At 62.1% G+C, this 57,671-nt stretch carries 37 protein-coding genes, 2 tRNA genes and 1 pseudogene (1 of these 40 running past the window's edge); 21 read left to right on the top strand and 19 right to left on the bottom strand.

The genetic code is table 11. The features are described 5' to 3' along the window. Positions 1-233, top strand: the 3' portion of a protein-coding gene (gene proS / locus J4G38_RS06980; RefSeq protein WP_210513891.1) for a proline--tRNA ligase. Its footprint begins 1,243 nt before the window's first position; 233 of the gene's 1,476 nt are visible here — the last part of the coding sequence; its start codon lies beyond the left edge, outside the window; it ends in the stop codon at positions 231-233. 168 nt (positions 234-401) lie between these two features. On the opposite strand, the gene J4G38_RS06975 is transcribed toward proS, so the two are convergent. Beyond that, a complete protein-coding gene (locus J4G38_RS06975; protein WP_210513892.1) occupies positions 402-2,480 on the bottom strand; it encodes an OmpA family protein in 2,079 nt (692 codons plus the stop codon). Between the two features lie 184 nt (positions 2,481-2,664). Here J4G38_RS06975 and J4G38_RS06970 point away from each other — a divergent pair, with 184 nt between their 5' ends. After that, positions 2,665-4,770, top strand: coding sequence for a hypothetical protein (locus tag J4G38_RS06970; protein ID WP_210513893.1), 2,106 nt, complete (start codon positions 2,665-2,667; stop codon positions 4,768-4,770). A gap of 14 nt (positions 4,771-4,784) precedes the next feature. Here J4G38_RS06970 and J4G38_RS06965 read toward each other — a convergent pair whose 3' ends face one another. After that, positions 4,785-5,879, bottom strand: a complete 1,095-nt coding sequence (locus J4G38_RS06965; RefSeq protein ID WP_210513894.1) for an acyltransferase family protein — start codon at positions 5,877-5,879, stop codon at positions 4,785-4,787. 557 nt (positions 5,880-6,436) lie between these two features. On the opposite strand from J4G38_RS06965, the gene J4G38_RS06960 reads away from it, so the two are divergent. Then, on the top strand, positions 6,437-7,147 hold the full coding sequence (locus J4G38_RS06960; protein ID WP_210513895.1) for a hypothetical protein: 711 nt from the start codon (positions 6,437-6,439) through the stop codon (positions 7,145-7,147). Between the two features lie 324 nt (positions 7,148-7,471). On the opposite strand, the gene J4G38_RS06955 is transcribed toward J4G38_RS06960, so the two are convergent. Together J4G38_RS06955 and rpoN are read right to left on the bottom strand one after the other, a co-directional pair. After that, on the bottom strand, positions 7,472-10,270 hold the full coding sequence (locus J4G38_RS06955) for a PAS domain-containing sensor histidine kinase (RefSeq protein WP_210513896.1): 2,799 nt from the start codon (positions 10,268-10,270) through the stop codon (positions 7,472-7,474). Between the two features lie 125 nt (positions 10,271-10,395). Then, positions 10,396-11,988, bottom strand: coding sequence for an RNA polymerase factor sigma-54 (gene rpoN, locus J4G38_RS06950; protein WP_210513897.1), 1,593 nt, complete (start codon positions 11,986-11,988; stop codon positions 10,396-10,398). A 202-nt stretch (positions 11,989-12,190) separates the two neighbouring features. Between rpoN and asnS the strand changes: the two genes are divergently transcribed. Further along, positions 12,191-13,585, top strand: a complete 1,395-nt coding sequence (gene asnS, locus J4G38_RS06945) for an asparagine--tRNA ligase (protein ID WP_210513898.1) — start codon at positions 12,191-12,193, stop codon at positions 13,583-13,585. A gap of 69 nt (positions 13,586-13,654) precedes the next feature. Here the strand turns inward: asnS and J4G38_RS06940 are convergent, their stop codons facing one another. Beyond that, positions 13,655-14,917 carry an alginate O-acetyltransferase AlgX-related protein gene (locus J4G38_RS06940; RefSeq protein WP_210513899.1) on the bottom strand — a complete coding sequence of 421 codons (1,263 nt, stop codon included), beginning with the start codon at positions 14,915-14,917 and terminating at the stop codon, positions 13,655-13,657. Positions 14,918-14,987: 70 nt separating this feature from the next. Then, a complete protein-coding gene (locus tag J4G38_RS06935; RefSeq protein ID WP_210513900.1) occupies positions 14,988-16,343 on the bottom strand; it encodes an MBOAT family O-acyltransferase in 1,356 nt (451 codons plus the stop codon). A gap of 186 nt (positions 16,344-16,529) precedes the next feature. On the opposite strand from J4G38_RS06935, the pseudogene J4G38_RS29140 reads away from it, so the two are divergent. Next, a pseudogene (locus J4G38_RS29140) lies at positions 16,530-18,041 on the top strand (FAD-dependent oxidoreductase); the annotation flags it as partial. Positions 18,042-18,246: 205 nt separating this feature from the next. Here J4G38_RS29140 and J4G38_RS06925 read toward each other — a convergent pair. The 4 genes from J4G38_RS06925 to J4G38_RS06910 form a co-directional block, all read right to left on the bottom strand. Then, positions 18,247-18,762, bottom strand: a complete 516-nt coding sequence (locus tag J4G38_RS06925) for a hypothetical protein (protein WP_226163290.1) — start codon at positions 18,760-18,762, stop codon at positions 18,247-18,249. Positions 18,763-18,949: 187 nt separating this feature from the next. Next, on the bottom strand, positions 18,950-19,372 hold the full coding sequence (locus J4G38_RS06920) for a hypothetical protein (RefSeq protein WP_210513902.1): 423 nt from the start codon (positions 19,370-19,372) through the stop codon (positions 18,950-18,952). Positions 19,373-19,605: 233 nt separating this feature from the next. After that, complete coding sequence (locus tag J4G38_RS06915) at positions 19,606-20,064, bottom strand: hypothetical protein (RefSeq protein WP_210513903.1); 459 nt, start codon at positions 20,062-20,064, stop codon at positions 19,606-19,608. A gap of 108 nt (positions 20,065-20,172) precedes the next feature. Beyond that, a complete protein-coding gene (locus tag J4G38_RS06910) occupies positions 20,173-20,967 on the bottom strand; it encodes a hypothetical protein (protein ID WP_210513904.1) in 795 nt (264 codons plus the stop codon). Positions 20,968-21,270: 303 nt separating this feature from the next. On the opposite strand from J4G38_RS06910, the gene uvrA reads away from it, so the two are divergent. Continuing rightward, positions 21,271-24,321 (top strand): excinuclease ABC subunit UvrA, encoded by a 3,051-nt coding sequence (gene uvrA / locus J4G38_RS06905; protein ID WP_226163237.1) that lies wholly within the window; start codon positions 21,271-21,273, stop codon positions 24,319-24,321. Here the strand turns inward: uvrA and J4G38_RS06900 are convergent. The 4 genes from J4G38_RS06900 to J4G38_RS06885 form a co-directional block, all read right to left on the bottom strand. Next, positions 24,318-25,007 carry a TMEM175 family protein gene (locus J4G38_RS06900; RefSeq protein ID WP_210513905.1) on the bottom strand — a complete coding sequence of 230 codons (690 nt, stop codon included), beginning with the start codon at positions 25,005-25,007 and terminating at the stop codon, positions 24,318-24,320. The genes uvrA and J4G38_RS06900 overlap by 4 nt on opposite strands. Positions 25,008-25,124: 117 nt before the next feature. Further along, entirely contained in the window at positions 25,125-25,778 is a 654-nt protein-coding gene (locus tag J4G38_RS06895; RefSeq protein ID WP_210513906.1) for a DUF4142 domain-containing protein, read from the bottom strand. A 245-nt stretch (positions 25,779-26,023) separates the two neighbouring features. Beyond that, the gene (locus J4G38_RS06890) at positions 26,024-26,626 is read right to left on the bottom strand and encodes a DUF4142 domain-containing protein (protein ID WP_210513907.1); all 603 of its coding nucleotides are present in this window, start codon (positions 26,624-26,626) and stop codon (positions 26,024-26,026) included. A 63-nt stretch (positions 26,627-26,689) separates the two neighbouring features. Then, positions 26,690-27,298 (bottom strand): DUF4142 domain-containing protein, encoded by a 609-nt coding sequence (locus tag J4G38_RS06885; protein ID WP_210513908.1) that lies wholly within the window; start codon positions 27,296-27,298, stop codon positions 26,690-26,692. A 187-nt stretch (positions 27,299-27,485) separates the two neighbouring features. Between J4G38_RS06885 and J4G38_RS06880 the strand changes: the two genes are divergently transcribed. Beyond that, positions 27,486-28,346 carry a hypothetical protein gene (locus J4G38_RS06880; protein WP_210513909.1) on the top strand — a complete coding sequence of 287 codons (861 nt, stop codon included), beginning with the start codon at positions 27,486-27,488 and terminating at the stop codon, positions 28,344-28,346. Between the two features lie 161 nt (positions 28,347-28,507). On the opposite strand, the gene J4G38_RS06875 is transcribed toward J4G38_RS06880, so the two are convergent. From J4G38_RS06875 to queA, 3 genes are all read right to left on the bottom strand, one after another. Then, entirely contained in the window at positions 28,508-29,293 is a 786-nt protein-coding gene (locus J4G38_RS06875) for an enoyl-CoA hydratase-related protein (RefSeq protein WP_210513910.1), read from the bottom strand. A 57-nt stretch (positions 29,294-29,350) separates the two neighbouring features. Beyond that, entirely contained in the window at positions 29,351-30,103 is a 753-nt protein-coding gene (locus J4G38_RS06870) for a 2-C-methyl-D-erythritol 4-phosphate cytidylyltransferase (RefSeq protein WP_210513911.1), read from the bottom strand. Between the two features lie 117 nt (positions 30,104-30,220). Then, positions 30,221-31,270 (bottom strand): tRNA preQ1(34) S-adenosylmethionine ribosyltransferase-isomerase QueA, encoded by a 1,050-nt coding sequence (queA, locus tag J4G38_RS06865; RefSeq protein WP_210514090.1) that lies wholly within the window; start codon positions 31,268-31,270, stop codon positions 30,221-30,223. A gap of 263 nt (positions 31,271-31,533) precedes the next feature. Here queA and J4G38_RS06860 point away from each other — a divergent pair, with 263 nt between their 5' ends. Together J4G38_RS06860 and J4G38_RS06855 are read left to right on the top strand one after the other, a co-directional pair. Further along, positions 31,534-32,796: an ABC transporter permease gene (locus J4G38_RS06860; RefSeq protein ID WP_210513912.1), complete on the top strand. Its 1,263-nt coding sequence runs from the start codon at positions 31,534-31,536 to the stop codon at positions 32,794-32,796. A gap of 129 nt (positions 32,797-32,925) precedes the next feature. Continuing rightward, positions 32,926-34,044, top strand: coding sequence for a mechanosensitive ion channel family protein (locus tag J4G38_RS06855; RefSeq protein WP_210513913.1), 1,119 nt, complete (start codon positions 32,926-32,928; stop codon positions 34,042-34,044). 132 nt (positions 34,045-34,176) lie between these two features. On the opposite strand, the gene J4G38_RS28590 is transcribed toward J4G38_RS06855, so the two are convergent. Further along, a complete protein-coding gene (locus tag J4G38_RS28590; RefSeq protein WP_210513915.1) occupies positions 34,177-35,085 on the bottom strand; it encodes a TerB family tellurite resistance protein in 909 nt (302 codons plus the stop codon). Between the two features lie 254 nt (positions 35,086-35,339). Between J4G38_RS28590 and J4G38_RS06840 the strand changes: the two genes are divergently transcribed. From J4G38_RS06840 to J4G38_RS06785, 12 genes are all read left to right on the top strand, one after another. Next, positions 35,340-35,414: transfer RNA gene (locus J4G38_RS06840), tRNA-Val, on the top strand. A 108-nt stretch (positions 35,415-35,522) separates the two neighbouring features. Then, positions 35,523-35,600: transfer RNA gene (locus tag J4G38_RS06835), tRNA-Val, on the top strand. A 264-nt stretch (positions 35,601-35,864) separates the two neighbouring features. Further along, positions 35,865-37,454, top strand: coding sequence for a DUF6377 domain-containing protein (locus tag J4G38_RS06830; protein WP_210513917.1), 1,590 nt, complete (start codon positions 35,865-35,867; stop codon positions 37,452-37,454). Positions 37,455-38,051: 597 nt separating this feature from the next. After that, entirely contained in the window at positions 38,052-41,069 is a 3,018-nt protein-coding gene (locus tag J4G38_RS06825; RefSeq protein WP_226163235.1) for a SusC/RagA family TonB-linked outer membrane protein, read from the top strand. A 161-nt stretch (positions 41,070-41,230) separates the two neighbouring features. Continuing rightward, the gene (locus J4G38_RS06820; protein ID WP_210513921.1) at positions 41,231-42,874 is read left to right on the top strand and encodes a RagB/SusD family nutrient uptake outer membrane protein; all 1,644 of its coding nucleotides are present in this window, start codon (positions 41,231-41,233) and stop codon (positions 42,872-42,874) included. Positions 42,875-43,073: 199 nt separating this feature from the next. Continuing rightward, a complete protein-coding gene (locus J4G38_RS06815) occupies positions 43,074-44,240 on the top strand; it encodes a T9SS type A sorting domain-containing protein (RefSeq protein WP_210513923.1) in 1,167 nt (388 codons plus the stop codon). 180 nt (positions 44,241-44,420) lie between these two features. Further along, positions 44,421-48,950: an alpha-amylase family glycosyl hydrolase gene (locus tag J4G38_RS06810; RefSeq protein WP_210513925.1), complete on the top strand. Its 4,530-nt coding sequence runs from the start codon at positions 44,421-44,423 to the stop codon at positions 48,948-48,950. 65 nt (positions 48,951-49,015) lie between these two features. Continuing rightward, positions 49,016-50,389: an alpha-amylase family glycosyl hydrolase gene (locus J4G38_RS06805; protein ID WP_210513927.1), complete on the top strand. Its 1,374-nt coding sequence runs from the start codon at positions 49,016-49,018 to the stop codon at positions 50,387-50,389. Between the two features lie 36 nt (positions 50,390-50,425). Further along, positions 50,426-52,537 carry a glycoside hydrolase family 97 protein gene (locus J4G38_RS06800; RefSeq protein ID WP_210513929.1) on the top strand — a complete coding sequence of 704 codons (2,112 nt, stop codon included), beginning with the start codon at positions 50,426-50,428 and terminating at the stop codon, positions 52,535-52,537. 319 nt (positions 52,538-52,856) lie between these two features. After that, positions 52,857-54,302, top strand: a complete 1,446-nt coding sequence (locus J4G38_RS06795) for an alpha-amylase family glycosyl hydrolase (protein WP_210513931.1) — start codon at positions 52,857-52,859, stop codon at positions 54,300-54,302. A 386-nt stretch (positions 54,303-54,688) separates the two neighbouring features. Further along, positions 54,689-56,140 (top strand): circadian clock protein KaiC, encoded by a 1,452-nt coding sequence (gene kaiC / locus J4G38_RS06790; protein ID WP_210513933.1) that lies wholly within the window; start codon positions 54,689-54,691, stop codon positions 56,138-56,140. A gap of 72 nt (positions 56,141-56,212) precedes the next feature. Continuing rightward, positions 56,213-56,488: a circadian clock KaiB family protein gene (locus tag J4G38_RS06785; RefSeq protein ID WP_210513935.1), complete on the top strand. Its 276-nt coding sequence runs from the start codon at positions 56,213-56,215 to the stop codon at positions 56,486-56,488. 35 nt (positions 56,489-56,523) lie between these two features. Here J4G38_RS06785 and J4G38_RS06780 read toward each other — a convergent pair. Continuing rightward, positions 56,524-57,671: PKD domain-containing protein (locus J4G38_RS06780; RefSeq protein WP_449555731.1), on the bottom strand; the 1,148-nt coding region annotated here is incomplete at its 5' end.

Here is a 57,671-nt window from a genome sequence, read left to right as displayed (position 1 = left end):
AGCAGCACATGACCCGCGTAGATAGCTACGACGAGTTCAAGCAGGTGCTCGACGGCAAGGGCGGTTTCGTGCTGGCCCACTACGACGGCACCAACGAAACCGAGGACCGCATCAAGGACGAAACCAAGGCCACCGTGCGCTGCCTGGCCCTGGCCGAGCCCGACGAAGAGGGCGTGTGCATGGTGACCGGCCGGCCGAGCGCTCGCCGCGCCTATTTTGCCCGGGCATACTAAGTGGTTAGTTGTTGGTTATTAGTAAGTAGTGTACTGACAACCGCTTGACTAACAACGAGCAGCCAACCACTGAAAACCCGTTTCTTTGGCCCACCAAAAAGCCCCGGCTCTGCTCAGAGCCGGGGCTTTTTGGTGGGCCAAAGAAACGGCCTGGCCGATGACGAAGGGCTACTTCTTAGTAATCGTGAACTCCACGCGGCGGTTTTTGGCGCGGGTTTCTTCCTGGTCGTTGCTGGCGATTGGCTTGGTATCGCCAAAGCCTTCCACGGTGATGCGGGTGCCGATGATGCCGTGGCTGCTGAGGTATTTCTTCACCTCGTTCACCCGGTCCTGGCTCAGCTTGAGGTTGAGGGCGGGGTCACCCTGGTTGTCGGTGTGGCCCGAAATCTTGATTTCCACCGTGGGGTAATCCTTCATGATGCGGATGAGGCGCAGCAACTCGGGGTAGGAGCTGGTGTTGAGGTAGTACCGGCTCTGCTGAAAGAAGATGTTGTTTAGCTTCACGGTCTGGCCCACGTTGAAGGGCACGAGGAACAGGTCCTGCTTTTGCTCGGAGTACTTGTCCTTGGCCGTCACGTCGAGGTTGGCGCCTTCGGCGAGGTAGCCTTTGGCTTCGGCGCGGTAGCCGTACTGCACGCCGCTGGGCAGCACGATGGTGTAGGAGCCATCCACGGGGTCGGTTTCGGTGACGCCGATTTCCTCGCCCGTGAGCAGGTTTTCGTAGTGAATGATGGCCCGGATGGGCTTGTGGGTGTTCACGTCGAGCACGCGGCCGGTCACCAGCGTCACCACTTCGGGCTGGAAGGCGGGGGCCAGGGAGATGCGGAAAATGTCCTTGGAGCCATCCGTGCCGTTGCGCGACGACACCAGGTAAGCATCCTGGCCGGCGGCCGAAATGGTGTAGTAGGCGTCGAAATCGGGCGAGTTGACCACCGGACCCAGGTTGCGGGGCGGGCTCCAGTTGGTCCAGGTATCGTCGAGGCGCTTGGTGTAGAATATGTCGGACTTGCCATAGCCGCCGCGGCCTTCGCTGGCGAAGTACAGGGTTTTTTCGTCGGCCGCGAGGAAGGGGGCGAAGTCCGATTTCTCGGTGTTCACGTTGCGGCCCAGGTTCTTGGGCTTGGTCCAGGTATTGGTGGTTTCGGGCACCGGGAAGCTCACGAAAATGTCCTGCCCACCAATGCCGTCGGGCCGGTCCACGGCCATGAGCAGGGCCTTGCCCGAGGTGGCCAGGAAGAAGTCGACGTGCTCCTTGTCCAGGTTCACAAAGTCCTTGATGACCTGCGGCACCGGCTGCGTCCAGCCCATGCGGGTGTGCTTGGTGAGGCTGCACCCGAGCGGGTCCATGGTGCCGTCGCGGTTGTAGATGTTGATGAGAATGGCGCTCTGGCCGTTGGCTGATACCGAGGCGATGCCGTTGGGGTCGTCGGGGGTGTTCACGGGGCCGCCCACGTTTTTGGCCGGGCCCCAGGTCTTGTTTTTGCCGCTCACCAGGGCCGAGGCGAAGACGTCCTGCGGGTCGCGGCCGCCGCCCACGTTCTCGGGGTTGCTTTCGCGGGCGAAGTACAGCGTGCGGCCGTTGGGCGAAATCACCGGGTGGGTTTCCACGTAGCGGGTGTTCACGTTCGGGCCCAGGTTCACCAGCGAGGAGTCGAACTGGGTCGATTTCACGGCGTCGGGGCCTTTCTCTTCCGTGAAAGCCTGCTTCACCATGGTCGACACCACGTCGGCGATGCCGATGGCGTCAATCTGGTTCACGCCTTCCACCTTGGCGGTGTTCATGTATATTTTCACGCCCAGGGTGCGGTACTCGGCGGCCGGGAACTTCACTTCGAGGGTGCGGTAGGCCTCGGGCAGGGGGCCGGGGTTGGGGTTGGCGTACACCTCGTGGTGCACGCCCTTGGTATCCACCAGCTCGACTTTGGTGATGGAGCCGGGGTTGAAGTTCTCGACGATGGTAACCTGCTGGGCCGGCACCGAGCGGGCAAAGCGCACCTCGATAAATTCGTTGGGGCCTTCCTTGCGCGGTATCCAGGCATCGTTGCTGATTTGGCCCAGCGGCAGGGCGTTGGGCGTGCTCAGCACCTGCGAGGGCGAGAAAGGGTCCTTGCCTTCCGACTTTTGCGATGATACGGCCACCAGGCGGGCTGCCCATTGCACGTGCTGGGCCTGGGCCGGCGCAGCCCCCAGCAGGCCCAGGCCCAGGGGCACGGCAGCGAGTAAGCGGGTCATAGGATAATTATTCATGGTATCGATAGTAGAAAAAAAGAAATGGGGGACCGGGGCCGGGCAAATTTACAGTAGCGCCACCGGGCCACGGTTGTGTTTTCAACAGCTAACCTAACGAAAAACTATTTGCGGAGCCTCACCGGGCTATGTATTACCTTCCCGGTGCGGCGCCGCGAAGCAGGACTTTGCGGGCCGTGTACCCGTGATAATTTGGTGGTTTTCGGTATGGCGGCGGTGGGGCGCGGCGCGGGGCCGCGTCCGGGGCCGGCATGTGGGTGCAGCAGGGCTTTTATTAATTTTCCTGGTTGGGGCCTCGCTGGCCGGGCGGGCGCAGGTGCTGGTGGGAGCCACGCCGTTTGGGCCGGTATTCAGCGGGCTGCGGCCGGCGGGGGCCGATACCACGCTGCTGCTCGTGGCCCGGGCCCGGCGGGTGGGCGTGAGCACCTTCGTGCAAACCAGCGGGGCGCGGGGCTACCTGCGGCTGGGGCCGCGCCAGCAGCTGCGCTACCGCGTGGGCACCGACATGATTTACGACTCGCGCGGCACGCCGCCCTTCGTGCGGGAAGACTACGGGGCCGATGTGGCCGACGTCTTCACCCTGGACGCGGCCAACCACTGGCAGCTGGGCCAGCAGCTGCACTACGACCAAAGCCGGGCCAATGCCACCCGCACCGGCCTGTGGCTGGGCCGCCTGGGCTACCAGCGCCGCCTGCGGCCGGCCAACCCCATCGATTCCCTTTCCCAGATGCACCTGACGGTGCTGGGCGGCCTGGCCACCGACCGCCGCAACGGCCGCAACGACGCGGGCTTCGCCTACGGCTTCGACGCGGCGGCCATTTATTACCTCAACGGGCCCACGGCGGCCCCGCTGGCGGTGCGCGTGCTGGGCACCCGGGCCGCGTTGGGGCCGCGCACCATGCAGCGGCTGGTGGCCGAGGCGGCCGGCGAGCAGGCCTTTCTGGCGGGCGCGCCGCTCACGGTGCAGGGCCGCCTGGGCTACCGCACCAACCGCGCCGAAGACTACCTGCTGGGCTCGGTGCAGCGCATTCAGTCCGATACCCTGCTGGCGCAGGCGGGCGCTACGTACCGCATCAACGAGTTTGCCACGCTGCGCTCGGACAATAGCCTGCTGCTGCCGACGCGGGCCTTCAAGTACCGGCGGCAAAGCACCGGGGCCGATACCCTGCAGGACGTGGGCTACCGGCAGCGCGAGCTGGATACCCGCCAGGAGCTGCGCTTTGCCCGGCCCAAGCTGCAAAGCAGCCTCAGCTTCAGCTACCACGAGCGGACGCGGGCCTACTACCTCGACAACTCCCGCTTTCTGAGCGTGGCGAAGCTGGCCACGGCCCTGTCCCGGGAGCAGGTGAAGGACATCACCGAGCAAACCACCCTGTGGCAGGGCAACCTGACCTGGCTGCCCACGCCCCGCCACGCGCTGGCCCTGCTGGGCACCGCCCAGCTGCTGCGCGTGGATGCCCCCAGCAAGGACAACCAGCAAACCCGCGACGAGGCCCAGCACCTGCTGCGCCTCACCTGGACGGGGCGCTGGGCCGGGGCCTTCCGCACCACGCTGGGGGTGGCCGGCGAGGTGCGCCAGACTGTGTTTATCCGGGCCAGCCAGAGCGCCGAGAACTACGTGGACCACCTGCTGCACTGGGAGCCGGGCTTTACCTGGGCGCCGGGCAAGTGGAGCATCCGCTCGAACTACCACTTGTGGGTGAGCTACCAGGTGCGCGACCTCACGGCCGAGCAGGCCCGCAACCGCGCCAGCCGCGTGCTGGAACAAACCCAGAGCCTGACCTACCAGCTGCGGCCCCGCCTGCTGCTGCTGGCCGACTACGTGCGCCGCGAAAACCGCGTGGGCCAGCTCGACTGGGCCCGGTTCCGCGAGAGCCCGCTCGATACGAGCGTGACCCACGACTTCTCGGCCGGGGCGCGCCAGAGCTGGGCCGGCCCCAAGGGCAGCACCAGCCTGCGCCTGGGCTACCGCCTGCTGGAGCAGCGCAACTACGGCCGCGCCGCCCTGCTGCCCGACGCGGCCTCGCCTGCCACCACGTCGAGCCTGATTTACCTGCACAACATCACCCGGCAGCAGGGCCCCGAGGTGGCGGTGGAGCGCCGCGCCACGGCCGGCTTCAACCTCACGGCCAGCATCTGGCTGCAGTGGATGCGCACCTACAACACCTACACCACCGGGCCGGGCACGTTCATTGGCAGCAGCTACTCGGCCCAGGATTTGGCCCAGGAGACGCGCCGGGTGCTGCCGTATTTCGAGCTGGCGGCGGAGTGGCGGCTGGGGAAGCGGTAGGAGAGGAGGATATTCTACTTTGCCAGCGCCGTCAGCAGCCGGTTTACTTGCTGGCCCAATGCCTTGCTGAGGCGCTTTTCGATGAAAACATGGACCAGGTAAGCAGCAACCAGCATCAGGACCATGGTGCCTCCTACCAGCACGTACTTATTGGTGAAGTGCTGCATTCGATGGAAGATGATGAAGCCGATGTCGCTGTGCAGCAAGTAGAGCGGGTAGGTGAGGGCCCCCAGCCAGGCCAGCCAGGAAAACCGGCTCAGGTCGATTTTGCGGAAGGCCACCAGGTACATCACCACGTAGCAGCCGGTGATAATCGCGGCCACCACTTTCGTAGAAAAGGGCTCATGGTAGGCCAACGCCAGACTCCCGACGTGGTCGATACTGGCCCGCAGGCCCAGTACGTACGTAACCAGCAGCAGGGCGTACCGTTGCCAGGTGCGGCCCTCGGGTTGTTGCATCAGGTAGAGGAGCATGCCTGCCGCGAAGTAGGGCGCGTAGGCCGGGAAGAACAGGGCGGGAAACAGGCCGCCCTCGTGCATCGTGCCTGGCAGTGCGGTATAAGCCAACCACAAGGCCAGGACCAGCGTGAGGTGCTTCAGCAGGCCGAAGCCGATGAGGATGGCAATAAGTAGGTAAAACGTGATTTCAATGGTGAGCGACCAGTAGGCCCCGTCCATTGCGTTGATGTGGAAAAACTCGGGCAGCATGCTCATGTTGACCACGTATTGCACCGGGGTGGCGTGCAGCAACGGGCTCATGCCCACATCGGCCGGCCCGGTGCCCCACAGCAACTTGACAATGAATGTGAGCGTGCAGGCCACCCAGAGGGCCGGGTAGAGCCGGGTGATACGCGAAAGGAAAAACTGCCGAATGGTTTTGCCCTGTGCGCTCAGCAGCACCACGTAGCCGGAGATGATAAAAAACAGCTCGACCCCGAGGTAGCCATACCGCGTGAAGCGTCCCAGCTCCGGGAAGGCAAGGGGGCTATAATGACCCAGGGAATAGCCCCGGAAAGTGTAGTGGTAGAAAACGACTGATAGGGCGGCGAGAAAGCGGAGTAAGTCAATCTCGTAAAAGCGAATTGGCCGTTTATGTGGTTCGGGCTCCATTAATATACCGGTAGTTGAAAGCCCAAAGCTACATGCACAGCGGTTATACCTCTACTTTGTGTTTGGTAATTGTGCTTGTAGTGAAATTGTTACTGCCTGCCACATAGCTCATTGGCATTGCCCTGATGGATTGCTGCCGCCCGGACTACGCCACCGTGCCCGCCAGTAGCAGCACCCTGGCCACTGGGAAAGAAGGGCCTTCCCGTGAGGAGCAGGAGGCTGAATTAGCCAGTTGCGGCTGGCATGGCAACGCAGCGCTAAAATGCCTTGACCAACCCGGCCGGCCTCTCGCACGCGCCGCCCCCCGGCCCCGTTTTTCCACCTGCACCACGGGCACCGGCACGTTCATCGGCAGAGCTATTCGGCCCAGGGTTTGGCCCAGGAGACGCGCCGGGTGCTGCCGTATGTTGAGCTGGCCGCCGAGTGGCGGCCGGGGAGCAGGCAGGAGGGGAGAGGGGGAAGTGGTGGTGGTGAAAAAAAGCACCGCTAACCTCAGCACTATCAATTCCTTTGCCTACCTTCCAGCCATCTATTTACCAACCCCAATTCCCACGCCGATGGCCGCTCCGTACCACGACCTCTACACCAACCATTTTGTCAACATCCGGTGCAGCCGGCCCACCTTCCTGGGCTTCCTGAACTACGCCGTGACGGCCACCGCCGCCAGCCCCGATGCCGCCATCAAGGCCCTGAGCGCGGGCCTGCAAGCGACTGCTACCGCCCTCGGCGGCACCGTGGTGGCCCGCGAAGGCCAGGACGGCACCGGCCAAACCCTCACCCGCTCGAAGAAGGACGTGCTGCGCGCCATGCACGTATTCGTGCAGGACACCAACGCCGTGAAGCTGGTGCCCACCTACCGCACGGAGCCCGACCAGCTGAAGGAGCTGCTGCCCCAGGGCCTCATGTACCTCACCGAAGCCAACGACACCGATTTCCCGGTGCGCTTCGAGGCGTTTGCCGGGGCCCTGGCCGCCCACGCCGAGGCCCTCGGGGCCGACCTGGGCAAAACCGCCGATGACCTCCTCAAGGAGCTGACCGAAGCCACCACCGCCAAAGACGCCGGCCTGAAAGTGGCCAAGGAAACCATCGGGGCCCTGGGCGGGCAGTGGGCGCAGGCCTGCGCCCTGCTGTGGCAGGTGCACTGCACGGCCCTGGCCGCCTTCTGGGAGCACCCCGGGCAGGCCGAAATCTACTTCAACTACGGCCTGCTCCCCAACCGCAACCCCGGCCGCACCAAAGCCGCAAAGGACGGCTCCGCTGCCGCCTAACCGGAAAACCACCGCCACCGGTGGCGATGGCCATGCCCCCAGTGCCCATGCGTGCCGCCACCGGTGGCGGTGCCCATGGGCACAGTGCTGAGGTGGCCCGCCACCGGTGGCGGTAGCCGTGGAGGGTGGGCCGGGGTGGCCCGCCACCGGTGGCGGTGCCCGTGGAGGGTGTGCCGAAGGGCCCCGCCACTTGTGGCGGGGCCCTTGCGGGCCGCAGGCGTCGCTGCGCTTAGACTGCGGCCCGCGGGAGGGGCCAGCCCCCTGCACAGAAGCCAAGCCGGAGCTCCTTCTCTGCGGGGCTCCGCGCATGAAGCAGCCGCGGGGTCAGGAGTTGAGGTGAGCCGGCAGCGCCGCCAGCAGCTCCTCCAGTCCCGCCACCAGGCCCTCGGTTGCGGCTTGCCGCTCGGCGTCCGTGGCGGCTTCGGCTTCTACGGCGGCGAGGCCGGGCGTGAGGCGGGCGGCCCCCACCAGGCGCAGGGAGGGGCGCAGCTTGTGGGCCACGGCGGCCACGGCGGGCCAGTCGGCGGCAGCGAGGGCGGCGCGCAGGTCGGCCACGCTGCCGGTCGTGTTGGCGTGGAACGAGGCCAGGATGCGGTTCACGAAGGCGGTGCTGCCGTGGGCCGTTTCGTGCAGCAGGGCCAGGTCGTATAATGGAGTAGCTGGGGGAGCAGCGGCCTTGCGGGGCTTGGATGCGGTCTTTTTTGCCGGGGTGGCGGGCGTGGTCACGGGCGGAGTGGCCGTGGCCTTCACCTCCACCAGCGGCTCCCGCACGCCCGCAATCAGCGAGGCCAGCTTGCTGAGCAGCTCGGCTTCGTCGAAGGGTTTGGGCAGGGTGTCGTTCATGCCGGCGGCGGCATACTTCTCCGCATCGGCCCGAAAGGCATTGGCCGTGAGGGCCAGGATGGGCGTGGTGGCCCGGCGCAGGTCGGCGTGGGCCCGAATGCGGGCGGTGGCCTCCAGGCCATTCATGCCGGGCATCTGAATGTCCATCAGCACCACGTCGTAGCGGTTTGCCTCAAATAATTCCAGGGCTTCGATGCCGCTGGCGGCTTCGTCCACCAGCACGCCGTGGCCTTCCAGCAGCAGCTTGGCTACCTCGCGGTTCACCTCGTTGTCTTCCACCAGCAGCGCGCGGCAGCCGCGCACGGCGGCTTCCTGCACCGGGGCCAGCGGGGCCAGCGCCGCCTGCCGGGCCGCCGCGCTGGCCTTGGGCAGGGTGGTGATGAAGGAGAACGAGCTGCCCTTGCCCGGCTCGCTCTGCACGCTCAGGTGCCCGCCCATCTGGGTCGCCAGGGCCCGGCTGATGCTCAGGCCCAGGCCCGTGCCGCCAAACTGCCGGGTGGTGTCGGCATAGGCCTGGGTGAATTCCTGGAAGATGCTGTCCAGCTTGTCGGGCGCGATGCCAATGCCCGTGTCCGATACCCGGAATTCGGTGGTGAGGGTGTCCTCGGTTTCCGCCACGTAGTGGCCGGCCATCGTCACCGTGCCCCCCGCCGGCGTGAACTTGATGGCGTTCGAGAGCAGGTTAATCAGAATCTGGTTCAGGCGGTAGGAGTCGCCCAGCACCCACGGGTGGGGGCAGGAGTCCCGTAGCCGGGTGGCCAGTACCCGAATGCCTTTTTCCCGGGCCTGCATCACCAGCGGCTGGGCCGCGTTGGCCATCGAGTCGCAGAGGTTAAAGGCAGATTTCTCCATCTCCAGCTTCCCGGAGGTGATTTTGGCCATGTCGAGCACGTCGTTCACCACGTTCAGCAAGTGGCGCCCCGAGTGCTGAATCACGGCCGTGTAGTCGCGCTGCTGCTCGTTGAGGCCGGTTTTGGCCAGCAGGCTGGTCATGCCCAGCACGCCGTTCAGGGGCGTGCGGATTTCGTGGCTCATGTTGGCCAGGAAGTTTTCGCGGGCGGTGGCAGCGGCTTCGGCGGCGTGTTGGGCGGCTTTCAGGGCCGTAATGTCGGTGCTCACGCCCAGTACCTGGGCCGCGCCGTCGGCCTGCACCAGCGGGCAGCGCACCGTCTGCAGCCAGCACACTTCGCCATTGGCCAGTTTTATGGACGTCTGAATGGTCAGGGGCTGGCCCGTGCGCAGCACTTTCTGGTCGGCCAGCACCGAGGTCTGAATTTCCTCCTTGCTCATGGCCGCTTCCATGCTTTCGATGCCGGCCAGCTCGCTGATGCGCCGGCGCAGGGCTTTCATTTCGGCGTTCTCAAACACGGTGTTGCCCTCGGCGTCGCGCACCCAAATCAGGTTGGGGTTGAGGTCGAGCACCAGGTTGGTGAACGACTGTTGGGCCAGGACCTGGGCTTCGCTCTGGCGGGTGCGCGCCTCGGCCTGCCGGCGGGTGGTGATGTCCAGCCCGTAGCACATCACGGTGCGCAGCACCCCCTCGGGCCCGAACACGGGCTGGTAGTAGCACACCCAGAACAGGACGGTTTGGCCGTCGGGACCGGGCCAGCGTTCCTCCCAGCTCACCAGCTCGCGGGTTCTCACGGCCCGCTCAAACATTTGGGAGCGGCGCGTGGCCAGTGCCAGGGGCAGGTTGCGGGCCGCGCAATGGTCGGCAAAGGTGAGGCCCACGCGGGCCCGGCGCCGGGCGGGGTCGGGCTCGGCGTAGGGGTTCACGTAGCGGTAGCGCTGGTCGGGGTCGAGCACCGTCACCACGGCCGGCAAGTGGTCCAGAATGGCTTCGTAGAATTCGCGCTGCTCGCGGGTTTCCTGCTCGGCTTGCCGCTGGGCCGTCACGTCGGTGAGGTACAGCATGGCGTAGCCTTCCTCTACCACCGGCACCGTAAATAGCAGGAAGTACTGGCCGTTGGCCAGCAGCTCCCTGTGGGCCACCTCGCCGGTGCGCAGGGCCTGAGCGGCAGCATGCATCAGCTGCGGCCGCACCCGCGACGGCCCGGTGGTTTGCATCTCTTCGACCAGCTTGTTGGCGGCGGGGTTGGCAAACAGCAGCTCGCCCGCGGCATTCAGCCGCATGAGCGGATTGGGGTTGAGCACCGGAATGCGGCTTGTGGAGCGCAGCCGGACTATTTCGGCTTCGGCCTGTTCGCGGCGGGCGCGCTCGGCCAGCAGCAAGTCGCGCAGCTCGGCCGGCGAAAAGTCATCTAAAGGGGCATTTAACATTTATCAATTAACATTTAACAGCGAGCAGGCATAAATGAAAAATTGCCTCAACGGTAATTCTCCAAAGATAGAAACGACTCCCTGCTCCGTGCTCCGTACGGCGGCCTGCTAAATGTTAAATGAAATCACAGTTCCTTGCGCAGCCGGGCCACCGGAATGTTCAGCTGCTCGCGGTACTTGGCCACCGTGCGGCGGGCAATGTTGTAGCCCCGGGCGTTGAGCATCTTTTCCAGCTTGTCGTCGCTCAGCGGCCGTTCCTTGCTCTCCTTGCCGATGAGGTCTTTCAGGATGCTTTTCACCTCGCGGCTGCTGGCGTCCTCGCCCGAATCGGTGGCAATGCCTTCGGAGAAGAAGTACTTCAGCGGGTAAATCCCGAACTCGGTCTGGATGGATTTGGAGTTGGCCACCCGGCTCACCGTCGAAATATCCATGCCGATGCGCTGGGCAATGTCCTTGAGAATCATGGGCCGGAGCTTGCCCTCGTCGCCCTCGGCAAAGAAGTCGCGCTGCAGCTCCACAATGGCGTTCATGGTGCGCAGGAGCGTGTTCTGCCGTTGCCGGATGGCGTCGATAAACCACTTGGCCGAGTCCAGCTTCTGCTTCACGAAGGTCACGGCCTCCTTCATCTTGGTGTCCTTCTTGGCGGCCTTGTCGTAGGTCCGGAACATCTCGGTGTAGGCCGGGCTCACGCGCAGCTCGGGGGCGTTGCGGGCGTTCAGGGTCAGGTTGAAGACGCCGTTGTCGTTGGTCAGGATGAAGTCCGGCATCAGGTACTGCGTCTTGCCCAGGCCGCTGGGGCCGCTGCCGCCCGGCTTGGGGTTCAGCTTCAGAATGACGTTGATGGCCTCTTTCAGCTCATCATCCTCCAAATCCAGCTTCTGCTGAATGCGTGGGTAATGCTTCTTGCTGAACTCCTCAAACGTGTCGGTCAATATCCGCTCGGCGTTCACCGTGTTCTCGTCCTGCGGCCGGCGTTCCAGCTGGAGCAGCAGGCACTCAGGCAGGTCGCGCGCCGCGATGCCGGGCGGGTCAAAGCCCTGCACCACGCGCAGCACGGCCTCAATTTCGGCCACCGTCACCTCCAGGTTTTGCGAGAAAGCCAGGTCGTTGGCAATGGCCGACAGGTCGCGCCGGATGTAGCCGTCGCCGTCAATGGAGCCGATGAGCTGCTGGCCGATGGCCTCCTGCTGTTCGTCCAGACTGGCAAAATGCAGCTGGTCGAGGAGCGAATCCAGGAGCGAGCCGCTGGTATCGGCCAGGGGCGTGTCGCGCTCCTCTTCTTCGCCGGGGCCGTCGCCCTGCATCTTGTAGCCCGCTATTTCGTCGTCGTTGAGGTAGTCGCTCAGGTCGAGGTCGGTGTTGTCGGCGGCGCTTTCGCTGTCGACCGGGCTGTCGTCCTTGGGCTGGATATCGGGCTCGGGCAGGTCGTCGGCCATTTCCGAGTCGTTGCCGCTGCGGTCGTCGAAGTCCTCGTCCAGCGTATTTTCATCGTTGTCGAGGCTGGCATCGGGGTCGTCGTCGGCCTCGTTGTCGTCCTCGTCGCGGTCCAGCTCTTCGGCGTCGTCGGGCTCGTCCTCTTCCAGGGCGGGGTTCACCTCCATTTCCTCTTTAATGCGCGTTTCCAGCTCCGCCGTGGGGATTTGCAGCAGCTTGATAAACTGAATCTGCTGCGGACTAAGCTTTTGCGAGAGGAGTTGTTTAAGGTCGAGGCGTTGCATAGTCACGAAAATACGGAAAGGAAGGGCCGCCAATCAATTTTACTGGAATTTGGCACGAAAAGTTGGTGTAGCGCGGACTTTGTAGTCCGCGAGTAAACGACCCGTTTCCCACCACTCGCGGACTACAAAGTCCGCGCTACATTCCGTGCTCCTGATGCTGGGGCCTACCTTTGCCCCAATTACAATCCGCTTCCCCAACACTATGTCCCTCAAACGGTCCACCGTCAAAGAACTTCTGGCCAGCCAGGACCTCGACCGCGAAGTCCTCGTCAAAGGCTGGGTTCGCTCCCGCCGCGGCAACAAATACGTGCAGTTCATCATCGTCAACGACGGCTCCACGATTCACACCATCCAGGCCGTTGCCGACGCCGGGAAATTTCCCGAAGAAAACCTCAAAGACGTGGGCAACGGCGCCTGCGTGGCCATTCGCGGCAAGCTGGTGGCCTCGCAAGGCAAGGGCCAGGCCGTCGAAATCCAGGCCACCGAAGTAACGGTGCTGGGTGCGGCCGATGCCGAAGCCTACCCGCTGCAAAAGAAAGCCACGTCGCTGGAGCACCTGCGCGACATCGCCCACCTGCGCCCCCGCACCAACACGTTTGGTGCAGTGCTGCGCATCCGGCACGCGCTGGCTTTCGCCATCCACAACTATTTCAACGACCACGGCTTTTTCTACGTCCACACGCCCATCATCACCGGCTCCGATGCCGAGGGCGCGGGCCAGATGTTCCGCGTCACCACCCTGCCCGCCGACAAGCCCCCGCTGGCCGACGACGGCTCGGTCGACTACACCCAGGACTTCTTCGGCAAGCAAACCAACCTCACCGTGTCGGGCCAGCTCGAAGGCGAATTGGCCGCCATGGCGCTGGGCAGCATCTACACCTTCGGCCCCACGTTCCGGGCCGAGAACTCCAACACCGCCCGCCACCTGGCCGAGTTCTGGATGATTGAGCCCGAAGTGGCTTTCAACGAGCTCGAAGAGAATATGGACCTGGCCGAGGATTTCCTCCAAAGCCTGGTAAAGTACGCGCTGGCTAACTGCGCCGACGACCTGGCTTTCCTCAACGAGCAGTACGACAAGGAGCTGCTGGCCCGCCTGCATTCCGTGGCCGACAACGCCTTCCAGCGCCTCACCTACACCGAGGCCGTCGAAATCCTGAAATCGGCCAAGCAAAAGTTCGAATTCCCCGTGGACTGGGGCACCGACCTGCAGTCGGAGCACGAGCGCTACCTGGTCGAGAAGCACTTCAAGAAGCCCGTCATTCTCACCAACTACCCGAAAGAAATCAAGGCTTTCTACATGAAGCTGGACGACGACGGCCGCACCGTGCGCGCCATGGACGTGCTGTTTCCCGGCATCGGCGAAATCATCGGCGGCTCGCAGCGCGAGGAGGACTACACCAAGCTCACCACCCGCATGGCCGAGATGCACGTGCCCACCGAAGACCTGGACTGGTACCTCGATACGCGCCGCTTCGGCAGCGCCCCGCACGCCGGCTTCGGCCTGGGCTTCGAGCGCCTCGTGCTATTCGTAACCGGCATGAGCAACATCCGCGACGTGATTCCCTTTCCGCGCTACCCCAAAAACGCGGCATTTTAACGAGCAAAAAAAGAAGGGGCGGCCAAACCGCCCCTTCTTTTTTTGCTCGCCAGGCGTCGGCGCTGCGTATCAGCGTATCTTGTCAAACGCCCCAATGGCCTCCCATTCAAAGAGCGTAGTGAGGGGAATGTTATCGTGATACGCCCGCTCCTGAAGGCGACTGGTCAGCGCGGTATCCTGCATCAATTGCTGCTTGATGCCTTGAATGCGCAGGTTGTCGGCGGCCGTGTACGGATGGTAGGCCTTGTAGACGCTGGCGCTGAAATAGTTGTCGAACGCCGTTAGATTGGGCTCGGTATACAGCACCAGCACCACGTCGCGCCCTTTAAGCTCCACTCGCTTATCGAGCTGATTCACTTGCTTTTGCTCGGGAAGCCCGCCGGCACCCGACCATTGAACTTCGGTGTTGTAGTACCAAAAGTGCGATTCGGGACTGAAAACGGAGGACAGGTAAGCCACGATGCCCCAGGCAAAGCTGTCGCCAACTAACAGCAAATTGGGCTTGCGCTGCCCGGGCTGCAAGGGTGTAAATTCCAGCTTCTGATAAGACATCCGGAAGGCCTCGGGCTCCTTGAACAAGTTCAACACCTTGGCCAGGTCATCGTCGGTGTCGCGGGGAATGTTGCTGACTTCCCGGTTGGTAACGTAGCAGTCCGGAAAGTTGAAGTGGCCGCGTTGGCGCACGTAATCAAACAGGGTATCGACGGCGAGGTCGCGCGCCCACAAGCTCCAGTGAATTCCACCTCGCGGGAACACGGGGTAGGCGCTGGTGTCTCTCCAATGCCGAAATAACGCACTCATATCCAATAAGTTGACGTTGGCCGCCGCGAGCTTTTCGGCGTAAGCCGTGTAGTTGGACCGGGTGTGGGGCGCATTGCGATAGTCGGCCGGCATCATGTCCGAATAGATGTCTGACTTGCCGGGCGCGATGACGAACACCAGCAGCGTGCCATGGCTCGCCAGGGTGTCCTGCACGTCCTTGAAACGCCGGACATTGCGGTCAATTTCCGCCTCGCCCACAAAGTCCCGGCCCAGGTACGAGTCTGCGGCTCGGCCATCAAACATCATATCATCGATGCCCAGAACCGTATTGTTGGCCCTGTCCAACTTGAAAACGCTATAGGCCAGCTGGTTGCGAAGGCGAATCATCCAGGGGCGGAAGCCTATCTGCTCTTCCAGGTATTTATCCAGCGCTGGCTGATACGAGTTGTCGAATACCGTTTCCGGGCTAAAATCGGGCTCGGGGGCTGCCTCGGAGTAGCCGCTCAGGGGCATCAGCTCCACCAGCTGAAACTTGGCTTGGATGGCCGGCAGCAGCAACAGCGCCAACAACAAGGCAAATAATAAGCGCTTGGACCACTTCTGTGCGCCAGGGGTAGAAACACGAGCCGCCATATGCAGACTAAAAACGGAAGTAAATGAACGGATTGAAGCTGCTGCTAAGCACGTAGCTCACACTCAGGATGAGCAATACTGCGGTCGTTATGCTTAGGGCCAGGGCGCGGGGCAGGGTGAGGTGCTCGGCGGCCAGCACGCGCAGCGCGCGGCGCTCCACGGTAGGCAAGGCGGCCAGAAAGGCAAAGCCGGAGGCCAATGTCAGCGTGGTCCAGAACTCGGGGGTGAAATAAGGCAGGCTGCTGGTACCCCCCGCAAACATGCGGCCGGCGTAGGCCAGCGCCCCACCTAGCGTTTCGGACCGGAAAAGCACCCAGCCCACCACCGTGATGAGGAACGTGGGCACGATGCTAAACGACCCCAGCCGCCGGGAAAGCCGCAGCAGAAACAGCCGGTCCAGCACCAGAAACAACCCGTGGAAGGCCCCCCAGGCAATGAAGTTCCAGGCCGCGCCGTGCCAGAAGCCCGAAAGGATAAACACCGTCCAGAGGTTGACGTAGAGGCGGCTAGGCTTCACACGGTTGCCGCCCAGCGGAATGTAGAGGTAGTCGCGCATCCAGCGGCCGAGCGTGATGTGCCAGCGCTGCCAAAACTCGGTGATGGAGCGCGAGATGTAGGGGTTATTGAAGTTTTCGGGAAACTGGAAGCCCATCATCCGGCCCAGGCCGATGGCCATGTCGGAATACCCCGAAAAGTCAAAGTAAATCTGGAAGGTGTAGGCCACCGCACCCAGCCAGGCAAGGGGCGCGGAAAGCGTGGCCGGGTTCATTTTGAAAATCAGGTCGGCCTGCTCGCCCAGCACGTTGGCAATGAGCACCTTTTTGGCCAGGCCAATTCCGAAGCGAAACAGTCCGGCCAGTTTCTGGTCCACGGTGTCGAAGGCGCTGCGGTCGGTGAGCTGGCCCGCGATTTCGTGGAAGCGGACAATGGGCCCGGCAATCATCTTGGGGAAGAGCATGATGTACAGCAGGAAGTCCCAGAACGACTTCAGAGGCTTATTCACGCCGCGGTACACGTCGATGGTGTAGGTGAGCTTCTCAAAGGTGAAGAAGGAGATACCAATGGGCAGCACCACTTTTTCCCAGGTTAGGGCCGGCCCTCCCAAATAGCTGCGCACGGCGCTGGCATTGTCGAGAAAGAAGTTGGCGTATTTGAAGTAGAAGAGCATGCCCACGTTGAGGACGATGCTCAGCAGCAGGAAGACACGTTTGCGGCTGCGTTGGGAAGTCGCATCCATGTAGCGGATGAGGACGAAGTTGACCACGACAGAAGCCAGGAACAGGCCGAGGAAGTGCAGGCCGCCCCAGGCGTAGAATCCCAAGCTGGCCAGCAGAGCCACGGCGTTCTTGAGGCGGGCCGGCACTGCGTAGTAGAGGAGTAAAAAGCTGGGTAGAAAGTAGAAAAGGAAAAGCGTACTGCTGAAAACCATACCGGAAGAAAAAGCTGCCCTCGTTGGCAGCCTCAAAGGTAATGGTCGCCTGCCGTTCCATGAATTGGGTCAACCTGAGCAGCCGGGTTTCCGTTGCAACCGGGACAAGCCGCCAATGCCATGCTTCCCGAAATCGACCTGACCGACTCTGCCAGCGTGCTTGAGGGCGAGCTGTGCACTTTCCCCACGTCCCACGACGGGCCGGCCGTGCTGCTGGCCCGCCACGAAGGCGTAGTGCACGCCTTTGCGGCGCACTGCCCGCACCACGGTGCGCCGCTGGAAAAAGGCAAGCTGGTAGCGGGCCGGATTGTCTGTCCCTGGCACCACGCCTGTTTTCGGGTGCCGGACGGCCGCCTCTGCGAGCCGCCCGCGCTGGATACGCTGCCCGCCTTTGCCGTGCGCGAGGCCAAGGGCCGCATCTGGGTGCAGGTGCCGCTCAACCCGCCCGCCAGTATCGGCGATGCCAATGCCACGCCCACGGCGGAGGTTGGGGGTGCGCCGCCCGCAGTGGCCGTTTCGGCCCCGGCCGATGCGCGCACCTTCGTTATCATCGGCGGCGGGGCGGCCGGCGAGTTTGCGGCCCAGACCCTGCGGCAGGAAGGCTTTGCGGGGCGCCTCGTACTCGTATCGGCCGATGCCGCCGCGCCCTACGACCGTACCAAACTCAGCAAAGCCTTCTTGGCCGGGAAGGCCCAGCCGGCGGCACTGCCGCTGCGGGAACCGGCGTTTTACACGCAGCAAAAAATCGAGCTTCTGACCAATACCTGCGCCACGGGCCTCGATTTGGAAAAGCAGGAAATTCAGCTCGAAAACCGTCCGCCGCTTCACTACGACCAATTGCTGCTGGCCCTCGGAGGGATTCCTAACCAACTGCCCAAGCTGCCCGGGTACGACCTGTCCGGCGTGCTGACCCTGCGCACCCAGGCCGATGCCGTTGCGCTGCTGCAAGCCACTAAAACGGCCCGGCAGGTGGTCGTTATTGGCTCCAGCTTTATTGGGATGGAAGCCGACAGCAGCCTGATTGGTGACGCACGCGCCGTGACCGTGGTAGCCCAGGAAAAGGTGCCTTTTGAGCGAATCCTGGGGCCGGAAATCGGGCATATGTTCCGCGTGATGCACGAAGCAAAAGGCGTCAGGTTTGAAACCGAAGCCGAAGTAACAGCCCTACTCGGGGCAAATGGCCACGTCACGGGGGGGCAGCTGAAATCCGGCCAGACCCTGCCGGCCGAGGCGGTGGTGCTGGGCGTGGGCGTGCGCCCGGCCACCGATTTCCTGCGCGACACTTTCCAACTCGAACAGGACGGCGGACTGCCGGTGGATGCCCACCTGCAAGCGGCGCCCCATGTGTATGCCGCCGGCGATATTGCCCGGTTTCCCGTGGCCGGCACCGGTCAGTCGGCCCGCATCGAGCACTGGCGGCTGGCCCAGCAGCACGGCCAGGCGGTCGCCCGCAACATGCTGGGCCAGAATGCCGCCTTCACCAGTGCTCCCTTCTTCTGGACGCAGCAGTTTGGCAAGAGCCTGCGCTACGCCGGCCACGCCGAGAAGTGGGACGAAATCATTTACCAAGGCGAGGTCGCGAAGCAGGATTTTCTGGCATTCTACGTGCTGGCGGGCGGCATCACGGCCGTGGCCGGCATGGGCCGCGATTCCGCAATACTTTATATCACCGAGCTGCTGGGCCGCAACCAACTGCGGCCCCAGCCGCCCTCGGCCCCGAAACCGACTGGGCCGCACTGGTACAGCAAGCAGCAGGCTCACGGCCGGCCCGATAAAAAAGAAGAACGGCGACCCAATCGGGCCGCCGTTCTTCTTTTTTATCGGGCCAATAACCCGGCTAGTGGCCCCGGCCGTGGCCATTGCCGCCACCGTGGCCGCGGTCATCCTGCCGGCCCTCGCGGTAGCCTTCGCGGTACATTTTCTTGGCCTGGCCGGGCGGCAGGCCGCGCTGGGGACGCACTACTACCGGGCGGGGCCGCACTATCACGGGGCGGGGCTGCACCACTACCACGCGGCGCGGGTACCGGTCGCGGTGGGCACCCACGTACACCCAGGGCTGGCGGCCCCGGTAGTCGAGCACCACGGGGTGGAACTGGTAAGGGTCGTAGCCATCGACTACGGCCAGGGGCACCCATTGGCCGTTGCGATACACGATGTACTGGCGGGCATACAGGTCGTAATAGCCGTCAATTTCGGGGATGTAATAGAACTGGGTGCCTTGCGGCACGGGTGGGCCCCAGGCGGGCCGGCCCACGTTTACGTTCACATTTACCTGAGCCTGGGCCGCCGTGGAAATGGCAAGGACCAGGCCGATGCCCAACGTGAAAGCAAGAAAACGAAGGTGGGATTTCATGATGAAAAAGAAACTAGGATGAGATGATAAGCAACTGCAAAGTAGAGTGCCGGATTTAAGCGGGCACCCAGGGCGGCTGTTTTACGGGCTTAGTGGAGTGGGCAAGGAGGACGAAGTAGCTACTGCCCAGTTGCCCAACTAGAAAGCCCCGCCCGCCGGGCGGGGCTTTCTGCATAGCTGGCGGCGCCTAGCGGCGGCCGCGTTTCACTATCACCACCTTGCGCGGGACTATCTGCTTCCGCACCACCTCTTTCCGCACCACTACCGGGCGGCGGTAGTAGCGGGCGTGGTGGTCGCGGTACTGCGCCCAGGGCTGGCGGCCCCGATAATCGACAACTACCGGGTGAAAAGACGAGGTGCTATACCCGGGCACGGTGGCTACCGGCACCCAGGCCCCGTTGCGCTGCACAATGTAGTGGCGGGCGGCCAGGTCATAATAGCCGTCGATTTCAGGAATGTAGTAGTACTGCGAGCCGGCCGGAGCGGCCGGGCCCCAGGCAGGATGGCCAAGCTGAACGTTGAGGTTTACCTGAGCCTGAGCGACCGTAGGGGTGGCAAGGGCGGCAAAAGCGCCGAAAACAAACGCGAGTAGCAACTGATGAGATTTCATGGCGAAAGAGAAAAAGGGTGGGATTGAAAAGGCTGCCCGGAGTAAACCAAATAGCCTTTCCAACGCAAACCAAGTGCCCAAATGCCCCTGAATTCCTAAAACAAACCGATTCTCCAGACTAACCCGCGAACTATCCCGACCAGCTCTGCCAAACGGCAGGCTCGGTTCTTGGGCGGAGGAACTACTAATTAGGGCACGCTGGAGCGTGCTAATCGCTAATGCTGTACGAGGGGCTAGTGCTTGTTTTTGCCGTGGCCCTTGCCTTTGCCGTGGTCATCGTCATGATGCTCGTCGCGGTCGCCGCCTTCGCGGTGGTCGTCGTGGTCGTTGCGGTACATTTTTTTGGCTTGGCCGGGAGGAATGCCATGGGGGTTGCCGTGGCCCTTGTAGGTCCAGGGCGAATCGCCGCGGTATTCAATGTATTGCGGGTGGAAATAGGAGGGGTTGTAGCCGTCAATGCGCTCCATCCGGGTCCATTTGCCGTTGCGCTGCACCAGGTAGCGACGGGCCGGCACGTCGTAGTAGCCGTTGATTTCGGGCACGTAGTAATACTGCGCATTGGCCGGAGCGCCCACTACCATGGGCGGGGCCGTGTTGATGTTGACATTAATCTGGGCCTGGGCCGCCGGTGCCGCAACAAGCGAGGCGCCCCCGAGCACCAGGGCGCAGAGCAGGGTGGGAAACAGTTTCATGATGAAGAAATTTAGAGTGAAAACAAAACACCCGGCTCTGCGCAAGCAGGGCCGGGTGCCGTATACTAGGTTTGATTCAAACGGGTTGGCTGGTTTCACCGAGCCGATTTAACCTCGGCCGTGGCCGCCATGGTTTCCGCCGCCGCCGCCGTGGTTTTCGCCGCCGTTACCGCGCCCGCCGCCCTCGTTCCCGCGCCCGCCGCCGACGCCGCCACCCTGCTGCCCGCCACCATTGCCACCGCCCGGCTGGCCCTGGCCACCGCCGAAGCCGCCGTGGTTGCCCTGGCTGCCGCCCTGCTGGGGCTGGGGCTGCTGCGGCATTGGGGTGCCGCGGGGCGTGTTGTAGCCGCCACCGGGGCTTTGGGTGTGGTTGTCGCGGTCGCCGCCGTGGTTTTCATAGCCGTGGCCGTTGGAATAGCCGCCACGGTTGTCGCGGTCCCGGTCGCCGTAGCCGCGGCCGTTGGAGTAGCCGCCGCGGTTGTCGTAGCCGTAGCCATAGCCGGGGCGGCCGTACCCGCCATTATAGTAGCCGCTGCGGCTGGGGCCATATGCCCGGTAGGGCTGGTAGGCGTAGCGCTGGCGGTAGTAGCTCACCTGCAGCCAGGGCTGGGCGCCGCGGTAGTTCACGATGACCGGGTGGAACTGGTAGGGGTCGTAGCCGTAGAGCTGCGGCAGGGGCACCCAGTAGCCATCCTGGTACACAATGTATTGCTGCGTGTAGAGGTCGTAGTAGCCGTCAATTTCAGGGATGTAGTAATACTGGGTACCGTAGGGAACCTGAGGCCCCCAGGCCGGTGCGCCGATATTAATATTCACCCCCACCTGGGCCTGAGCGGCCGGAGCGGCCAGCAGGGCAAACGCACCCAGCAGGGCCGCGCCAATAAGTTTTGCGAGGGGTTTCATGATAAGAAACTGATAAAAATGATGGTAACACCCTAAACGGTGCTGCCTGCCCAATAGATGCAAGGCTGGTGCCAAGATGACCGAAAATCGACCATCGGACCGAAAACAATCGTCCAGATGCCCGGAATCAACGCTGGGTTATTTTCCGTCCGAAAGCCGGGGACAAAAGCGGTCGGTTTCTGGTTATACCCCGACGCCCTGCCAGCGGCGGCGCCGGCTAATGCGGCTGGCAAAAAAGCTGGTTTTGTTAGCCTTCGGGCCCCCTTCTTCGTACCTTTACGCACTTATTCGCTGCGTTTCTGAATGGCCAAAAAATCCACTGCTACCCCGGCTGTTAAAGCCCCAAAAGCTCCCAAAACCACGGCCACTACGCTGAAAAAACAGCTGGCCGGCACCCTCACCGAACCGGCCGCTGCGGCCGCTAGCCAACCCAATCCGGATAGCGCAGCTGTGGCCCTTCGGCACCAGACGCCCGAAACGCTGCCGCCCACCGCGCTCAATGGCGCCGCCCATACCTCGCAACACCTGGAGGCGCAATACATCGAGGTGTACGGCGCCCGCGAGCACAACCTGAAAAACGTGAGCGTGAAAATTCCGCGCAACCGGCTGGTGGTATTCACGGGCATCTCGGGCTCGGGCAAGTCGAGCCTGGCCTTCGACACCATCTATGCCGAGGGGCAGCGGCGGTACATGGAGACGTTTTCGGCCTACGCCCGCTCGTTCATGGGCGGGCTGGAGCGGCCCGACGTGGACAAGATTGAGGGCCTGTCGCCGGTTATCAGCATCGAGCAGAAGACTACCTCGCGCAACCCGCGCTCCACGGTGGGCACCATCACCGAGATTTACGATTTCCTGCGTCTGCTCTACGCCCGCACGGCCGAAGCCTTCAGCTATGCCACGGGCAAGAAGATGATTCGGCAGAGCGACGACCAGATTATCAACTACATCCTCAAGCACTTCGACGGCAAGAAGCTGGTGGTGCTGGCCCCCGTGGTGAAGGGCCGCAAAGGCCACTACCGCGAAGATTTCCAGAAGATTGCCAAGCTGGGCTTCACCAAAGTGCGCGTCGATGGCGAAATCCTCGACATTACGGCCAAGATGCAGGTGGACCGCTACAAAATCCACGACATCGAAATCGTGATTGACCGGCTGCTGGTGAATGAGGAAGACCGGTTCCGCCTCAGCGGCTCGGTGCAGAATGCGCTGATGCATGGCAAAGGCACCATGCTGGTGCTCGACCCCGACGCCAAAAAGGCCCAGCCGCAGTTCTTCTCGCGCTTTCTGATGGACCCCACCACCGGCATTGCCTACGACGACCCGGCGCCGAATACGTTCAGCTTCAACTCGCCCTACGGCGCCTGCCCGACGTGTAATGGCCTGGGCGAGGTGCAGGAAATCACGGAAGAAGCGGTATTGCCCGACCGCAAGCTGAGCATCAGCCGGGGCGGCATCGCGCCGCTGGGCGAGTACCGCGACATCTGGATTTTCCAGCAGCTCCAGCTCATTCTCAAAAAGAACAAAGCCACGCTGAACACGCCGCTCGACAAGCTGCCCGAGGAATTGCTCAAGCGCCTGCTCCACGGCATCTCGGAAGACGAGGCCGATAGCGGCAAGGGCCTGTACAACGAGGTGTTCGAAGGAATTATCCCGTTCCTGCGCCGGCAGATGGATTCGGAGTCGGATAACATTCGGGAGTGGATTGCCCAATATGCGCAGGCCCAGCCCTGCCCGGAGTGCCACGGCTACCGCCTCAAAAAGGAAAGCCTGCACTTCAAGATGGACGGCAAGCACATCGGTGAGCTGTCGGTAATGGATTTGAACGACCTCGCCGACTGGTTTGAGGGCCTGGAAAGCCGCCTGACGGACCGCCAGAACGTGATTGCCCGGGAATTGCTGAAGGAAATCCGCAAGCGTATCGGCTTCCTGCTCGAAGTGGGCCTCGATTACCTGAACCTGCACCGCCCGGTGCGCACCCTGAGCGGCGGCGAAAGCCAGCGCATCCGCCTCGCCACCCAGATTGGTACCCAGCTGGTGGGCGTGCTCTACATCATGGACGAGCCGAGTATTGGCCTGCATCAGCGGGATAACGAGCGGCTCATCAAGGCTTTGCAGCACCTGCGCGACATCGGCAATTCGGTGATTGTGGTGGAGCACGACAAGGACATGATTCTGCACGCCGACCATGTCCTCGATATTGGCCCCGGCGCGGGCATCCACGGCGGCCACATCGTGGCCTCGGGCACGCCCAGGGAGATTCTGAATTCCGGCTCGCTCACCTCGCAGTACCTCAGCGGGCAGAAGCACATCGAGATGCAGCGCAAAAAGCGCAAGGGCGAAGGCACCGAGCTGGTGCTAAAGGGCGCTAAGGGCAACAACCTCAAAAACGTGACCCTGAAGGTGCCGCTGGGCAAGCTGGTGGCCGTGACGGGCGTGTCGGGCTCAGGCAAGTCCACGCTCATTCACGACACGCTGTACCCCATTCTGAACCAGTATTTCTTCAACGCCAAGCGGGAGCCGCTGGCTTACGGCAGCATCGAAGGACTGGATTTGGTGGACAAGGTGATTGAGGTCGACCAGTCGCCCATCGGGCGCACACCGCGCTCCAATCCAGCCACTTATACCGGCGTATTTACCGAAATCCGGCAGTTGTTTGGCGAGATGGCGGAGGCGAAAATCCGCGGCTACGGCCCCGGCCGCTTCTCCTTCAACGTGAAGGGCGGGCGATGCGAAACCTGCGAGGGCGCCGGCATTCGCACCATCGAAATGAACTTCCTGCCCGACGTGCACGTGCCCTGCGAAACCTGCAAAGGCCGCCGCTACAACCGCGAAACGCTGGAGGTCCGCTTCAAAGGCAAGTCCATCACCGACGTGCTGGACATGACCGTGGAGAAGGCCGTGGAATTCTTCGAATACCAGCCCCGCATCCTGCGCAAAATCAAGACGCTCAACGATGTGGGCCTCGGCTACCTCACGCTGGGCCAGCAGGCCACCACGCTATCCGGCGGCGAAGCCCAGCGCGTGAAGCTCGCCACCGAACTCAGTAAAAAGGACACCGGCAAGACGTTCTACATCCTCGACGAGCCCACCACCGGCCTGCACTTCGAGGATATTAATCACCTCGCCGACGTGCTCCAGAAACTGGCCGACAAGGGCAACACCGTCCTCATCATCGAGCACAACCTCGACCTGATTAAGGTGGCCGACCACGTCATTGATATCGGCCCCGAGGGCGGCGCGGCGGGCGGCATGATTGTGGCCCAGGGCACGCCCGAGCAGGTGGCCAAATCCGGCAAGGGCCACACCGCCCGCTTCCTGGCCGAGGAATTAAAAATCAGTAAGTACGCGACGGCTTAAGTGCTTTCGACGGCCTCAGGCGCTGGAGCGGGCTGGTTATAGGCCTGCTCCAGCCGCCGGTGCCGCTTGCCGAAGTAGAGGCTGAGCAGCGGGAAGATGACGCCGGGCAGCAGGCGCAGCACCCACGGATGCACGAAAAACGCCAGCCCGATGCTGAGCCCAAACACCAGCGGCGTCATCATGGGCCGCACCAGGTCGAGGTCGGGGTGGTGGCGCTCGTGCTCGGCTACCAGGCCCGCCGTCGGGTTCCGCAAATGCATTTGAATGCGGGCCTGCAGCAGCCCCGTGGCAATAATGTTGACGCTGTAGAGGACCCAGGGCGTGGCCAGCATCCCATACTCGCTTTGGTAGGCCGTGGTGAAAGGCATGAGCACGATGCTCAGCAGGAAGGCCAGGTTCAGCCAGATTAGCTTGCCATCCAGGTGCCGCACGAAGCGGAAAATGCGGTGGTGCGCCGTCCAGTAGATGGCAATAATGCCGAAGCTGATGAGGAAGCCGATGAACTTGGGAATCAGCCGCAACAGGCCGTTTATGGCCTCCTGCTCGGTGCGGTGCTCTAGCTCGGGCACCTTCAGTTCAATTACCAGCAACGTGATGGCAATGGCAAACACCGCATCAGTAAACAGGATAACGCGTTCCAGCTGAAACGCTTCGCGGTTGTGCTGGGCTTTTTCGTTGCCGTCCATAATAGGGCTGCCAGCCTAAAGACCAGCGCTGCAATATAGCATTTCATCCGAATGCAAAAGGCCGCCCTGGTTTCTCAGGACGGCCTTTTGCAACCAGATAATCCGTCGTTAACGCGGCTACATTTTCATGCCGCTGTCTTTCTGCGCCATGCCGAGGTGCTGCTGCACCACGGGCAGCGTCTTGCCGATAAACGCCTTCAGGTCGGCATCCTTGGTCATTTTTTCGTGGGCCATCATCGTGTTGGCCGTTTTCTGGTGGTCGGCTACCATTTGGGCCAGGTACTTCTGCTCGAAGTCTTTGCCCGAGAGCTTTTCCATGGCGGGCTTCATGGCTTTGTGGTCGGCGTCCATGTCGGTCGGCAGCGTCACGCCTTTCCTGGCGGCAATCATCTTCAGGTCCGCCGTCGACTTGGTGTGGTCAGCAATCATCTTGTTGGCCATGTCTTTGGCCATGCCGGTCACGCCCTTGGCCAGTGCCATTTTGCTTTGCTGAATCTCGTTCTGGTCGCTGTGCGCCGCCGATTCCATGAATTGCTTGTCGGTGGCGTGCGGGGCAGTGGGGCCGTTGGCGTCGCCCATGGCGGTACCGCTGCTGGCCGGGCCGCTGCTATCGCCCGACATGGCTGTCGCCGCCGTGTCGGCGCTGGCGCCGGGGGTATTGGCCATGTTGCTGTCTGTTCCGCTGGCGGCCGTGCCCGATTTGCTGGCATCGTTGCAGGAAGCTAAGGCGAGCAGGCCCGTAGCCAGTAAGGGAAGAAAGGAGCGTTTCATTGGCTTGGAAAGGATTTGGTGAGGGAAAGTGGGGCAGGCGTCGGGTTGCGGGTTAGCCAAGCGCCGGATGGAGGTGATGCTGCTAGTACGCAAGGGTAAGGGCTTGATGTTGCATGTCTTGCATTATTTCGCGCCTAAGCAGAACGGTTGATTATCAGTAAGCTGGACGGTTAATTTATCTAAAAAAATGGCCTGCACCAGAAGGAGCAGGCCATTCGCATCAGCTACCACCGGGCCGCAGTTTTTTATTTCGCGGCATCGACCGCCGGCTGCATTTTGGTCACCATGTCGAGGTGCATTTTCAGCATCGGGACGGTTTTAGCGGCAAACGCTTTGATGTCGGGGTCGGTGGCATTGATGGATGCGTCGGTGTACTCCTTCACGTCTTCCTGGTGGTCCTTCAGCATCTCCTTCATGTACTCCTGGTCCATCTTCACGCCTTTTTCCTTGGTCACGTCCTTCAGCACTTTGGCGTGCTCATCGCCGAGGGTGGTGGGAAGGGTGATGTTCTTTTTGGTGGCCAGGGCCATCAGCTCGGCATTGCCCTTGGTGTGGTCCGAAATCATTTGCTGGGCATATTTTTTGGCATTGGGCGTCACGGCACGGGCGGCCACCTGCTTGCCCATCTCTACTTCGAGCATGCCGCCACTGGCCGCTTTGGTCATGAACTCCGAGTCGTATTTCAGGCCTTTGTCCTCGATTTTGCCCGTATCGGTTTTGGTCGTGGCGCTGTCGGCTTTTACTTCGTTGGTTTCCTGGGCTTGTTTCACCGAGTCGTTGGAGTTACAGCTCACGCCGGCGGTCAACAGAGCGACGGCGGCAGCCAGTATTACAAATGAGCGTTTCATGGGGAAGGGAAATTGTGTGAAAAGGAAAAAATAAGGATTACAGAAAGTCGCGGTTCCGTAGGTCTAGGGCAGCTTATCGGCCACGTCGGCCGCATCTTTCGCGGCGTCCAGCTGGTCCTGCACGGGGCTGTGGTACTTGGCCGCAAAGCCGCGAATGTCGCCGTCGTAGGCGTCGTCTTTCATGTCGTCGAAGGCATCTTCGTCCTGCTTCTGGGCTTTAACGAGCAGCGCCGTGGCGTGTTTGTCCAGCTGCGAGCCCGTCTGGGCACTCACTTCGTGGTAAGCCGCCTGCTCGTCCTCGCCGAGGGCGGGCGGCACGGCCAGCTTCTTGGTCTCAGCCAGCGCCCGCAGGGCCGCCAGCAGCTCGAGGCGATTTTGCACCAGGTGCTCGGCGTAGGTGCGCACGGCCGGAGCGGTAGCGCGGGCCTGTGCCAGCTTGCCCAGTTCCACTTCGAGCAGCATGTTGCTGGTGGCTTTCACCAGAAATTTGGCGTCGGCTTCCTGCTTCTTTGTTACGTCGGCGGCGTCAATCTTGTGCTCATTTTGGGCGTTGGCCGCGTCCGTGGCATCGGAGCTGCCGCCGCCCGGCGATGAGCAGGCGGCCAGCAGCGGCAGCGCCAGTACCAGAAATAGCTGCCGCGAAGGCAACAGAAAATGTAGCGAACCGCGCATGGCAAGACGGATTAATGAGTGGCCCAACGGCCTAATTGGCAAGCTATACGACTGCTCCGCAACTGGGTTCTTGCGCGGCCGCCGCAAGTTTTTTCACAGCCGCTTTAAACCTGCGTGGCCCGCCTGCTTCCAACCGGCCACAAACGCAGTTCACCATCTTATTTCGATACTTTTTTCACCTCTTCTCATGCGTACCCGTTCCTTCCGTTCCCTGGCTTTTGCCTGCCTCGCCAGCGGCCTGTTGCTCACCACCGGCTGCAAGCGCGACGCCGACCAAGTGGTTACTTCCGATGATGTAGTATCCGCCGAGGACACCGGCAACAGCGAGGAAGAAACCGCCCTGAGCAGCGACCTGATAACGGCCGCCGTCCCCACCGACGAAACCGTGACCGGCAGCCCTGCCGCCGCCGGTGCCGCCGACCTGGCCCGCCTGGTGGGCACTTGCGCCACCCGCACCTACGTTGCCGATACCCGCACGCTCACCATCGACTTCGGCCCCACCAACTGCCTCTGCCCCGATGGCCGCTACCGCCGTGGCAAAATCGTCATCGTTTTCACCGGCAATGATTTGCACCGCCACTCCGGTGCCACCGTCACCCGCGAAAACTACTTCGTGAACGACAACCAGCACACCGCCACCCGCATTTTCACCGACCTCAGCGGCGGCTCCTTCAGCGTGGATGTGCCCAGCGCCAGCATCATTTTCGCCAACAACGGCGGCACCCACTCCTGGACGGCCCACCGCGTGTTTACCCGCACCGCCGGCTACGCCACGCCCCAGATTTCGGACGATGAATACAGCATCACCGGCTCGGCCACGGGTACCAACCGCAGAGGCATCAGCTACACCGCCAACATCGTGCAGCCGCTCATCAAGCACTTTACCGTGGGCTGCTTCCGCCACTTCGTATCGGGCACCGTCAACATCGCCAACTCCAAAGGCAACACCCTGCTGCTGAACTATGACCCCGCCGGCACCGGCGCCTGCGACAACATCGCCTCGGTCACCATCAACGGCACCCGCACCCGCACCATCATCCTGCACTAAACAGCCGGGCATTTGCCCTGCCCAGTGCCTGGTAGTAAAAGAGCCGCCCCTGCCAGGGCGGCTCTTTTTTGTTTAAGTCCTAAACAACGCGGTACGCTGCCAGCATCAGAGGGGCGGACCCACTGGGGCTGGCAACGTGCATTTCGCCGCAAATCTTGTGGTTATTGGCCCTTGAAAACCGGCTTACGCTTCTCGCTGAAGGCCTTCACGCCCTCGTAATAATCTTCCGACTCGCCGGCAATCTGCTGGCAATGCGCTTCGTAGTCCAGCATCTCATCCAGCGTAGCCGCGCCGGCCTTATTCAGCATCTGCTTGATGAGGCCGATGGATTTGGTAGGGGCCGAGGCGTAGCGAGCGGCCAGCGCGTAGGTGGCTTCGTCAAGCTGCTCGGGCGTGACTACCTGGTTCACCAAGCCCAGGCGCAGGGCCTCTTCGGCCGGCACTTTGGTGCCCAGGCTGCACAATTCGAATGCCTTGAGCGTGCCCACCAGCCGGGGCAAAAACCACGACGAGCCTGAATCCGGCACCAGCCCGATGTTGATAAATACCTCAATCAGCGAAGCTTCGGTGCTGGCAATCAGCGCGTCGCAGGCCAGAGCCAGCGAGCAGCCCGCGCCCGCCGCCACGCCATTAATCCGGCCAATAATGGGCTTGGGCAGCCCCCGCATGGCCCGGATGATGGGATTGTACCGCTTATGCAGCGAATCGTAGAACGAGCGTTTCTCCTCGCCCTGCGCCGCCTTCAAATCCTGGCCCGAGCAAAAGGCCCGGCCCGCGCCCGTGAGCACCACCGCCCGCACGGCCACATCGCGCGCCACCTGCTTCAGGGCATCCTGCAGCTCATAGCTCAGCGGGTCGTTGAAGGCGTTGAACACGTCCGGACGGTTCAGGGTGATGGTGGCCACGCCGTCGGGGCGCACGTCGTAAAGCAGGCTGGTGTATTCCAATGGGTGAATGAGTGAGTGGGCGAATGGGTGAATGCAAAGAACGACACTACATGTTTCTCATTCGCTCATTGCAAAAAGCGCCTCTGCCACCAGCAAATCCTCCGGAGTCGTAATCTTCAGGTTGCGGTAGTCGCCTTCCACCAGCTGCACGCGGCACAAGTCGTCCACCACGGTTGCGTCGTCGGTGAACGAGTCCAGCTCCGGCATGGCATAGGCGCGGCGCAGCAGGTCAATCTCAAACGTCTGGGGCGTCTGCATCAGGCGCAGGCGGCTCCGGTTCTGGGCCGCCGAGCCATGCTGCGATACCAGCCGCACCGAATCCTTGGGCATGACGGCCGCCGCCGCCGCCGCGTGCGTCGCCGCCGCCACGTACGTGCGCTCCACCACCAGGCGCGGCACCAGCGGCCGCACGCCATCGTGCACCGCTACGAGGCCTTCCGGGTACTCGCTCAGTGCGGCCAGCCCGGCTTTCACCGAAGCCCAGCGTGTGGCCCCACCCGCTACCAGGCGGTGCGGAATGCTGACCTGGAACTGCGCGCACAACTGTTGCCAGGTGATAATCTGGTCGGCTGGCAGCACCACCATGATTTCAGCCACGCCCAAAGCCGGCTCGGCGAAACGGCGTAGCGTGTGCAGCAGCACGGGCTCGCCGCGCAGCAGCAGGAACTGCTTGGGCCGGTCGGCGGCCATGCGGGAGCCACTGCCACCAGCCACCAGAATGGCGAACCGTTTGGGAACCTGGGGACTTCGGGACTTGGGGGCCTGGTTCGGCAGGTGAGGCTCTTGGGGACTTGGGGACTTGGGTTTCATCGGCGCGAAGTTCACAAAAAAAGCGCGCCGCCTGCTCAATTGAGCAAGCGGCGCACAAAAGCAACCGAAGATAGAGTGGGGTGGGGGAGTAGAACCAAAACTCCCAATCCCAACTGACTACAGAATCAGCATGGCGTCGCCGTAGCTGAAGAACTTGTATTTCTCAGCAATGGCTTCCTTGTAAGCCGTCATTAGCAGGGGGTAGCCGGCGAAGGCAGCCGCCAGCATGATGAGCGTGCTTTCCGGCATGTGGAAGTTGGTTAGCAGGCAGTTGGCGATTTTGAAATCGTGGGGCGGGAAGATGAACCGGTCAATCCAACCCTGAGTAGGCTTCATGCGGGCATTGGCCGACACCGACGCCTCCATGGCGCGGATGGTGGTGGTGCCCACGGCGCACACGCGCTTCTTTTGGTCGAGCGCCTTGTTCACAATTTCGCAGGCCGGGGCCGTCACGATGAAGTTCTCGGAGTCCATCTTGTGCTTGGTCAGGTCCTCCACGTCCACCGTGCGGAAGGTGCCCAGGCCCACGTGCAGCGTCACATACGCCGGCTCGATGCCTTTGATTTCCATGCGCTTCATCACCTCGCGGGTGAAGTGCAGGCCGGCCGACGGGGCTGCCACCGCACCAATGTGCTCAGCATAAATCGTCTGGTAGCGCTCCTTATCGGCCGGCTCGGTTTCGCGGTTGATAACTTCTTTCGGCAGCGGGGTTTCGCCCAGCTCGTACAGGGCCTTGCGGAACTCCTCGTCGGTGCCATCAAACAGGAATTTGATGGTGCGGCCGCGCGAAGTGGTGTTGTCGATAACCTCGGCCACCATGTCAGACTCGCCGAAATACAGCTTGTTGCCAACCCGGATTTTGCGGGCGGGGTCTACCAGCACATCCCACAGGCGCAGCTCCTTGTTGAGCTCGCGAAGCAGGAACACTTCAATTTTGGCACCCGTCTTTTCCTTGTTGCCGTACAGCCGGGCCGGAAAAACTTTGGTGTCGTTGAGGACCAGCACATCGCCTTCAACAAAATAATCAAGAATATCTTTGAAGCTGCGGTGCTCAATCTGGCCGGTGGAGCGGTGCACCACCATCAGGCGGCTTTCGTCGCGGTTGCGGGCCGGGTGCAATGCCACCAGCTCCTCGGGGAGTTCGAACTTGAACTCGTGCAATTTCATCGCCATAAGGGCAGTATTTTGGGGAAGATACGGAAATTTGGGGATGCAAAAGTACGGCTTTTTCTTTAGTATCCGTTTTTTAAGGCGTTGGTATGGCGATAGAAGAAAAAAAATAGCGCCGAACTCGCAACGCGCTGGTTTACCAGACGCAGCAGGACTGTTCGCCCAGTGCCAGTCTCTTCAACCGCTTGCCTCGCGCAACTTCCCGTTTGGTTTCCGTCTTTTGACCCCGGATACTCTTTCTTACGTGCTTTCCCTTCCGTATGCTGACCCTTCGCCTCACGCTCGAAAGCTTTCGTTTTGCCCTGGATGCGCTCAAATCCAACCTGTTGCGCACCATCTTGTCGCTGTTGGGGGTCACGGTGGGCATTTTCGCCATCATCGCCGTTTTCACTATCGTCGATTCGCTGGAGGCCAACATCCGCAGCAGCCTCGATTTTGTGGGCGACAAGGTCATTTACGTGTCGAAATGGCCCTTTGCCTTCGATTCGGATTTTCCGTGGTGGAAGTATTTCAACCGGCCGGTGCCCACCCCGCGCGAGTACCAGCAGCTGCGCAAACAACTGGGGCCCAATAACAAAGGCATCGCCATCTTCGCCGCCAACAGCGGCAACACCCTCAAAGCCGGCTCCAACTCGGTGGCCGACTGCGTGCTGCAAGGCGTGAGCTACGATTTCCGCGTCGTGAGCAACGTGCCTATCAAAGAAGGCCGCTACTTTACCACCCAGGAAATGGACGCGGCCCGGCCAGTGGCCATCATCGGGGCCACCATCGCCGAAAACTTATTCCCAAATGGCAACGCCCTGGGCCAGCAGTTCAAGGCCCGTGGTGAAACCCTGACTGTGATTGGTGTGATGGAAAAGGAGGGCAAAAAACTCATCACCATTTCCAGCAACGATGCCAACTGCATCGTTCCGTTCAATAACTTCACCAAGCTCTTCGCCCTGAGCACCACCGGTTTCGGGGGCGGCCCCAGCGCCACCATCGCTGTGAAAGGCCGCGACGAGGACCCCGGCCTGCTCGATTTGGAGTACGAAATGCGTGGGGTGATGCGCAACATCCGGGGGCTCAAACCCCGCGAGGACGACAACTTTGCCCTGAACCGACCCGAGATGATTGCCTCGGCCATCGGCAAACTGTTTGGCGTTATTGGCATCGTGGGGGGCATTATCGGGTCGTTTGCCATTCTGGTGGGGGGCTTCGGCATTGCCAATATTATGTTCGTGTCGGTACGGGAACGCACCAATATTATCGGCATTCAGAAGTCGCTGGGAGCGAAGAATTTTTTCATTCTGTTTCAATTTTTGTTCGAGGCCATTTGCTTGTGCCTCATCGGCGGGGGAGCGGGTATTTTGCTGGTCTGGCTCGTGACGCTGGTGCCGCAGGATGCGCTGCCGCTCACCATGTCGGCGGCGCGCGTGGTGCTGGGGCTGCTGATTTCCGTGGGCATTGGGATAATTGCGGGCATCGTGCCCGCCGTCATGGCCGCCAATCTGGACCCGGTTATCGCCATCCGGGCGCAGTAGAAACGCCCGTTTGCGTTTCGCCGTTGCATGAAGCGCCGCCCTGGCCCGGCCGATAGGAGCAAGCCGTTACATTCTCAAATAGCCTCACGCGCCCGCTCAAGCTTTGCTTCGGCTGGCGGTACTTCCAGCATGACGTTTCCTTCCTTTTTGCAGTACGAAATTTTTGGTAATGCCTTAAATCAGTACCTCATTGCGGTGCTTATTCTGGTGGTGGGAGCGGCTCTGCGCCGGCTGCTGTCGCGGCTGCTGAGCGCGGTGCTGTTCCGCCTCACCAAGCGCTACACCGCGGGCGTGAGCGAGCAGGAATTGCACGAGCTGCTAATTCAGCCGCTTGCCACGCTGCTGCTGTTGGGCACCATCTACGCCGCCTGTGGAGTGCTCCGCTACCCCTTGCTGCCCTCCGCGGTGCCCGGCGTCGAGCCCTGGCCTAAGGTGGCGCTGCTGCGCGTTTTTCTACTGGGCTTCATCGCCACCGTAACGTGGGTGGTGATGCGGCTCATCGATTTTGCGCTGCTGGTGGTGCAGCGCCGCAATGAGCTGCGCCAGACGCCCGGCAGCACGCGGCTCGACAACCAGTTTCTGCCCTTTGCCAAGGATTTGCTGAAGGTTTTCGTCATCATCCTGGGGGCGATGGTGGTGCTGGGGGAGGTGTTTGGGGTGAACGTGACGGCCCTGGTGGGCGGCCTGGGCATTGGTGGGCTGGCCGTGGCGTTTGCGGCCAAGGAAAGCCTCGAAAACCTCATTGCCTCGTTCACCATCTTCCTCGACCAGCCCTTTGGTGTGGGTGACCTTGTGACGGCCGGCGACGTGAGCGGCACGGTGGAGAAAATCGGCTTCCGCAGCACCCGTCTGCGCACCGCCGAAAAAAGCTACCTCACCGTGCCCAACAAAAGCATGATTGACAAGCCCCTCGACAACCTCTCGCTGCGCACCTCGCGCCGGGTGGGCTTCACCCTCATTTTCGACCAGAAAACGACCAGCGCGCAACTCCATTCCATCATTGCCGATGCCGTGGCAGCCCTGCAGGCTCACCCGCTCGTGACCCAGGACGTGCAGATGAAATTCAACGCCCTCACGCCCGCCGGCAAGGAGGTAACCGTGCAATACTTTGTGGGCACCACCAGCTACGACGAGTACCTCGACGTGAAAGAAGACCTCAACTACCGGCTGGTGGAAGTGGTGGAGCAGCACGGCGGCGCCTTTGCCGGCACCCCGGTTTCTGCCGCAGCAGCGGTGGCCAAGCCCTAGAAAGGGCGTTAAGCAACGGGAGTCTACCGGCTGGTTGAAACGCCAAAAAACCTCTCCCTGAATCAAGGAAGAGGCTTTTTGATGAATATTTTAACGGACTGACCCGGAAAGGCAAGCGGTTTCAGACGAGCCTTAGCGGCCGCCAAACAAACCGCCCAGCATGCCGCCCAGGCCGCCGTTCAGCAGCCCGCCCAGGCCGGAGCCGCCCGCGCTGGCCGGCTGCGAATTGGGACGCCCGCCCAGGCCGCCCAGAATGGACATCATCGAGCCCAGGCCGCCGCTGCCGATGGCCGAACCCTGCTGCGGCAAGTCGGCCGTGGCCTGCGAATTGCCCCCGCCGAGCAGGCCGCCCAGCATCCCGCCGCCGAGCAGGCCGCCGAGCAGGCTGCCCATGCCGCTGTGGGCCGCGCCGCCCAACAAGCCGCCCAGACCACCGCTCAACAGGCCGCCGCCGCTGTTGCTCTGGTCGCCGTAGCCCGTGTTCTGGTTGCTGCTGCCACCCATTACTTTGGAAATCACCATCGGGGCAACTACGCCCAGCAGGCCGGCCATGAGCGCACTCTTAGGAATGCCCACGTTGGAGAGCTTGTCGCCGATGCTGTTGAAGAAGCCTTCTTTGGCCGGGTCTTGCGGGTCGTGGGGCACGCTGGCGGCCTGGTCAACCACGTTTTCGAGGGTTTGCTTTTGTTCGGGGTTGATGCCGAGGTACTGCGCCATTTTGGCAATCATGGCCTCCTCGTCGTTGGCATAGGCCCCGTCGGCCCGGGCGAAGCTGATAAGGTCGGTGACGAGCGAGAAGCGCAAGTCGCTGTTTTTGAGGATGTCGAGATTCTGCTGAATGCTTTGGTTGTTGGCGTCCTGTGCGGCGGCCAGCACCTGCTGGGTGGCTCCTCCCGACAGGCCCGCCTGCTGCGCGAGGGCCTGCAGAAACTGGTTTTCGGCCCCCGAAGCCTGGCGGTCAGCCGTGGCTAGGCTGGCGATGGCGCTGAGGTAAGCGGTTTTTTCTTCTTCGGAGTAGTTCTGGAGGAGTTGGGTATCCATGGCAATGGGGCGTGGTTTGAAAGATGGAAAGTTTGGAAGTGCTTAACGGCGCTGCCGGGAATACGTTGCATGCGAAAAAAAGCTGCTCCGAACGAGTTTTTTTCAAGGAAAGGAGATTTTTTCTGCCCCTGAAAATGAATTTGTTGCTGCTTTATAAGCGCCTTATTCGAAGGATTTCTGGCCCGCAAAGCAGCAACATGTTTGGCATTTCCGAAATCACCCCCCATCTTTGCAATCCCAAACGAAAATACCCCGGGGGATTAGCTCAGCTGGTTCAGAGCATCTGCCTTACAAGCAGAGGGTCGTAGGTTCGAACCCTACATCCCCCACAGTGATAAACAGCCATTTAGCACACAAACTAAGTGGCTGTTTCGTTTTTGGTGCCCACGTTGGTGCCTACAAGCTTGCCACCGGCCATCACTGGGCTTGTGTTTTTTGGGAGGTTAGCTCAGTTGGTTTAGAGCGCTTGCTTCACACGCAAGAGGTCGAAGGTTCGAATCCTTTACTTCCCACCATCAGCAGCCACTTAGATGTAAATCTGGGTGGCTGTTTTATTTTTGATGAAGGCCCCGCTGCTGCATTGGATTGGCTCTGGTAGCAGCCGATGTTCTTGTTTCCCAATAGCTTCTAATCGAATACTTTCTCCGACGTACCGGGCTCGCTATGCAACCGGCTTCGCACCAGGCTATTTGCTACTTTTGTTGATTGCCTGCTCAACTGGTTATCCGTCGCACTTGGTGAAGCACTTATTCGTCTTTTGTAGTCTCCTGCTCAGTGCCTTGCCCGGGTATGCTTTTGCGGAGGCCAGCGCGGCCGACAGCTTGCTAACTGAGCTGAACCAGGCACTGGCCCATAAAAAGGAATATGATGGCCAGCGCCTGAACCGTATTGCGGTGCTCACGGCGGATTTTGCTTCTTCCGAGGCCAACGACAACGCGAAATTCGACCTGGGGCTGCGCATTTACGACGAGTACAAGGCCTTTAAATACGATTCGGCCTTTGTGTACTGCCAGAAAATCAGGCGGCTGGCCGAGCAGCTCAAAAGCCCCGAGAAAATTGAGGTAGCCAACCTGAAGCTGGCTTTTGTGCTGCTCTCGTCGGGGCTGTTCAAGGAGACGTTTGAAACGCTGGACAACATCAATTCCCGGCGATTGACGGAGGCCGATAAGCAGAGTTTTTATTTCCTGAAAGCCCGCGCCTACAGCGACCTGGGCGATTTTAATCAGGACCAGACGTACCGGCCCGCCTACTACGCCAAGGCCCGGGCTTACGCCGACACGGCCCTGCAGTTCTGCCGCCCGGGCTCCTACGAATGCCTGTCGGTGCAGGAGTTCCGGGCCCAGAAAACCAACAACCTGGCGGCCGGGGCAGCCGTGTACAACCAGATTCGCCGGCTGCCCCGCCTCACGCTGCACCAGCTGGCCGTGAGCGCCAGCACCACGGCCTACCTCTACGAGCTGGCGGGCCAGCCCGAAAAAGCCTTTGAGCTGCTGCTGGTGTCGGCCATCGCCGACGTGAAAACGGCCACCAAGGAAACCACGGCCATCTTCAAGCTCTCGGACTACTGCTACCGGCAGGGCGACCTCAAAAATGCCTACACCTTCATCAAAGAAGCCCGGGAAGACGCCGCTTTCTACAAGGCCCGGCAGCGGCAGATTGAGATTAGCCACGTCTCGTCCATCATCGAAGGCCAGAAAATCAACATCATCGAAAACCAGCGCAAGTCGCTGAAAACCTACGCCATTATCATGACGCTGCTGGCCGGCGTGGTCATCGGGTTTGCGGTGGTGAGCTTCCGGCAGCTGCGCCGGCTGCGCAAGGCCGACCAGCTGATTTTTGCGGCCAACCGCGAGCTGCTGGAGCGCAACGGCGAGCTGCGCCAGCTGAACAGTGGCCTGAACGAAGCCAACAAGATTAAGGAAGAATACATCGGCTATTATTTCCACAACAACTCGCAGTACATCGACAAGCTTGAAACCCTGAAGAAGCGGGTTGAGGCCCTGCTGAGCAGCAAGCAATATGCCGGCGTGCAGAAGCTGGTGGACGGCGTGAACATCAAAACCGAGCGCAACGAGCTGCTGAAAGGCTTCGACACGGTGTTTCTGCGGCTGTTTCCGAATTTCATCACACAGTTTAATACCCTGTTTCGGGAGGAAGACCGCATCCACCTGCCCGAGGACCAGCTCCTGACCACGGAGCTGCGCATCTTTGCCCTCATCCGGCTGGGCATCGATGACAGTGAGCAAATCAGCCGGATGCTGGGCTACTCTATCAACACGATTTATACCTACAAGACGCGGGTAAAAAACCGGTCCTTGCTGCCCAACGAGGAGTTTGAAACCCGCGTCCAGGCCATCCAGGCCGTTTGAGTTGAGGCAGTTGGCGAAGCCTTTGAGCGGCGGCTTTGCCTGGTCAGGTGGGTACCCACTCAGCAGCGTGTTATTGGCCCGGAGTTATAAGCCAGCGGGAAACCTGGGCAGGTAGATGGGGATTGAGGCGGTGGGTCAGCAAGCTTGAATGCTGATGAATGGCGGGGAGTTTATGAATGATTTCAGGGGGCTTCGGCCCCTTTTTTTATCAGGATATGCGGGCAAACGGGCTATATCGGCCTAATATTTTAGCAGGTATTTTCACTGGTAATTAATTGTAAATAAATGTATTAAAGCCTTGGTGGGTTAATATTTTTCATACTATGGTTTGACAAATTTCAGGCGGTGAGGGGTGACTCTAGTTTTGCCCAACTCCCCGCCCCAAACGATTGCGAAAGCCAGCGAAGCCACCGGTTTGGTTTGGCGTCAGAATACGGGAAGGGGGGGCGCGGGGCCGGCAGCTGCATTGCACAGCATTGGCCCCGATTCCATTCGTCACTCACTAAAATCCCACCCATGTTGCACGTGTTACCACCTCTTCATGCTCCCCGATTTCTGCGGAAATTCCTGCTGACTTCAGCGCTGGGAGCTTATACAATGAGCGCCGCTTTGGCGCATCCGACGGCGCTGGTTTCCCGGTTTGCCGGCTCGGAAACAGTGGCCGGCGGCACCATTACCGGGCGGGTAGTGGACGCCAAGGGCGAAGGCATTCCCGGCGTCACGGTTATTGTGGAAGGCACCACGTTCGGCAGTTCGACCGACGTAACGGGGGCTTATTCCATTGCCAATGTGCCGGCCGGGCCGCATACCCTGGTTTTTTCGTCCATTGGGTTGAATTCCAGCCGCGTGGCGGTTACGGTGCTGGACGGACAGGCAACCCAGGTGAGTACTACGGCGCTGAGCGAGAATGCCACGCAACTCAACGAGGCCGTGGTGGTAGGCTATGGCACGGCCCGCCGCCAGGACGTGACCGGCTCGTTAACTACCGTCACAACCAGGGACTTTGTGAAAGGCCAGGTAACCTCGCCCGAGCAGCTGGTGCAGGGCAAGGTGGCCGGCGTGCAAATCACGACCAACGGCGGGGCGCCCGGCGAGGCCAGCGTGATTCGCATTCGCGGGGGCTCGTCGCTGAACGCTAGCAACGACCCGCTTATCGTCATCGACGGGGTGCCGGTGGACAACCAGGGCATCAACGGCGCGGGCAACCCGCTGTCGCTGGTCAACCCGCAGGATATTGAGAGTTTTACGGTGCTCAAGGATGCTTCCGCGACGGCCATTTACGGCTCGCGGGCAGCCAACGGCGTTATCCTCATCACGACCAAGAAAGGGCTGGAAGGGGAGAAGATGCACGTCAATATCAGCTCGCAGGTGTCGCGGGCCACAAACTATGGCAAGGTGGACGTGCTGAGCGCCGACGCTTACCGCGCGCTTTACCAGCAGGCCATTGCCAATGGCAGCATCCCGGCCACCACGCCCGCGTACCTGGGCACGGCCAGTACCGACTGGCAGGACGCCATCTACAAAACGGCCTGGACCACCGACAATAGCGTGAGCCTGACGGGCAGCACCAAGCACATGCCCTACCGCATATCGGTGGGCTACCTCGACCAGGATGGAACCTTAAGAACCGGCAATCTGAAGCGCAACTCGGCTTCCATCGGCCTTTCGCCCAGGCTGTTCGACAACCACTTGCGCATCGATGTGAACGTGAAAGGCACCTGGGCCGACTTCCGCTTTGCCGACCAGGGCGCCATTGGCGGGGCGGTGCGCTACAACCCCACCGAGCCGATTTATAACACCGGCCCCGGCGGGTTCAACGGCTATTACGAGTGGCTGAATGGCGCCATTCCGAACCCGCTGACCGACCGCAACCCGGTGGCGCTGCTTAACGACAAGCGCGACCGCAGCACGGTGCAGCGCAGCATCGGCAACGTGCAGTTCGACTACCAGGTGCACGGCATCGAAGGCCTGCACGCCAACCTGAACCTGGGCTACGACTACTCGCGCAGCAACGGCACCATTTTCATTGGGGCCCCTTCGTCTATTGCTTATGCCGCTCCGGGCCAGGATAATTCCTCGGGCCAGAATAATTCCTACCACCAGGGCAAAAACAACAAGCTGCTGGAGACCTACCTCAACTACAGCAAGCAGCTTGGCAAACACCACATTGAGGCGCTGGCGGGCTACTCGTACCAGGATTTCTACACCTACGTGCCCTCCCGGCTCTCGTACCGGACCGACGGCATGACGAAGGCCAACGCCGCCGACACGGTTCAGAACCCTTATAAGTCGCAGTACACGCTCCTCTCGTACTACGGCCGCCTGAACTACAACTTCAACGACCGGTACCTGGTGACGGCCACGCTGCGGGCCGACGGCTCCTCGCACTTTCGCAACCACTGGGGCTACTTCCCGGCGGCCTCGGTGGCCTGGCGCATCAACAAGGAAAACTTCCTGGCCGAATCACAAACCGTATCGGACCTCAAACTGCGGGCGAGCTACGGTGTGACGGGCCAGCAGGATATCACCAGCGTGGCCGGCGACTACCCGTACCTGGCCAAATACAGCCTCAGCGGCTCGGCGAACCAGCAGATATTTGGCAACACCAAGGTAATCAGCCTCAAACCCGCCGCTTACGACGCCAACCTGAAGTGGGAAGAAACGGCCACTTACGATGCGGGCCTGGATTTCGGCTTCTTCAGCAACCGCCTGACGGGCACGGTGGACGTGTACCTGCGCAAAACCAAGGACCTGCTGGCCGTGATTCCGATAGCGGCCGGCAGCAACCTCTCCAACACGCTGCTCACCAACATCGGCAACCTGGAAAACCGGGGCGTGGAGCTGGCCCTGAACTACAACGTGCTGCAGGGCACGGGCCTGAACTGGTCGGTGAATGCCAACTGGACTCTGAACCGCGGCAAGATTACCAAGCTCTCGCAGGTGGAAGACCCCAACTACCAGGGCACGCCCACGGGCAACGTCGGCAACTTCCAGTTTGTGCAGATTAACGCCGTGGGCTACGCGCCCAATACCTTCTTCCTGTACCAGCAGAAGTACGAAAACGGCAAGCCGCTGCAAGGCCCCACGTCGAGCCTGAGCCCGGCCCAGTACGTGGACCAGAACAACGACGGCATCATCAACGAGCGCGACAAGGTGTACGGCAAGAACCCCGCGCCGAAGGCCATTCTGGGCTTCAGCTCGAACCTGAGCTACGGCAAAGCCAGCCTGGCCTTCACGGTGCGCTCCAACATCGGGGGCTACGTGTACAACAACGTGGTTTCGGGCCAGAACAACTACTACGGGCTGAATACCACCCTGGGCTACTCGTCCAACGTGGTGCCCGCCATCTACAATACCGGCTTCAAAAACGGGCAGCCGTTCAGCGACATCAACCTGGAGGACGGCTCGTTTGTACGCCTCCAGAACGTGACGCTGGGCTACGATTTCGGCGCGCTGCTGCACGCTGGCACCACCCTGCGCTTCTCGCTGGCTGGCCAGAACCTGCTGCTGCTCAGCAAGTACTCCGGCCTCGACCCCGAGCATGCCACGGGCATCGACAATCAGTTTTACCCCCTGCCCCGCACCATCACCGCCGGCGTCAACATTGGTTTTTAGGCATGAGCGAACGTCATGCAGAGCGCAGCGAAGCATCTCGCGTGCTCAACTAATCCAATCGATTGAATTACCACCACATGCGAGATGCTTCGCTGCGCTCTGCATGACCCTTCAGTCAGCTCTAATGACTGACAACCAACAACTGACAACCAACCACTCCCATGAAATCCCACCCATTCCTGCGCCGCGGCGGCCTTGCGCTGGCCCTCACCGTTGCCTCATTTGCCGGCGGCCTCACGGCTTGCAACAAAGACCTCGACCGCACGCCATTTTACGACCTCAACACCGAGTCGGTGTATAAGGACCCGGCCAACTACATCAAAGTGCTGGCCAAGTGCTACGCCGGCTTCAACCTGTCGGGCAACTCCGGCACCCCCGACGTGTTTGCCGGGCAGGGCAAGGACGAGGGCGAAACCGCCTACCTGCGCGCCTACTGGTACCTGCAGGAGTTGACTACCGACGAAGCCGTGGTGGCCTGGAACAGTGCCCCGCTGCAGGAGCTGAACACCGCGAGCTGGACCTCGACCAACGACCTGATAAACAACTGCTATACCCGCATTTTCTACGAAGTGGCGCTGTGCAATGAGTTCATCCGCGAAACCAGCGACGACAAGCTCAGCACCCGCGGCATCACCGGCGTGGATGCCGATAACGCCCGCCTCGACCGCGCCGAAGCCCGCTTCCTGCGCGCCCTGGCCTACTACCACGCCCTCGACCTGTACGGCAATGTGCCCTTCGTGACCGAAGCCGATGCGCCCAGCAAAGCCCTGCCCCACCAAACCACCCGGGCCGCCCTGTTTGCCTACGTCGAATCGGAACTGAAAGCCATTGAGCCGGCGCTGAAAACCGCCCACACCAGCCCCTACGGCCGCGCCGACCAGGGCGCCGCCTGGGCCCTGCTGGCCAAGCTCTACCTCAACGCCGAGGTGTACACGGGCACGGCCCGCTACACCGACTGCCTCACCTATTGCAACAAAGTGCTGGCCGCCAACTACCGGCTGGCCCCGGAATACCGCCTGCTCTTTCTGGCCGATAACAACGTGACTTCGGCCTCGGAAATCATCTTTCCGCTCGAGAGCGACGGGCTGGTGTCACAGGTGTATGGCGGCACCACTTACCTGGTGCACGCCGCCGTGGGCGGCCGGATGCTGGCCAGCGGCTTTGGCATCAACGGCGGCTGGGCCGGCAACCGCACCCGCAAAAACCTGCCACTGCTGTTCCCCACGCCCGCCAGCGGCTTCGATAGCCGGGCCATGTTCTTTACCAACGGCCAGACGTTGGAAATCAACGACCTGACTTCCTTCACGGATGGCTACGGCGTGACCAAGTGGCGGAACAAAACCTCCACCGGCGCCAACGGCAACGACCCCCAGCAGATTTTCGTGGATACTGACTTCACGCTGTTCCGGCTGGCCGATGTGCAGCTGATGTACGCCGAAGCTGTGCTGCGTGGCGGCACCGGCGGCACCCAAACCCAGGCCCTGGCCTATGTAAATGGCCTGCGGGACCGGGCCTACGGCAACGCCGGCGGCGGCACCGATGGCCGCATCACCCTGGCCGAGCTCACGGCCCCCAATTTCATTCTCGATGAGCGGGGCCGCGAGCTGTACTGGGAAGGCACGCGCCGGACGGACCTCGTCCGGTTTGGCAAGTTTACCACCGGCTATAACTGGCCTTTCAAGGGCTACTCCGGCCCCGCCGACACCAAAGCCGGCCACGACATCGCGGCTTTCCGCAACCTCTATCCGCTGCCCTCCACCGACCTCGTGGCCAACCCCACGCTGGTGCAAAACCCCGGCTACTAAGCGGCGCTGAAACATACACGGTTTGGGACTTAGTGCCTGGTGGCCAAGGTGGGAAACCGGGTGGGAACCTCGGGATGGCACTGGTAATGCCAGCTTTTGGGTGAGCCAGGCACTAAGTCCGAAACCCACCATTACTGCCCCAGGGCGGCAGCATTTCATCGACTTTTTCTATTCCCACTCACATTTCACTTTTTCACTCATGAAGAAAACCCTTACTCTGGCCCTGCTCGCTACTTTGACGGGAGCCACGCTCAGCGCCCAAGCGCAGATTACGCTCGACGGCATCATAAATGCCAATGAAATCGGCACCGCCGGCGGCAAGTACACGTCGCTGGGCGCGTTTAGCACCGCGCACGTCGGCAATGCCGGCTTCGGTTTTGCGGGCCTCCTGCGCATGTACGGGGCCAACAGCAGCACCAAGCTCTACATCGGCCTGGCCGGCACCATGGAGGCCAGCGGCAACAACTTCCAGCTGTACATGGACTTGCCGAACCGGACCGGTGTGCCCGTGGGCACGGGGCTGCCCGCTATTGCGGGCACCAGCACGGTCTTTGGCACCTTTAGCGGCGGCGGCATCGGCGGCACCAAACTGGAACTGGAAGCCGACGCGGCCATTGCCACCACCGGCACCCGCGATGTGCAGGCCGCCATCTACACGGCCACCACGGGCGTGGCCAAGTCGCTGGGCGACGGCCTGAGCACGCCCGCCACGGCCGACGGCATGGCCAATACGATTCCGGCGTCCTCCACTACCGGCGTCTACAGCCTGTTTGCCGGCACGCGGGTAGCCTATCTGGCCCCGACCACGCCCACCGGCGACATCACCAGCAACCCCGGCAACACCAACGGCGGCGGGGCCGGCTCCTACGCCCTCGAATACGAGTTCAACCGCGCCTCGCTGGGCCTGCCTTCGGGCGCTTCCATTGTGCGCGTGATGGCCGCCTACGTGAGCGGCGACGCGTATTGGTCGTCGGACGTGATTCCGGAAATCCCCGGCAATGGCAACAACAACCTGGGTTTCAACCCCGACTTTACGGCCCTGGCCGGCAACCAGGCGGCCATGCTCAACGTGGTGGTAACCAGTGCCCGCCAGGCCGATGATGCCGTGGTGGCCATGAGCGTGTTCCCGAATCCGGCCCAGGACGAATCCACGATTTCGTACCAGGTGCTGGGCGGTACCCAGGCCGTAGCCGTGCGCGTCACCGATTTGCTGGGCCGCGAAGTGCGCATCCTGCTGGATGCCAGGCAAAACGCGGGCTTCCACGACCTCAAGATGTCCGGCAGCGACCTGGCCACCGGCGTTTACCTGGTGCAGGTGCGGGTGGGCGACAAAGTTGCCACCCGCCGCCTGGCCGTGACGCGCTAAACCCCCCTTCGCGCCGGCGGCTGATTGCAGTGGCCGGCGCGGATGTATTCGTCAACCCTTTTTCCCTGATTTCGAGCTAAAGACCTTTTCCGGCCCCTTCGCGGGGCCTGGCTGCCACTGCCTTGCCTTAGCCGGGCACCCCGCTTCACTTCCATCTTTCAATCCAAAATCCCACCGCACATGAAACAAAGAGTCGCTAAAGTATTGGCGGTCCTGGGCGTGCTATACGGCATGAGCCAGACCGCAGTCCACGCCGCCGACGTCACGTTCGGAGTCAATATGCAGTATCGGATTCAGCAGGGGCAGTTCACCGTCGGTACCGATGCGGTGGTGGTGCTGGGCAGCTTTTCGGCCGGCGGCGTGACGCTGACCGACCCGGACGGGGACAAAATCTACACCGCTACCGTGACCAGCCCGGCCGCCGCGGACGCGCAGCTGACCTACAACTACCGCTTCACCCACGGGGGCAGCACGATAAACGAAACCGTGGCCGCCCGCAAGTACGTGGTGCAGGCCACTACGCTCGCCAACGTCCTGACCGACTGGTGGAACGACCAGCTGCCGCCGTATCCCTACGCGAAGTTTTTCGCGTCCTCAACCAAGACGATTCCCGGCGAAGTAGTGCGCTTTAACGATGCCTCCGACGGTGGCGCGGCCACCGCGTGGAGCTGGACGTTTCAGGGCGGCAACCCGGCCACGTCCACGGCCCAAAACCCGACCTGTACCTGGGGCGCGGCCGGCACCTACACCGTGAGCCTGACCGCTACCAACGCCAGCGGCAGCACCACGGCCACCGCCCTGACCGTGACCGTAACCACCGTGGACGCGGCCCTGGGCTGGTGGAACGACGCCGTGTTCTACCAGATTTATCCGCGCAGCTTTTTTGACACCAACGGCAACGGCATCGGCGACCTGGCGGGCATGACCCAGAAGCTCGACTACCTGAACGACGGCAACGCCAGCACCACCACCGACCTCGGCGTGACGGCCCTCTACGTGATGCCCGTGCACGATGCCTCGGAGCCCTACTACGGCGGCTACGAGGTGAAGGACTACAAAAGCATTATCGCGGAAATCGGTACACAGGCCGATTTCGATGCCTTTGTGGCGGCGGCGCACGCCCGTGGCATGAAGGTGATTCTGGACATGGTGTTCAACCACTCGTCGGACGAGCACCCGTGGTTTCAGAGCTCGGCGCAGGGCGCGGGCGGCAAGTACGACGACTATTACGTGTGGCGCGCCACCAACCCCGGCTCGGCCTGGCGCAACAACGCCATCGGCCACTCCAACGCCAATTTCAACGTGTACTGGGGCAAATACGGCACCAAAACGCCCGATTTGAACTACAACAGCCGCTCGGTGCGCAACACCGTGAAGGACATCAGCAGCTACTGGCTGGGCCGGAACGTGGACGGCTTCCGGCTCGACGCGCCCATGTTTCTGTATGAAAACGGCGACGCCATCAGCCTGAGCGACCAGCGCAGCCTGCCCGCCACCTACGCCTACTGGCGCGAGTGGCGCGCCCACATCAAAGCCGCCAGCCCCAACGCCTTCTCGGTGGGCGAAACCTGGCTGTTCGACCCCGTGAGCGGCCCCCAGCCGTCGACCATCCTGGAAGCCTCGAAGTACGTGTACCAGGGCTTCGACATCGGCTTCCAGTTCGACATCGCCTACGGCATGCAGTACGCCCTCAACAACGAGGACAAGAGCTACCTGCAAACCCCGGTGGAAGAGTCGATGAGCTACTACCCCTTCCTGCAGTTCGGGACGTTTTTCTCGAACCACGACCTGTATAAGGACAACTCCTACAAAGCCTTGCGCCTGAAGTCGCGCCTGAACAACAACCAGGATGCCAAGGCCAAAGTGGCGGCGGCCTGGCTGCTCACGGCCCCCGGCGTGCCCTTTGTGTACTACGGCGACGAAGTGGGCGGTGGCGGCAACAACAACTACGCCCGCGACCCCATGCGCTGGACCAACGGCACCAACGGCGGCTTCACGACGGGCACGCCCTGGGAGCCGGCCGGCGACTACGCCACCTACAACGTGGCCAGCGAGCAGGCCGACCCCAACTCCTTCCTGAGCCTCTACAAAAACCTGATTTCGCTGCGCAAGGCCCAGGCCGCGCTGCGCCGGGGCGGCTACAAAACGGTGACCAACGGCTCGACGGGCGTGTATTCCTTCGTGCGGACCTACGGCTCCGAAACCATTTTCGTGGTGCTGAACATGGCCTCGACGGTGCAGAGCAACGTGGCGCTGAGCCTGACCGGCACGGCCATTCCGAACGGCACCTACTCGCTGGCCAACCTGCTGAACGCCTCGCAAACGGCCGCGTCGGTGACGGTGAGCGGGGGCAATATTTCGGGTTGGGTGCCCTTTGCCAGTATTCCGGCCAACGGCTTTTATGTGCTGAAACTGAACAACGGCGCGGCCGGCCCCAACTCGGCCCCGACCCTCGACGCCATTGCCAACCAAATCATTAACGTAGAAGACGGCGTGAAAGCGGTGGGCCTGACCGGGATTTCCGATGGCGACTACTGCACCCAGACGGTGAGCATTGCCGCCACCCGCGCCACCAGCACGGTGCTGAACGCGCCCACCGTTGCCTACACTTCCTGCAATGCCACGGGCACGCTTTCGCTCACGCCGCTGGCGGCCGGCAGCTCGGCTGTGACCGTGACCGTGACCGATAACGGCGGCACCGCCAACGGCGGCATCAACACCAAAACCGTCAGCTTCACGACGACCGTGACGGACCTGCCCAAAGCGCCAACGGGCCTGAATCTGGCCCAGGCCAGCCCCACTTCGGCCAGCCTGACCTGGACCGATAACTCGACCCGCGAATCGGGCTACAAGATTTACTGGTCCACTTCGGCCACCAAGCCGGGCACGCCCAACGCCACCACCGCCGCCAATGCCAGCAGCTACACCGCCACTGGCCTGAGCGTGCAAACCACCTACAACTTCTGGGTGGAGGCCTACAGCGCCAACGGCAGCAGCGCCGCCATCACCGGCTCGCTGGCCCTGACCTTGCCGAACCTGGCCCTGAACAAGACGGCCACGGCTTCGAACATCGAAACCTACCAGGGCGTGACCTACGTGCCAGGTTTGGCCGTGGACGGCGTGGATAACTCGTTCAGCAGCCGCTGGTCGGCCCCGGTGACCAGCGCCGGCGCTACCCAGACCGAATGGATTAAAGTGGACCTGGGCGCGAGCTACAACCTGAGCCGCGTGACGGTGTCGTGGGAAAATGCGAATGCCGACTCCTACTACCTCATGGCGTCGAACAGCAACATCACGCCCGACCCCGCCAATGCCGCCTGGGCCAAGGTGAACTACACCGGCCTGCCCAACCAGGCGCGCCTCGACAACCAGACCGTGGCCCTCACCGGCCGCTACCTCGCCATCTACTGCGACCACAAGTCGCAGCAGTACGGCTACAGCATCTACGAAATCCAGGCGTACGGCCTGGCCGCCACCGGCAACCAGGCGCCAATAGCCAATGCCGGCCCGAACCAGAACCTGGCCAGCACGGCCACCAGCGCCACCCTCACGGCCGCTGGCTCTTCGGACCCCGAAGGCAGCCCGCTGGCCTACACCTGGAGCAAGGTGAGCGGCCCGGCCGCTACGTTCAGCAGCACCACGGCCGTGTCGCCCACCGTGAGCGGGCTGGCCAGCGGCAACAGCTACGTGTTCCAGGTTTCGGTGAGCGACGGTTCGCTCTCGTCCACGGCGCAAGTGACGGTGGCCGTGGCCGCTGCCAATCGCGCCCCCGTGGCCAATGCCGGCCCCGACCAGAACCTGGCCGCCGGCACCACCAGCACCAGCCTCACCGCCGCCGCCAGCGCCGACCCCGACGGCAACCCATTGACCTACGCCTGGACCAAGGTGAGCGGCCCGGCCGCTACGTTCAGCAGCACCACGGCCGTTGCGCCCACCGTGAGCGGGCTCACCGCCGGCATCTACGTGTTCCAGGTGGCGGTGAGCGACGGGGCGTTGTCTTCGACCGACCAGATACAGGTGGTAGTTGCTACCGGCACCGGCGTCACGGCCTACTACATCATCAACCGTTGGAAAGGAACTTACCTGTATGACAACAACCAGGTGGTGACCTACGCCGCCGCGCCCGCCGGCACTGCCTACCAGTGGACCCTGGAAAGCTTTAATGGCAACCAGCGCATCAAAAACGTGGGCACCGGCCGCTACATGAACATTGAGAACCAGCTGGCCTCGGTGGAAAGCACCACCGTGCCCGACTACTTCACCAGCGGCCAGTGGGTGCTGGAGCCTTACGCCGGCTACACCCGCATCCGCAACGTGTGGAAAGGCACCTACGTGAACGTGGAAAACCAGACCGGCAACGCCCAGTGCTGGGCCGTGGACGCCACTTTCTACAGCGGTCACTGGACCTTCCAGACCGTGCCCGGGGCCCGCGCGGCCCTGGCCACCGGCACCGCCAGTAGCTCGAAAGTCCCGCTCACGATTTATCCAAATCCCATCAGCCGGGGCACGCTCACGCTGCTGCTGCCCACCCGCGCCACCACGGCCCACCTGCGCCTGCTCGACGGCCAGGGCCGCGTGGTAGTGGACCGCGAAGCCGCCGTGAACGGCACCCAAACCGGCCTCGACGTGACCGGCCTGGCCACCGGCCTCTACCTGCTGCAAGCCACCGCCGAGGGCACCACCTACACCGGCAAAGTCGCGATTGAATAACGCCTGAATACCTGCGCCAGCCGGGCGGAAACAGTCTTCGCCCGGCTGGCAAATTCTTTATTTTGATGAAAAAAGCCTTCCGCTATTCCCTGTTATTACCGGCCTGGCTGGCCTGGGCAAACCCTTGCCTGGGCCAGACTGCGATTAAAAAGGCTGCCTACCGCGACCCCGCGCAGTACGGCGAGCCCTTCGCCGGCGTGCCTGATGGCCCGAACGCGACCATCTACCAGGTCAACATGCGGGGTTTTAGTAAGGAAGGGACGTTTAAGGCCGTCACAGCCCGGCTCGATTCCATCAAAGCTTTGGGGGTGAATGTGGTGTACCTGATGCCCGTTTTCCCCATTGGGAAGCTGCGGGCCGTCGATTCGCCCTTCGCCGTGCAGAATTACACGGCGGTGAATCCCGAGTTCGGCACCCTCGCCGACCTGCGCACGCTGGTGGATGGCGCCCACGCCCGCAGCATGGCCGTGATGCTGGACTGGGTGGGCAACCACACCAGCTTCGACCATGCCTGGGTTACGCAGCACCCCGACTGGTACGTGCACGACGCTGCCGGCGCCATCGTGAACCCGATACCGGAGTGGAAGGACATTGCCCAGCTCAATTTTGCCAAGCCGGCGGTGCGTGCGGCCATGATTCAGGCCCTGCGCTACTGGGTGTTCGCGGCCAATATCGACGGCTACCGCTTCGACTACGCCGACGGGCCGACGCAGGAGTTTTTCACCGAAGCGCTGGCCAATCTGCACGCCATTCCCAGGCACAAGCTGCTGATGCTGGCCGAGGGCGACAAAAAGAAATACTACCTCCGGGGCGGCTTCGACCTGTGCTACGACTTTGGTTTTCTCAACATCCTGAACCACGAGGTGTTTGCCAGGAATAAGAGCGTCAGGCTCATCGATTCGGTGAATGCCGCCAACTACCGCAACGCCCCGCCCAACGCCCGGATGCTGCGCTACACTTCCAACCACGACATCAACGCCTGGGAAGGCACGCCCCAGCAGCTTTTCGGCGGCGAGCGCGGCGCGATGGCGGCATTCGTAGTAGCGGCCTATATGCGGGCCACGCCCATGATTTACAACGGCCAGGAAGTGGGCCACGCCGAGCGGGTGCCCTTCATGGGCCCACGCAAGCCGATTGACTGGACGCCCAACCCGGCCCTGACCCAGGAATACAAGCGGCTGCTGCGGTTGCGCAACGGCAGCAATGCCATCCGCAACGGCGCGCTGGCCTCGTATAGCAGCAACGACGTTTGTGCCTTCACCAAAATCGACGGCCAGGAGCAGGTTCTGGTGCTGGCCAACCTGCGCAACGCGGCCGTGAACTACCAGGTGCCGGATGCTGTAGGTAGCGCGGGCTGGCGCAATGCGTTCGATGGCCAGCCCGCCGCGCTGAACAACCTGACTTTGCAGCCCTATCAATACCTGATTCTGAAGAAATAATCCGCCGCTGCCTGGCCCTGACCTGATATTTGCATTATGAGAAATTTTCTGTTGGTGGTGTGCCTGCTGATGGCCGGATACCGCGCCGGCGCCCAGCCCGCTGCGCCGCTGAGTGCCCGCCTCGATAAAGTCAGCCTGACGTTTGCGCTGGGGCCCGACGGCCACCCCACCTACGCCGTGGCCTACGGTACCAAACCGGTGCTGGAGCCCTCCCGTCTGGGCCTGACCTTTGCCGATGGCAAGGGCTTCGATGGGCCGCTGACGCTGGTGGGCAGCGAAACCAAGGACGTGGACGAAACCTGGCAGCCGGTGTGGGGCGAGGTCAAGAACATCCGCAACCACTACCAGCAGCTCACGGTGCACCTGCGCCAGCCGGCGGCCAAGGGCCGCTTGCTCGACATCGTGTTCCGGGTTTTTGCCGATGGCGTGGGCTTCCGCTACGAGTTTCCGCGCCAGCCCAACCTGCAATACTTCACGGTGCAGGACGAGCACACCGAGTTCAACCTGCCCGGCAACCACAAGGCCTTCTGGATTCCGGGCGACTACGACTCCAACGAATACGCCTACACCACCAGCCGCGTGAGCGAGGTGAACACCACGCCCATTCCGGCCATTGAGCAGAAAGCGCCCGCCAACCGCATCCAGACGCCGCTCATGCTGAAGTCGGACGACGGGCTGTACCTCAACATTCACGAAGCCGCGCTGGTGAACTACCCGGCCATGTTCCTGAACGTGGACACCCAGACCTTTTGCCTCACCAGCCAGCTCGTGCCCGACGGTACCGGCACGGGCGCCAAAGCCTATTTGCAGGCTCCCGAGCACACGCCCTGGCGCACCATCGTAGTGAGCGACCGTGCCCCCGACGTGCTGGCCAGCAAGCTCATCCTCAACCTGAACGAGCCCAGCAAACTCACCGATACCGGCTGGATTCACCCGCAGAAATTCGTGGGCGTGTGGTGGGAAATGCAGGTGGGCCGCGCCACCTGGAGCTATTCCGACTCCTCCAACATCAAGCTGGCCGGCACCGACTGGAGCAAGCTCAAACCCAACGGCCGCCACGGCGCCAACACCGCCAACGTGAAGCGCTACATCGACTTTGCCGCCGCGCACCACATCCCCGGCGTGCTGGTGGAGGGCTGGAACGTGGGCTGGGAAGACTGGGTGGGCAACTGGAAAGAGGACGTGTTCGATTTCGTGACGCCCTACCCCGATTTCGACGTGGACGAGCTGCAGCGTTACGCCGCCGGTAAGGGCGTCAACATCATCATGCACCACGAAACCAGCGGCTCGGCCACCAACTACGAGCGCCGCCAGGACGCCGCCTACCGCTTCATGAACGCGCACGGCTACACCTCGGTGAAAACCGGCTACGTGGGCCGCATCATCCCGCGTGGCGAGCACCACGACGGCCAGTGGATGGTGAACCACTACGTGCGCACCGCCCAGAACACGGCCGACCACCACATCATGGTCGACATGCACGAGGCCGTGCGCCCCACCGGCCTCAACCGCACCTATCCCAACTGGCTGGCCTGCGAGTCGGCGCGGGGCAACGAGTTCAACGCCTTCAGCACCGGCAACGCGCCCGAGCACGAAACCATCCTGCCCTTCACCCGCTTCATGGGCGGGCCGATGGACTACACGCCCGGCATTTTCAAGCTGCAAGGCTATGCGGCGGCCGCCCCCGGCCGCCAGGTCCACACCACGCTCTGCAAGCAGCTGGCCCTGTACGTGACGCTCTACTCGCCGCTGCAAATGGCGGCCGACCTGCCCGAAAACTACAACCAGCACCTCGACGCTTTCCAGTTCATCGAAGATGTGCCCGTGGATTGGGACGACACCCGCATCCTGGCTGCCGAGCCCGGCGACTACCTCACCACCGTGCGCAAAGCCAAGGGCCGGGACGAGTGGTACCTCGGCAGCATCACCGACGAAAATGCCCGTCAGCAGCCCGTTAAACTGGATTTTCTGACCCCCGGCCAGCATTACGAGGCCATTATCTACGCCGATGGCAAAGGGGCCGACTGGCAGAAAAACCCCACCGCCTACCGCATTTCGAAGCAAGTGGTGGATAGCAAATCCTCGCTCACGTTGCAGCTGGCCCCCGGCGGCGGCGCGGCGGTCAGCTTTAAGCCAGTGAAGAAATAACGAAGGAGGGTACGACCCCGCACCCTGCCGCACGACGACTATACAACCGCACAAACTCAGTTTCCACGGGTTGCATTTGAGTTTCGACCGTTGGTAACTCAGTTATCAACCGTGGAATCCCGATTTCCAACGTTGTAATCCCGGTTTCCAATGTTGTAAACGGGGATTCCAGGGTTGGAAATCAAGTTATCAACCGTGGAAACCCGATTACGAAGGTCGACAATGGAGTTTCCGGCTTTGGAAACTGAGTTAGACCCGTCATGACGGAAGGATTTCGATTCAGCCCATCAGCGTTCAACGATTTATATCCCCCCTCAACATGGCTTTTAATAGAATTATGCTCAGAACCAGCCTGGCGTTGGGCTTAGCCCTCGGCTTGCTGGCCGGCTGCAAAAAAGACGCTCCTTCCGCCCCCGCCCCCGTCGTGGTGCCGCCCGTCACTTCTACGCCCACGCCGTCGCAGTACGGCATGCCCTTCGCCGGCGTGCCCAACCGCGAGGACGCCGTGATTTACCAGGTGAATATGCGGGCCTTTAGCCAGACCGGCAACTTTGCGGGCGTCACGGCCCGGCTCGATTCCATTAAAGCCGTGGGCGTGAACGTGCTGTACCTGATGCCGATTTACCCGGTCGGGGCAACGGTTACGTACGCCAGCGGCCCGGCGGCCGGCACGCACGCCACGGCCAACTCGCCCTACTGCGTGAAGGATTACCGCGCCGTAAACCCCGAATTCGGCACCCTCGCCGACCTGCGCACGCTGGTGGACGCCGCCCACGCCCGCGGCCTGAGCGTGATGCTGGACTGGGTGCCCAACCACACCAGCTGGGACAATGCCTGGATAACCGCCCACCCGGACTGGTACCAGAAAAACCCGGCCGGCGCAATTACTGCCGTCTCCAACAACGGCACCACCTACGCCGACGTGGCCCAGCTCGACTTCACCAACGCCGCCATGCGGGCGGAGCTGATTTCGGCCATGAAGTCGTGGGTATTCACGGCCAACGTCGACGGTTTCCGCTGCGACTACGCCGATTTCCAGCCGAACGATTTCTGGAAGCAGGCCACCGACACCCTGCGCAGCGTGCGCACCCACAAGCTGCTGCTGCTGGCCGAAGGCTCCCGCAGCGCCAACTTCACCTCGGGCTTCGATTACAATTTTGGCTTCGGCTTCTACGGCGGCATCAACAACGTGTTCCGCAACGGCAGCGCCGCCACCACTTTCGATGCCCTCAACACCAGCGAATACGTGGGCGCCACCGGCACCCAGCAGGTGGTGCGCTACACCACCAACCACGACGTGAACGGCTCCGACGGCACGCCCGTGGCCCTATTCGGCGGCAATGCGGGCGCCATGTCGGCCTTCGTGATAGCCTCGCTCTACAAGGGCATTCCCTTCGTATACAACGGCCAGGAAGCCGGCATGACCACTGCCATTCCCTTCCCCTTTACCTCCGTGAAAGTGCAGTGGGGCGCGCACCCCGACGTGACCCGCGCCTACAAGCAGCTGCTGGCCGCCCGCGCCGCCAGCGCCGCCCTGCGCTCGGGCACGCCCACGGCCTACAGCACGGCCAACGTGTGCGCCTTCACCAAAACGGCGGGCACCGACCAGGCCTTCGTGCTGGCCAACGTGCGCAACACCGCCACCACCTACCCCGTGCCCGCCGCCCTCACGGGCACCTGGACCAACGCCCTGCAAGGCGGGGCCGTCACGGTAGGCACCTCAATTTCCTTGCCCCCCTACGGCTACATGGTGTTGAAGAAGTAACGAAAAGGCCCATTTTATTTCACGCCCGGGGAGGCGCTGGGCACAGCTTAGGGCAATTCATAAGCGGCCAGTAGCAAGATTGCTGCTGGCCGCTTTTTTTAGCGACTGAGCGTCTCACTACGCCTTCCTTCCTTCCTTCCTTCCTTCCTTCTTGCTGCTTACTTAAAATGCTGGCCATCGGCACTGCTTTGCCTCAGCGGTAAGCCGGCGGCCGGGCATTGACTATTACAGGGCTACCTTGCAACTTATTCGGGCTGGATGGGGATTGTTTTCCATCCGAAATGCCTGCTTTCCCCCTCCCTCTTCCTAATTCCGCAACACTTCCCGGCTCAGGGCAGGCTGGTTGTTCCTTCCCCACTTTTTACTTCCCGCGTTCCCACCCGTCGATGAGCATCAAAAAATTAGTTACCGGAATCACCGCCTTCGACCACATTTCGGCCGGCGGCTTGCCCTACGGCCGAACCACCCTGATTTCGGGCAGCTCCGGGTGCGGCAAAACGCTGTTCGGCGCGCAGTTTTTGGCCATGGGCATTCAGCTGTTCGACCAGGCCGGGGTGTTTGTCACGTTTGAGGAACAGGTCGAGGACATTCGCATCAACCTGCGAACCCTGAACTGGGACATCGACCGCTGGGAAAAGGAAGGCAAGTGGGTGTTTGTCGATGCTTCGCAGAAAGACGACGAAACCCTGACCGTGGGCGACTACGACTTGAGCGGCTTCCAGGTGCGGCTGGAGTGCGCCGTCACCAAATCCAACGCCAAGCGCGTGGTGCTCGACTCGATTGGCACCGTGTTCACCCAGTTTCAGGCGATGAATGCCATCCGGCACGAGTTGTTCAAGGTGACCCGGGCGTTGGGCCGGCTCGATACCACGTCCATCATCACCACCGAGCGCACCGAAGAATACGGCAAGGTGTCGCGGCTGGGGGTGGAGGAATTTCTGACCGACAACGTCATCATTCTGCGCAACGTGCTCAGCGACGAAAAGCGGCGCCGCACCATCGAAATCCTCAAGTTCCGGGGCAGTGCGCACGAGAAGGGCGAAAACCTGTTCACCATTCACCCGGAGCAGGCCATCGTCATCATCCCCTTGTCGGCCATGGACCTGAAGTACCGGTCGTCCGGCGTGCGGGCCACCTCGGGCATTGCGAAGCTGGACGAAATGTGCGGCGGCGGCTTCTACCGCGACTCCATTATCCTGGTGTCGGGCTCCATCGGGGCGGGCAAAACGCTGCTGGTGGCCAATTTCATCGACGGCATCCGCGAAAAGCAGGAGCGCTGCCTGCTGCTGGCCTTTGAGGAGAGCCGCGAGCAGCTGTTTCGCAACGCCACCGGCTGGGGCCAGGACTTCGCCAAGCTCGAAGAAGACGGCTACCTGAAGGTGGTGTGCCTGTACCCGGAAGTGTCGTCGCTGGAAGACCACTACCTCAACATCCAGGAAATCGTCAAGGAATTCAAGCCCGACCGCATTGCCCTCGACAGCTTGTCGGCCCTCTCGCGCACTTCCACCGACAAGGCCTTCCGGGAATTCATTATTGCCCTCACCTCGTTTCTTAAACACCAGGAAATCACGGGCATGTTCACGGTGACGACCACGCTGCTCTCCGGCGGCACTTCCGATACCGAGGGCAACATTTCGCCGCTCACCGATACCATTATTTTGCTGCGCTACGTCGAAATGTCGGGTGAAATGCAGCGCAGCCTGTCGGTGCTCAAAATGCGCGGCTCGAAGCACGATTCGTCCATTCGCGGGTTCACCATTGACGACAAAGGCATCAACATCGGCGAGCCCTTCATTGGCGTGAGCGGCATTCTGACCGGCATTCCCATCCGGAGCTAACCCGCAGGCAAACCGAAAATCAATCGCTATAATATATATCCCGTGTCCGGTGTGACAGCCTTCGCATTATTTATGGAAAATCTCGATTTACAGCTTTACGTTAACGGCAAAAGCCACGCGTCGCTGGCGGCCATCGACGCGCTGAATGCTATCTGCACCGAGCGGTTACAGGGCGATTACCGCCTGGAGGTAATTGATATTCAACTGGACCCGGACCGTGCGGAAGCAGCCGGCATCCTGGCCGTTCCGACGCTTATCCGCAGCTGGCCGCTGCCGGTCACGCGCATCATCGGCGCGCTCACGGTGAAGTCGCGGGTGCTGGCGGGCCTGGGCCTGTCGAACTTATAGACGGCCCCAACCCGCCAGCAGCTGCCCGCGCCCCGCTATGGCCGTTCGAGCTTGATGGTGCTTTTCAGGTTTTTGCCCGCCAGGTGCAGGTAGTAAGCGCCGGTTGCCTGCGTTTCCGCCGAGAAATCAAACGCCAGCTCCCTGGTCGATTCCGCTACCGGCCGCTTTCCCTGGGCCAGCGTGGCTCCGGCCTCGGATAGCAGCACGTAGGAGGCATCTCCTTGCCAGCCGGCAGGTAGCGCCACCACAAACCGGCCGCTGGTCGGGTTGGGATATGCCGTAGCCGGTGCCAGCAATAGCGCCGATTGAGTTGTCGCCAAGGAGGTTTTGGCCGAAGCAGCCGGGCGCGCCCCTTGGTTGGTGACGGTGAAAGCCACCGTGAGCGGGGTGCCCGCCGTGCCGCTCCCGCCGCCGCCCGAAAACGGCGTGCCCGTGAGCGAATAGCTGCCCAGCGGCGGCGTCCAGGGGTTATAAACGCCGTTCACATCCCCAAACAGGGCGTAGGGCGCGACGGATTCGGTCTGGTTCTGGCCCTGCGCCCCGCTCAGGGCAAACACCACGCTGCCCACGGCGGCCGGGCTGGTGTTGGCCCGCACGTTGAGGTGCTGCGTGGGCAAGGTGGCCAGGTTGAGCACCGCCCCGGTAGTTAATAATTGGATATCCTGCCCGGTGTCAGCATTCACCAGGGCGAAGTTGGCCACCGCCGGGCCGCCCGCGACCACGGCCGGGTTCACCGTGACGGCCACGGTGCTGGCCGGGCTGGCCGTGCCCGAGGTATCGGTCACGACCAGGGCGAAGCTGTAGGCGCCGGCCACCAGGGCGCTGGCCGTGAGCGTGGCCGTGGCCGCCCCGCTGAGCGTGGCCGGGGCGGGCCCGCTGACCTGGCTCCAGGCATAGGCGGCAATGCTGCCGGCGGGTGTGCCCGTTCCGGTGAGCACCGCGCTGCTGGTGGGCAGCGTGAGGGTTTGGCCCGGCCCGGCGTTGGCCACCGGCGGGGTGCCACCAGAGGTGGTTTTACTGCCGGTATACACTTCCAGGGCGGAGAGTTTGGGGTTGTCGACGCCGCCGGTGTTGCGCGAGGTCAGGGCCAGGTTGAGCGCGCCGTCGGCCACGGTCACGGTGAAGGTTTCGGTGGTGGCCGTCAGCGCGCCCGCTTTGCGGAAGATGTCGTAGCGGCTCAGCA

The sequence above is a fragment of the Hymenobacter terricola genome (genome assembly GCF_017921975.2).
Lineage (GTDB): Bacteria > Bacteroidota > Bacteroidia > Cytophagales > Hymenobacteraceae > Hymenobacter > Hymenobacter terricola.
The sequence above is the reverse complement of the archived record's forward strand: the minus strand, read 5'-3'. Positions and strand labels throughout refer to the sequence as shown.

Bases quoted from the DNA above. Each gene is read 5' to 3' on its own strand.
- J4G38_RS06975 (WP_210513892.1), bottom strand. From the start codon at position 2,480: ATGAATAATTATCCTATGACCCGCTTACTCGCTGCCGTGCCCCTGGGC.
- J4G38_RS06965 (WP_210513894.1), bottom strand. From the start codon at position 5,879: ATGGAGCCCGAACCACATAAACGGCCAATTCGCTTTTACGAGATTGAC.
- J4G38_RS06960 (WP_210513895.1), top strand. From the start codon at position 6,437: ATGGCCGCTCCGTACCACGACCTCTACACCAACCATTTTGTCAACATC.
- J4G38_RS06955 (WP_210513896.1), bottom strand. From the start codon at position 10,270: ATGTTAAATGCCCCTTTAGATGACTTTTCGCCGGCCGAGCTGCGCGAC.
- rpoN (WP_210513897.1), bottom strand. From the start codon at position 11,988: ATGCAACGCCTCGACCTTAAACAACTCCTCTCGCAAAAGCTTAGTCCG.
- asnS (WP_210513898.1), top strand. From the start codon at position 12,191: ATGTCCCTCAAACGGTCCACCGTCAAAGAACTTCTGGCCAGCCAGGAC.
- J4G38_RS06925 (WP_226163290.1), bottom strand. From the start codon at position 18,762: ATGAAATCCCACCTTCGTTTTCTTGCTTTCACGTTGGGCATCGGCCTG.
- J4G38_RS06920 (WP_210513902.1), bottom strand. From the start codon at position 19,372: ATGAAATCTCATCAGTTGCTACTCGCGTTTGTTTTCGGCGCTTTTGCC.
- J4G38_RS06915 (WP_210513903.1), bottom strand. From the start codon at position 20,064: ATGAAACTGTTTCCCACCCTGCTCTGCGCCCTGGTGCTCGGGGGCGCC.
- J4G38_RS06910 (WP_210513904.1), bottom strand. From the start codon at position 20,967: ATGAAACCCCTCGCAAAACTTATTGGCGCGGCCCTGCTGGGTGCGTTT.
- uvrA (WP_226163237.1), top strand. From the start codon at position 21,271: ATGGCCAAAAAATCCACTGCTACCCCGGCTGTTAAAGCCCCAAAAGCT.
- J4G38_RS06900 (WP_210513905.1), bottom strand. From the start codon at position 25,007: ATGGACGGCAACGAAAAAGCCCAGCACAACCGCGAAGCGTTTCAGCTG.
- J4G38_RS06895 (WP_210513906.1), bottom strand. From the start codon at position 25,778: ATGAAACGCTCCTTTCTTCCCTTACTGGCTACGGGCCTGCTCGCCTTA.
- J4G38_RS06890 (WP_210513907.1), bottom strand. From the start codon at position 26,626: ATGAAACGCTCATTTGTAATACTGGCTGCCGCCGTCGCTCTGTTGACC.
- J4G38_RS06885 (WP_210513908.1), bottom strand. From the start codon at position 27,298: ATGCGCGGTTCGCTACATTTTCTGTTGCCTTCGCGGCAGCTATTTCTG.
- J4G38_RS06880 (WP_210513909.1), top strand. From the start codon at position 27,486: ATGCGTACCCGTTCCTTCCGTTCCCTGGCTTTTGCCTGCCTCGCCAGC.
- J4G38_RS06870 (WP_210513911.1), bottom strand. From the start codon at position 30,103: ATGAAACCCAAGTCCCCAAGTCCCCAAGAGCCTCACCTGCCGAACCAG.
- queA (WP_210514090.1), bottom strand. From the start codon at position 31,270: ATGAAATTGCACGAGTTCAAGTTCGAACTCCCCGAGGAGCTGGTGGCA.
- J4G38_RS06860 (WP_210513912.1), top strand. From the start codon at position 31,534: ATGCTGACCCTTCGCCTCACGCTCGAAAGCTTTCGTTTTGCCCTGGAT.
- J4G38_RS06855 (WP_210513913.1), top strand. From the start codon at position 32,926: ATGACGTTTCCTTCCTTTTTGCAGTACGAAATTTTTGGTAATGCCTTA.
- J4G38_RS28590 (WP_210513915.1), bottom strand. From the start codon at position 35,085: ATGGATACCCAACTCCTCCAGAACTACTCCGAAGAAGAAAAAACCGCT.
- J4G38_RS06825 (WP_226163235.1), top strand. From the start codon at position 38,052: ATGAGCGCCGCTTTGGCGCATCCGACGGCGCTGGTTTCCCGGTTTGCC.
- J4G38_RS06820 (WP_210513921.1), top strand. From the start codon at position 41,231: ATGAAATCCCACCCATTCCTGCGCCGCGGCGGCCTTGCGCTGGCCCTC.
- J4G38_RS06815 (WP_210513923.1), top strand. From the start codon at position 43,074: ATGAAGAAAACCCTTACTCTGGCCCTGCTCGCTACTTTGACGGGAGCC.
- J4G38_RS06810 (WP_210513925.1), top strand. From the start codon at position 44,421: ATGAAACAAAGAGTCGCTAAAGTATTGGCGGTCCTGGGCGTGCTATAC.
- J4G38_RS06805 (WP_210513927.1), top strand. From the start codon at position 49,016: ATGAAAAAAGCCTTCCGCTATTCCCTGTTATTACCGGCCTGGCTGGCC.
- J4G38_RS06800 (WP_210513929.1), top strand. From the start codon at position 50,426: ATGAGAAATTTTCTGTTGGTGGTGTGCCTGCTGATGGCCGGATACCGC.
- J4G38_RS06795 (WP_210513931.1), top strand. From the start codon at position 52,857: ATGGCTTTTAATAGAATTATGCTCAGAACCAGCCTGGCGTTGGGCTTA.
- kaiC (WP_210513933.1), top strand. From the start codon at position 54,689: ATGAGCATCAAAAAATTAGTTACCGGAATCACCGCCTTCGACCACATT.
- J4G38_RS06785 (WP_210513935.1), top strand. From the start codon at position 56,213: ATGGAAAATCTCGATTTACAGCTTTACGTTAACGGCAAAAGCCACGCG.